This is a genomic window from Pseudomonas sp. O230 (assembly GCF_045447035.1).
Classification (GTDB): domain Bacteria; phylum Pseudomonadota; class Gammaproteobacteria; order Pseudomonadales; family Pseudomonadaceae; genus Aquipseudomonas.
Genome location: NZ_JBJGXN010000007.1, coordinates 228,565 through 284,158, shown reverse-complemented (window position 1 = coordinate 284,158; position 55,594 = coordinate 228,565). Strand labels below are relative to the sequence as shown.

Sequence of the window (55,594 nt, the reverse complement as noted above, 5' to 3'; positions counted from 1 at the left end):
GAGGTAGTCGTCCACGTCTGCAAAACCATGGTGAGCAGAAACCACATTGACCGCGAACACCGCTTCGCTATGCCGCACCGCGTTGGCCAGAAAGCTCTCCTCGGTCCCCCAGAACGCCACGCGCCGGCCCTTGTACGCGGCCAGTAATCTAGGGATGAAATCGGTGCCATTCATATTCAGGCCCGGTTCGAGGCCGCGTCGACGAAACAGGATGGCCATGCCGGAGCCATCCCGTAACAACACGTCAGCCGCCGACAACGCATCGTAGTAAGCGGGATTGGCCGTCACCAGGTTCATCGCATGGGCGTTGACGAATCCAAGCACTGTCGCCCCCTCAGACCGGGACAACGCATCAATCAATTGTTGTTCGTCGCCTGCATCGCGAACCACCCTGAGTTTGTTCAGGATGGTTTGCCAGTTGTGCTGCCAGGACAAGGGGCGCATCAGGTGTCATCTCGCTTCGAACGTACCCAGTCGACCTGGCGTTTGAGCACAAAGCCAATGTACAGCGGGATTTTCTTTAACGCGTAGAGCGGTGCATACATCAAGGCTGAAAAAGCGATGATCCCGCGACCGAACCGGTTCCACGCCAGCAGGACCGTCACGCCCAATAGCGCGAGTCCGAAAGACGCTATTAACGCTGGCGCCAACGCCCCGCCGAACAAAACCACCAGCCACGCCAGGCTGAAAGCGGCCACCAGCAGCAACGTCAGCAAGGCCAGCGGCGGGACCAGTAAATCCGCGGTCATCGCCAGCAGGTTCAAGTTGCCCTTGCGGAGCGCCTCTACCAGCAACTTTGGCGCATCACCGAGGATGACCCCGAGATGACCATGCTCCCAGCGTGTCCGCTGGATACTCAGGCCTTCATCGTTGCGCGGGAAATCACTGCTCACCAATGCACCGGGACAAAACAGGGGCGGTTTGCCGCTTCGGCAGAAATCCAGGCCCATCTTCAAATCTTCGACGAGGTGCCCACTGGCCAAATCGATCAACGCCAGATCCCGCCAGACAAACGCCATTCCCGAGCCCATCAACGAACAAGGCAACCCCAGCCGCGCCCAACCCTGTGCGCGCACGCGATTCTTCACACACCAGGCAAACTCGGCAATCTGCACTTTCAGCCCGGAGCCTGCTGGTGCATGCATCAAGTACAGGGCCTGCGCCGGACGCCCGGAGTCGATGCAGCACAGTGCCAAACGCTCTATCGAGCCTTCACTTACCCGCGAATCGGCATCGACAATGATCATCACATCCGGTGCATCGCTGGCCAGATAACGCACCCCGAAGTCCAGCGCATAACCTTTGCCTCGCTGCTGATCATTGCTGCGTTCCACCACCTCGGCACCTGCGGCGCGGGCCAGTGCAGCCGTGTCGTCGGAACAGTTGTCCGCGACCACCACCAGGCGATCGCCCGCCAGCAGTTGCGGCAGAATGCTGTTTAACGTCGCGACGATCAGCAAGGATTCGTTGTGAGCCGGCACCAACACCGCCACCCTCGGTCGCGCCCCTTGCGCCGGTGAAAGCGAGCGCACCGGCAGACAAGCCAGCAACACCTGCACAAACAACACCAACACCGGCAGGACGATAAGTATCAGCAGTGCACTGAACAGCCAACCCAGTAACGTGATCATGCGTGCGCCTTGAATAAATGAGCCAACTTGGCTGCTTCGGTATCGATATCGTGCCGCTCCAGCACGCGTTGATACGCCGCCTCGCCCATCCGCTGCAACACCTCGACAGGTTGCGCGAGGCAATCGGCCAGCGCCACCGCCAGCTCATCCACGGCGCCAGCGGGAAACAACCAGCCGTTCTCGCCCTGACGCACCAGTTCGGGAATACCCGCCACGTAGGTCGTCAGCACGGGCCGGCGCAAGGCCATGGCTTCCATGATGACCACCGGCAAGCCCTCGGCGAAACTCGGCAACACCAGGGCTCGCGCCGCCAGAATTTCCGCCCGCACCTGCTCGCTGCTGATCCAGCCGGTAATCCGCACCTGCGCCTGCAAGCCGTACCGCGCAATCAGCGCTTCGATCTCTGCACGCATTTCGCCGTCGCCGGCCAGTACGATTTCAAACGCCACGTCTTGCGCCGCCAGCCTTCGCGCAGCCTCAAGCAACAACAATTGCCCCTTCTGCTCACACAAGCGCCCCACACACACCAACCGCGGCACGGACGGCACAGTGACGGTCGGGACCTCGTGAAACGCCCGCTCCAGGCCGCAGTGGACCACCTTGACCTTTTCCCAGTGCGCATGCGCCACCCAGCGAAACAACTGGCTGCGCCCATAAGAGCTGATCGCTGCGACAAACGCCGAGCGCCGGACCTTCTCGCCCAAATGGATAAATTGTGGTTTATCGAACTCTTCCGGCCCGTGCACGGTAAAGCTGTACGCCGGCCCGCCGAGCGCATTGGCCAACATCACCACCTCGGTCGAGTTGGTGCCGAAATGCGCGTGCACATGTTCGGCGCCGAACGCTTGTAGCCAGGACAACAACCGGCACGCCTCGAACAAATAAATCACATGGTACGGCCACGGCCGATCGGCACGCCGACCCATGCGCAACGCCAGCCACAGTGCTGAAAAAAAGCGTCGCGGCTGCGCACGCAGCACCTGCAGCACCGGCCCTGCCAGTGCTTTGACTCCGCCCTGCAACACATAGTGGGTTTGGGCTTGTTCGGACACATCCTCGGCATCCACCAACTCTGCATCCCAGCCGCGCAGGGCAATGCGCTGCACTTCAAAGCCCTGACGCTCCACTGCCAGAATTTCGCGACGAATGAAGCTATGGCTGACTTTGGGGTATTGATTGATGAAGTAAGCGATACGCATAGGCACCAAGCTTGGCTGTCGTGGCGGTGAGTGATGATTGCGGGCCATCCCACAGTAGTTCGGTGGCCTGGAACGTCAATCAGCCCCACGCAAGTTGCTATAACTGCCAATCAACACGCCATCTATCTTTTTGAACGTGTCATCCAGTAGTTCATAACGTCGGCGGTACATGGCACGTTTTTTCGAAGGAATGCTCTCAAGCGGTTTGTTCGACGAGGCCATGGGGATTTCAAAGAAGTCTTCGCGTGCTGACGGTGTCGCGCCATGCTCCAGCCAGATCACATCGTAATTGGCCGCCAGGTCCTGGGTTTTTTCAGCACCAAAATAGGCGTGCCGGTGATGACGAAACCCGTCGCCTACGGCGAATATCCTCGCGACACCAATCTGCGCCGCAATGTATTTAATGACTTCAATCAGAAAACTGCGTGGCCGAAGACCTTCGAAACTTTTGGTCAGCTCCCGGTAAATATCCAGCGAGCGTTCGCTCTCCACCCCTTTGTGAATCCCTTGCACGGCACCGATGAAAATACACAGTTCACCCTCCGTGTAACACAAGGTGAACGCAATCGATGCAATGCGTAAATCACCCTGAAACAAGTTCAGCACCAGCTCGCCTTCACGCATAAACCAAATGGGTCGATCCAGCACCAGGGAACAATCGGCAGCAAAGGCCGACAAGTCGCTTAAAACCAGGCGCTCACTTCGACCAAACAACAACAGCTGCGGACAGCTTTGCGTCACCACTTCGTAGTGCGAGGCCAACACACTCAGTCTGTCCTGAGAGCTCCAGCTTTTACTGATGTAAGGCCAATGAACGACCCCCACACAATCGCCGCCCAATTTCGCAAAACCGGCGCTGCCCAGAGCGTTCGACATACGCCCGGTAAACAGCTTGAGTTCAGCCCAGTTTTTCAGCACCAACAGCATCAATTCGAGCTTATTTTTCACGGCTCTCAACGAATAACCTGCGTGTAAAGAAAACGCGTTTTTCAGTAGTTGCCAGCTATTCATTCAAGTCTCACTTGTATTCGATCAACGCTGACTTGCGAGCGCCGAACCTGTTCAAAAGAAACTTCAATTGCCCGAGCATCTCGGGGAATTTTCCCAGCACCAAAAAGAATGCCTGCAACCAGTTTTCCCGCGCTGATCCCCCACCCCGTCGGGCCAGGCGCACGACCTGCACTGGATAGACCAGCAACAACAGCAGGCCAACCCCTCCCAGCACCAGGCTGGCGAGAACAGATGCCAGCGGAATACCCAGACCCCAGAACCAGGCACGGCGTGACTCACGCAACCAATGTTGCTCGGGGGCCGCCCCATGCAAATAAGCGCCTTCGGCAAAGGCGTAGCCGCCGCGCAGGGTGCGCCTCCACCACTGGCCAAAGCGAGTCATGGTCGCATCGTGCAAGGTCATTTCCTCAGGCAGCCGCCAGACTCTCCAGCCCTTGGCACGCAGACGCACACACAACTCGGGCTCTTCCCCGGCAATCAGATCGGCTCGAAACCCGGACACGTCGGCGAAGGCGTCGGCCCGCATCAGCGCATCGCCCCCACAGGCCTTGGCCTCGCCTATCGGCGTGTCCCATTCGAGATCGCACAACAAGTTGTAAATCGAATGCTGAGGAAAGCGTTCACGGCGCCGCCCGCACACCACCGCCACCTCAGGATGTGCATCCAGAAAGGCTTGCGCCTTTGGCAGCCAGCCGCCGACGACCTCGCAATCACCATCGACGAACTGCACATGACGCAGCGAAGGCAACAAGCGTTGCACCCGGGCAAATCCTTCGTTGCGTGCGCGCGCAGCCGTAAAAGGAATGCTCATATCCAACTCGACCACTTCGACGCCAAGCGCCTGGGCCATTGGCACCGAACCATCGGTTGAGCCAGAGTCGACGTAAACAACCTGCTGCGCTGCATCAACCAGCGACGTCAGGCAACGCTCCAACCGCAGGCCTTCATTACGACCGATAACAACCACACCCATGCCGGTAGTCATGGCGCTCACTCAGCGCCGCAATCGAAACAGGCCTTCGGATAGTTCATGAGTATTCCTTTGCGTCTACAGGCTTCCTTTTCTTGATGGTTGCGGGCACACCTACGGCCACCGAGTCGTCGGGGACATCGGTCAGCACCACGGCGTTGGCACCAATCACGACATTGTTACCAATGCGGATATTGCCCAATACCTTGGCCCCGGCGCCGATATCCACGTTGTTACCAATCACCGGGGCTATCGGCTCGTTCACATTCTTCAGGCCCACGACGACGCCATTGCGGATCCGGCAATCATCACCAAACTGCGCATAACCACTGATCACAATGCCGCCGAAATGATCGATGACGAAGTTGCGCCCGATCACCACTTCACAGGGCAACTCGATGCCCGTCACGATCTGCACCAGTTTGAAGAGCACTTTGTAGATAAAGGACAGCAATTTACGCAACAGTGCCGGGCGCACACCGTAGCGCCAGCGCCCAAAGCGATAAACCAGCATGACCCAGAATCCCTGAGCCCCCCAATCACCACCATAGGCACGCAAGTCCGCGCGGATATTCTCGAACATTGATTGACCTATCGTGTGGGTTGGGTAGCGAACCGGGTTTCACGCAGCAGCGCCCAAGTGGCACGCGTATGCTGCCAGCACGCCGCAATGGCAGCTCGGCCGCGGCCTTTCAACAGCGCCTTGAGCGCCAGAATCAGATCCCCCAGGCCAACCAGGAACATATGCCAAGTCAACCCCGGCAAACCGTGGTGCTTGCGGAAGTACAACAACTCGCTTTCGATTTGCATCTTGGGTATTTGTCTACTGACCGCGTTGAGTTCAACCACTGTCTTGGCACTTTCACCACCGATATGCACCACCGTGGTATGCGGGTAGTAAACCACCTTCCACCCGGCCTGTTTAACACGTTTGCAGTGATCAACTTCCTCGTAGTAAAGGAAGTAGCGCGGATCGAACAAGCCCACCTGGTCGATGACTTCACGGCGAATCAGGTAATAGCACCCCGGCACCCAGTCGCATTCACGGACCGAGGCGTGATCCCATTCCATGTCGTCGACCCGCTTCACGACAGGAAAAAAACGTTCAAGCCCCGTACGGGAAAGGAAGACATTCAACGGCGTGGGGAAAAAGCGACAGGAGGGTTGCAAGTCACCCTCTCGCCCGACCAGCCGAACGCCTAGGACACCGCAATCAGGATGAGCCTCCATGTATTCGAGGGTCTTGTTCAGGGTATCGGCGGCGACAAAAGCGTCGGTATTGAGGAGGAGCGCGTACTTGCCCTCCAGGTGCTCTACCAATTGATTATTGGCACGACCAAAGCCCACATTATTGTCATTGGCCAGCAGCAATGCCTCTGGGCAAATGGCGGCCAGACACTCCAGCGAATTGTCGGCAGAGGCATTGTCCACCATCAAGTAGCGCGTTCGATCCACACTGTTTGACTGGCGCAATGCATCAAACATCGGTTGCAACAGCTTCGCTGTGTTGTAGTTGACGACCAGCACATCAAGGGGTGTATGGGTCATTTAGGTGGCTCGCCAAAAAAGTACTGCACTCGCATGGCCATAAGCGCCGACTCCACATGTGGATCATAGGAGCCAGGGCGATCTCTGATCATGTCCATCCACGGATAGTCGTTGCAACGCGACTCGAATTTTTTCATCAAATCTTCAACGGTACAAAAAAATCTCGCTGGATTGCCCCCGACCACGACACCCGGCGGAACATCTTTCCTGACAACAGCACCTGCGGCGACAATTGAACCCGGACCTATGGTCACGCACGGCATGATGATCGCACCATGCCCAATAAAACAGTTGTCACGGATGTCGACGGGGCCGACAGAATCAAGTTTTACGTTATAGAGAGTGGAGAAGAAAACGGCGCCATCGTGACAGAACAGCGTGCAATCCGATAAAGCGATATTGCTGCCGAGGCGCACTAGCGAAGGGTCGGCGATATTGCACCCGACATTGATCCACACATTGCTGCCGACGGAATGCAGCGATCCCCAGCGCGCCAGATATCGAGCCCACTCGAACCCGTCAGGATTACAAAACCGTTTAAAGATCCAGCGTCCCCGCCCCGTTTTGTTGACGTAATAACTTACAGCACGCCTTGCCAGCCCTATCATCCTGTCAGCCTCACAAATCCTGCGATATTCATCCGTGCCAGAGCCAGATACACCCTGGTTTTTTTGATTGTAGTATCAGGAATACCGGCCCGCCGGGCTCGCTTGATGATTAAGATGATCTGCCAGCCTCAGGGCAAGCTGCAAAAGTGGCATGGTCGGATTACACGCACCGGCTGTAGCGAAAACACTGCTGCCCACCACATAAAGATTCTCGGTGCCGAACACTTTGCAGTTCTCGTCGACCACCCCGAATTCAGGCGCCGTAGCCATCCGAGTAGTGCCCATATGGTGGGCATGCGGAGCCACTTTCAGCGGCAACGTGACGTCATACACGCACTCATCCAGCTTGACGAAGCCCAGGCCCGTTTTGGCAAAACATTCCGCCACCTCCAGCCCAATGGACTTGATGGTATGTCTGTCTTCAGAGCCCACCTCCCAATGGATGTTGACCTTGCGCATCCCCAACGCATCCCGCTCTTCGAGCAAATTGAGGCGGCTGTTACGGTTGGGAAACTGTTCAATGAGGGTGGTAATCACCCCGTCGCCAGGACAATTGAAGTGGGTAATGAAATCGATCTTGTGCGCCAACCCGACGTCGCAAACGAGGTTCTCCAAAAAGTCCTTGATGGCCGCTGTTCGCCCATAGGCTTTCACTTCCTCCAGCAGCGCAGCGGAGATGTTCCCTTTACCTGACTGAAAGTGCGCGACAAACGCATCGGTGGTGAAATACTGCCGAGGCTCGGTACTCTGCCCCTCCCCCAGAATAAAGGTCCCCAGATCGAGGTTCAGGTGCTCCATGAAACATCTGCCGACGAAACCGTCCGTGCTGACAAGGCCGGCGGACGCCAAGGACTCGCTGTTCATCAGTTGCCGGGCATTCTCGATGGCGCCCGTTGCCAGAATGAATTGCTTTGCCTTCACTTGCTCCCGGTGCTTCTCGTAATCGGACACAACGACGGTGGCGATGCGACCGGTCTTGGCATCGAACTCAAGATCGACACAGTTGCAGTTGATGAAGACATCAAGCCCCTCGGTCTCTTGAAGCTCTTTGGCGTATTTCTGTGCAAATCGCGTCGGCGGGCTCAGCAGGAAACGATCGGCTACAAAGTCGTCGCCGTCCATGGACGCATTGATGGCCTTGAACCCCGAATCCGCCGGAAGATCCACGATGGCCATGGCCGCTGGCAGATAACGCTCGATCTCGGAAAACGCGATGGGCCAGCCAGGCAGATTGACGGGTGGGGGCACGTCAAAGTCTGACTTCTCGAAGGGCCGGCAACGCCCCGCCCAATGGTTGGACGTGCCACCGAGAAAGCGCAGGCGTGTTTCTTCAGCGTAGACATTCATACCTGTCGAGGCGCAGTTGTAGAGGGTTTGCGAGGGCTGCGAGTATTCGTGCCCCCCACCCTCCAGAAGCAGCACGCGCCGACCTTTCCCGGCCAGACGCAACGCCAGCGTGATGCCCGCCGGCCCGGCCCCGATGATGCAAAAGTCATAGAGGTCGCGAAGTTCCTTCTGCGATTGGTAATCTTTGATCATGTTCGCGTTTGCCGAAAGTACTGGGCCGGCAACACCCAGCCGTTAACCACGACAAACCCGTTTTTTTCCGAAGGAGGCGAAGCAAGGAGCGTGGGCAATCCAAATGTCAGCCCCCCCAGGCTTAACAGAGCAAACGCCTGAAGGAGTTCTCTGCGCCCCATCGCAGAGGTATTCAAATCAAGTTCACTCATGTTTCAAGTTCCCCGACATTGAAATTGAAAACCGCGAAAGACTTGAATCAAGTCAAAGCCATTTGGCAAGGCCCAACACCAACTCCCCACACCCGATCCCGACCAACACCATTGGCAGCACAACCAGCTCACGTTTGAGATCGAACAGCCCTATACGGCGGTTTACATAAACAATTAGCACAAGGGTCGGAAATGTATGCAACGCGACGCCCCAAATCGCGTATTTCACTCCGCCAATGGCCAGTAACAGCGGCAGCAACACCCATAACGAGATGGCGCGAATAATGTTATCCATCGCCTGGTACTTCGAGAGTCCCTGGGCAAGCCAGGCTTGATGCGACACGGTGTAGCGCAAGATGAAGAAAGACAGTGAGAGCACCGACATCATGTTGCCGGCCTCGACATAACGCTCATCGTATAACCAGTGGATGATGAGTGGGCTGATGGTCCAGAACAGTCCGCAGGCAAACAGCAAGGCGATGTCGATAATCAGCCTGAAACGGTAGTACAGCGCGTGAAACCGCGCGGTGTCGTTGTTTCTCGTGGCCTCGCTGAAGGCTGGCAAGGCTACGGCGCCCACCAACCTCTGCACGCCAAGCGCAAAAGCCCCGAGGATCAGCACGGCAATGGAGTAGACCCCCAGTTCGGCGGCCGACATGCTGCCGCCGAACCAGATGCGATCACCATTCATGGCCAATACGCCCACGGCTGACGACAACAGGATCCAGCGACCGAAAACGACTAGTTCCTTGAGCGCAGTACGGTCCCATAACAGGCGGTTAGGCGGGCCCTGAAACCAGAAATGACCCAGCAACGTACTGACCAGCGCCGCGACCAGACCCGCCCCCACCAGCGACCAGATCGATCGGGTGAAGTAACCGATCACCAGCATCACCAGCAGGCCGGCGATCTGCGAGACAAATTCGGCGAGCACGACTTTCTTTTGCTGGAAGGCGCGCACGGCCACGTCGACTTTTGTCGACTGCAGGCCATAAATGATCGCGGAGAAACCGGTGAGGGCCAACACCAGCGGCAACTCCGGTGCCGCGTAGGTGGACTCCGGCGACCACAGGTTGATGACCTGCGCAAACCAGGCGAAGGCCGCGATCAGCAGTGTCGAGGCAAACAGGACAAAACCGCGCACAATCTGCACGGTCCAGACAGTATTGAGAAACACCGGGTCGTCGCCACGCGGGCTCTGGATGATGTTCTGCCGCAAGCCTGCATCGGACAGCAAGTGCAGAACCACCGAAACGGTGGTGGCGATGATCATGATGCCGAACATCTCCGGCATCAATAGTCGGGCCATAATCAGGTTGCCGCCCAAGCGAATGGCTTGAGACGTCACCAGCGCGCCCAGATTCCAAGCCCCGGCAAATATCGCTCGCTTGCGCAGGCTCAACGATGGCGATAAATCAATTGAAGGCATAACATCAATCCCGGACTCAGTGGTACGCACGTTACTATAGCCGCAATCAGGCTTTCTACTATCCTTCGCTCACCATTCAATAAGTTTAAAAACTCATGCCTGAGCACTTACGCGCGTTAACCGTCATTCTGGTTCTGGCCGGCATCGTTTTTGCCCTTTCACGCCGAGCTGCAGCGGATCTTGTCCCCTCCAGCGACTTCAAGCGTCGCCGTAATCTGTGGTTCGTATTGACGATCCTGGCCTTCGTCTCGCACAGTTTCTGGGTGTACGCAGCCGTTGCCGCCATCGTCTTGAGCGTCGCCGGAAAACGCGAGCGCAACCCCATCGCGCTGTTCTTCTTCCTGCTGTTTCTGGTACCGCCGGCCTCGGCGCAGATTTCGGGCCTGGGCGTGATCAACTACTTTTTTGACCTCAACCATATTCGTCTGCTGTCCTTGTGCGTTTTGCTGCCGGCATTTTTTGTGCTGCGCAGACGTGCAGACACGCTGGCATTCGGGCGCACCTGGCCGGACAAACTGTTGGCCGCCAACCTCCTGCTGTCGAGTCTGCTGTTGCTGCGCGAAACCACGCTCACCGATACCTTGCGCCAAGCGCTGTACATGTTCATCGAAGTTTTCCTGCCGTACTACGTGGCCAGCCGGGCTTTGAAAAACCTCAGCGACTTCAAGGACGCGCTGTTGGCCTTTGTCCTCGCGGCCATGGTGTTGTCGATTATTGGCCTGTTCGAATTTTCCCGCAGCTGGTTGCTATACAGCGCATTGATCGACGCCTTGGGCATGCAATGGGAAATGTCCGGTTACCTGAGCCGGGGCGGTTCATTGCGCGCCAGTGCCACGACCGGCCAGGCAATTGCGCTGGGCTTCGTGATCAGCGCAGCCATCGGCTTTTATCTGTATTTGCACGAAAACGTGCGCAGCAAATTCCAGCGCCGTCTCGGCGCACTGTTGCTGGCCGGCGGGTTGTTTGCACCCCTGTCGCGTGGCCCGTGGATCGGGGCCGCCGTCATGATCGCAACCTTCATTGCCACAGGCCGCAGTGCGGTCAAACGCTTGCTCCTGCTGGCGCTAGCCGGACTGCTCGCCTTGCCCTTGCTGGCAATCCTGCCGGGCGGGCAAAAAGTGCTGGACCTGCTACCGTTCTTCGGCACGATCGAAGTAGAGAACATCACCTACCGTCAACGCTTGTTCGATAACGCCATGATCGTTATCCAGCGCAACCCCTTGTTCGGCGCTTTCGACTTCCGCAGCACGCCGGAAATGCAGTCCATGATTCAGGGCCAGGGCATCATCGATATCGTCAACACCTACATCAACGTGGCGCTGCAGGTCGGGTTGATCGGGTTGACGCTGTTCGTGGCTTTTTTCGTCACGGTGCTCGTTGGCCTGCGCAAGGCAATGCGTTCTTTTTCCAACAAGGACGATGAGACGCGCCGACTGGGACGCGCACTCTTCGCGACACTGGCGGGAATATTGGTGACCATCGTTACCGTCAGCAGCATCACGGTGATCCCCGTGGTGTATTGGTCGGTAGCCGGGCTAGGCGTTGCCTATGCTCAGATGGTTCGCAGGCTCAAGCACCCCTCACCCGCACTCGCGGTGAGCGCCCACCCCCAACTTCGGTAATGCCAATGCCCACTTTGTTTCGCCGCACACCGCTGCTGCTCATCGCACTCCTGTGCCTTGCCATTTGGCCGTTCCGGAGCTGGGCGTCGGACTGGGTCGCGAGCGTGGATGAACGCAGTGGCCTGCCGATGCTGACACGCGGCGGCAGCCCCGTCGCAGGGTCGACATTCACCTTCTGGGGGAGCAACTGGGACTGGTCGTATTTTGCCTCCCGGTTCAAGGTAAACGCCCCCAACAGTTACTTTCTGGAAGGTCAGAACAAAGACCTGGACTTCGACTTGACGGCGCAGATCCAAAAGGACGGCGAGCAGAAGCTGATCTGGAACTTTGCCCTCGATGCGCATAGCACGAAGTCGGGTGTGATGGGCGGGGGCATCGTCTTCAAGTTTGACCCGGCACTGTTCGCTGAAGAAATGGGCGAGCCGGTATTGCTCCCTGACAACAGCGGCTGGGCATGGGGAAAGGCACAAGGACGACGCATCGAGATGCGTTTTGAGCCGGCACTGGCGAGTGTGTATTTTGAACCCGGTGACCGATCCGAAGTGCGCGCATTTTTCTACAAGAACACGATCAGGCCCGGCCACCAGAACGTCAAAGCCACCTTGAGCATCTCGGGTGATGTGACACTCGGCCCGACCGAGTCCGAGCGCTTCGGCCTGGCAGACCCGACAAGCTGGCCGAGTGACAAAGTCGACGTGAAAACCTCACCGGTCGACCTGTCGTTTCTCAATGCTGACGAAAAACCGGCAGGCAAGCGCGGTTTCGTCAAAGCGTCCGGCGAGCAACTGATGTTCGCCGACAACACCCCGGCGCGTTTCTGGGGCACCAACATAACGGCCTATGCGCTGTTTCGCACCTCAGACGAAGCCGTCAAGCAACAGGCCAAACGCCTGTCGGCCCTCGGCTTCAATCTGGTACGCCTGCACCACCATGACTCGCCATGGGTAAGCCCGAATATTTTTGGCGAGCGCGACCTCACACGTGACACTCAACAACTCAGCGCGCAGTCGCTGAAAAAGATCGACTGGTGGATCAAGTGCCTGAAGGACGAAGGCATTTATGTCTGGCTCGACATGCACGTCGAGCGCGCCCTTACGCCGAAGGACAATATTTTTGCCTTCGATGAGCTGCCAAAAAACGAGCAGAACAACGCCAGTCTCAAGGGTTACGCGTATGTAAACATCACCATTCAGCAGGCAATGAAACGCTTCGCCGAAGCCTACGTGACCCATGTCAATGCCTATACCGGCCTTGCCTATAAAGACGATCCGGCAATCGCCGCCGTCCTGATCACCAACGAAAACGACGTCACTCAACACTTTGGTAACGCCCTGTTGCGAGACAAGGGAGTTCCCAAGCACTGGGAGCTCTACAAGCGTCGGGCCGATGCCTTTGCCAGCCAGCACAATCTCTCGGCAGGACTCACCTGGCGTTCGTGGGAGCACGGCCCCGCCAAGCTGTTCCTTAACGACCTGGAACAGAGTTTCAACGTAGAGATGATTCAGCATCTGCGCGAATTAGGCGTGAAGGTGCCCATCGCCACCACCAGCAGTTGGGGCGGTGATGGCCTCAGCGCCTTGCCAGCCCTGACTGCCGGCGACGTCATCGATGTTCACAGCTACGGCGGCGCGGGCCAGCTGGAGAAAAACCCGCTCACCAGCGCCGGCATCGTCGACTGGATTGCCGCAGGCCAGGTAACGGGCAAACCCCTGACCGTCACCGAGTGGAACAATGAACCGTTCCCGACACCCGACCGTCATTCGTTGCCACTCTATGTCGCCGGCACCGCCAGCCACCAGGGCTGGGACGCGCTGATGCAATATGCCTACAGCCAGCAATCGCTCGACGGCGACTGGGTAACGGCCGACAACTGGCACGCCTATAACGACCCCGCCATGCTGGCCACCCTGCCCGCCGCCGCCCTGCTCTATCGTCGCGGCGACGTCAGCGAAGCCACCACAACGTACGTCTTCGCGCCCACACCCGACACCCTGTTCAACCGAGCAATCACGCCGGCCAACTCCGCGCTGCTCCGCACCGCCATGGAGAAAGGCAAGCTGCAAATCGCCATGCCTCAGACGCCGGAACTGCCCTGGTTGCAACCGGGCGTTATCGCGAGCAACGCACAGGTGTTTCATGACCCTGACCAGTCGTTGCTGGACGTCAATGCCAGCGAGTCGACCACAGACACCGGCGAACTGAAGCGCAACTGGAAACAAGGCATCTACACCATCGATACGCCACGCACCCAGGCGGCCACCGGCTGGATCGGCGGCGAATCGATCAGCCTGGGCAGCATCAAGGTACAAGTGAAAACGGCGAATGCCAGTGTGGTGGTGCAGAGTCTGGACAACGCGCCCGTCGGACAATCCAAGGACGTGCTGATCTCCTTGGGCTCCCGCGCCATCCCCAAAGAAGACGACAAAACACCGTTTTATGTGGAGCCTCTGGGGGGCACGCTGAGCATCCAGGCACCACCGGGCCTGACGCTGTTCACCCACGGCACACTCGCGCAAATGAAGAAGCTGCCCGCGACCTATATTGATGGACGCTATACGATCAAGCTCGACGACCTGCAAACGTCCAATTGGTTGTTTTTGAGAAAAAACGCCACTCGCTGACGTTGCAATCCGCTTGCACAGGAACAGTTTCCAGGAGGTCAGGATGAAATTTTTGGTGATTGGCGGCGCAGGCTACATCGGGTCGCACATGGTTAAACAGTTGCTGCGTGCGGGTCACGAAGTGGTGGTGGCAGACAACTTTTCCACGGGCTACCGCAGCGCCTTGCTGGGCGGAAAACTGGTCGAACTGGATATCGCCGACGCGCAAGCTCTGGACGTTGTTTTTGCCGCAGAGCATTTTGATGCGGTGTTCCACTTCGCTTCATTTATCCAGGTCGGCGAATCCGTCACGGAACCCGCCAAGTATTACCAGAACAACCTCGCCGCCACACTGACGCTGCTACAAGCCATGGTGCGGGCGAAGATCAAGCACTTCGTTTTTTCCTCGACCGCCGCCGTCTATGGCGACCCGGTGTACGTGCCCATCGACGAAGAACATCCCAAGGCCGCCATCAATCCCTATGGCCGCAGCAAGTGGATGGTGGAGCAGATGCTGGAAGATTTCGACCGCGCCTACGGTCTGAAATCGGTCTGCCTGCGTTACTTCAATGCCGCCGGCGCCGACCCTGAAGGACAGCTGGGTGAACGCCATGAACCGGAAACCCACCTGCTGCCATTGATCCTGCAAGCGGCCTCCGGTCGACGCGCGTCCATCACCGTTTTTGGTCGGGATTACGACACGCCGGACGGTACCTGTATTCGCGACTACGTCCACGTAGTCGATCTCGTTGCCGCTCACGCACTCGCCGTCGATTATCTGCTGGCCGGTGGCGCAAGCACGGCGTTCAACCTCGGTAACGGCCAAGGGTTTTCGGTACAGGAAGTGATTGATACTGTGCGCCGCGTCACCGGCCAGGACTTCTTCATCAGTGACGCACCCCGTCGTGCCGGCGACCCGCCACGGCTGGTGGCCGATCCCCGAAAGGCCAACACGATACTGGGCTGGCAAGCACAATTTGCCTCACTTGAAGAGATCGTGACGCACGCCTGGAAGTGGGAGCAGAAGCACCCTTGGCACTGACAGTCGGCGCCGGCGCATAACGCCATGCGCCGAAGGGTGACGCGCTAGTAGTAAGAGCGGTTTTGCGGCTCGGCTTTGTTCAGCACCGTGCCAATCAGATTGGCTGTGCCCAGATGGTGCAGGCTTTCCTCGATCTCTTTCTTGCTGTTCATGCCGTTGGCGACCACCAGCAGGACACAGTCGAATTTAGGCAGGATGGTAATCACATCGTCCGAGCTGAGGATGGGCGGCAAGTCGAAAATTACGATTCGCGAGTTGTAGCGCTCACGCAGATCAGTAATCAAATGGCTCACCGCAGGCGATGACAGCACCTCGGTGGACAGGGGAATCGGCTTACGGGTCGGCAGGACGACAAAGCGCGGCAAGGTCGGATTCACCAGGACCTCTTGCAGTTCCGCTTCATCGGCCAGGTATTCATTGAGCGATTTTTCCATCGGCAGACCCAGGCAGGCTCCCACTGTCGGACGACGCAAGTCAAAATCCACCAGCAAGGCGGTCTTGGTGGTGTGATGGGCGATGCTCATGGCCAGATTGATCGCCAATACCGTCTTGCCTGCCTCCGGCGTCGGCGAAGTAATGGCAAGCGTACGCCAGCCGTTTTCTTCCATGATTTTCAGAACTTGCGTGCGCAGCAGATCGAACGCGCCGCCCATGTTCGAATTCTTGTTGTACGCCACGATGCGGTTGCGCTCGAGATGGTCCGGCCGCAAAGGCACCACTTTTGTTTGCACATAACTGAGTGCATTGAGACCTGCAGATTGCCCGGTTGCGGTCATGGCTTTTGGCGTGGTCACGAGAGCCGAGGAGGTCTGTTTTCCGTCTTCTTCGGTATCGGGCTTGTTTATTTCCATGGCTGTATTCCTTATGCAAACCGGCCCAAAGCTTTAAACATCAAAAGATCCAGTGGCATGTAGAGGAAGTGCACGAGCACCAGAAAGATCGCGATGGCTACTATCCCACAGATGATCAAACGCGTTCGCCACTTCTTGCGACTCGCCAGCTCGGATTTGGTGTGAATGTAGGGAATGGAAACCAGTACGCGCCGTCCCAACACACTGCCCAGGGCTTCGGCGCCGCGCACGCGCTGGGTCAGCATTTCCAGGAGCATCACCAATGCACCAGCGCCCACCGGGGCGAGCACAAAGCCCATGGCAACCACTTTCTTGCGGTTCGGCCTTACCGGTTTTTCAGGCATCAGCGGCGACTCCAGAAGAACAAAACGCTCTGCTTTGTTTTCCTGTTCAAGGCTTTCGGAAATTCTCGCGCTCATCTCCTTGGCGCGCATTTCCTCGTATTTCTTTTTCGCGTTGTCATGGTCGCGCATCAGCGTGATCAGGCCGCGCTCGACTTGAGGCGTTTCAATGATCTGCGCTTCGTATTCGGATATTTTCTGCAGCGTCTGCTGCTTCTGATCGGCCAGTGACTTGATACGTACGTCGGTGGCGGCGATCCGCGCCTGAGCCTTCGCTACATCCATATTGACGGGCATTGCCGCATTACCTGCCAGCGCCTTGTTCGCCTCAAGCGCCGTAATCTTGCGTTTGACGGCACGCACATCGGGGTGGGCTTCGGTGTACAGCGTCAGCAATTGAACGTATTCCGCCTTGAGGCTGCCCAGATCCTGAGGTTTGTCAGCGGCTGCACCCACCACTCCAGGTTTGGTCGCGCCGCCGGCATTGGCGGCGATAAGCTCCAACTGGTTGAAACGCAATTCCTCGCGGGCAGCCTTGTAGTCACGGTCGACCTCTTTGAGGTCGTTTTCGGCGCGCGTCAACATGTTCGTCAGCAATTCCCGATTCTCGGGCAGCGCGTTGCTGTGCTTCTGCTTGAAGTCTGCCACGAGATTATCCTGGGCGTTCAGGGCAACCTCGAGCTTGTCCGCCTCCTGCTTTGCGAACTCGGTGTTTTCATTGGCGCGCTCGGTGCGCTGCCTGATGTTTTCATTCAGGAACAGCGTCACCAGCTCGTTGGCCACTTTGGTGGCAATCTCTGGCTGGCGGTGCTCAAAGGAAAGTCGAAACGCAATCGTCACTTCCCCGCGCCCCTTGACCGCAGCGCTGACCAGGGTGACGCCAATCGCATTGCGCATTTCATCGATTTTCTCGGAAACGCTCAACTGCCGGCCTTGAGAAGAGAACAGATTGTATTTGTCGATGATCGCCGCCAGATTGTCTCGGGTCATTACCCGCTGGCGAATGACTTCGATGCGTTCATCGGCAAAGGTGCCGTTGTTCGCCGCGACCAGTTCAGGCGAGATCTGCTGCGACTCGATCAGGATCGTGCCCGAGGACTCGAATGTGGGCGGAAGTGACATCGCGACTGCGATGCTCACACCGAGTATGGCCGCGCAACTCACGATCAACAGCACGGCGTGGTGTTTGACGATCGCTATGTAGTCGTTGACCGACATTTCGTATTCAGAGGCCATATTTCTCACACAGCTGAATTTCAGAGACCGGGATAACTGTAAGCCAGAGTCAACCCGACAACATTTGCGCTGGCATCCGGCAAGCCGTCCTGCTGGCGCTCCTTGTACGTGAAGGATAGGCGCGCAATCCAAAAAGGCGAGAGTTCTTGACTGATCCAGGCACTGTAATTGCGCAGGGTGTTCGGCGTCTGGCCTTTGGTGTCTTGCCAGGAGGCATCAAAACCGGTGCGTCGGATCTCGTCGATGGCGTAACTCAATGTTCCCTTCAGGTTATCGGCCTCGACGAACCCGCCGTCCCCGCTGGCGACCGTACTGCGACCGGCGTCGAAGAGCGCATCAAACCGCTCGCCGGTGTATTGCAAGGTCAAACCGCCCTGCCCCTTGGGGCCGCCCCCCGAACCGGAGACCTGATTGACGCCCGCGTACACCGAGCCCTTGAACTGCTCCGAGACCTGGAAATTCACGCCGACCGTGGGGGTATAGCTGTTTGAGGAGGACGCCACTGCCGAACCCTTCTCAGGCTCATAGCGTCTGACGCCTAAACGGGTGAACACCTCGGTCTGCTCGCTCCACGCGTAGTTCCACGTCAAGCGGGTGGCCAGTTCGTCATAGTTGATCAGGGTGGGAATGTCGTAAGTGACATGAGTGTAGTCAGTCTCGTTGAGCAGCGTACTTCGCTCGCTGAGGGCCCTGCTCCAGTTGCCACCCAGAGTGTAAAGCTTCTGCGTGCCGTCAATCGCCACCACGCCGGTTTCCTGAACGGCAGTGGAGAGCGTAGAGCTCTCTTCATACTTGGCCGTGAGTCCAAATCCGCCGGTTTCGGTCTCGCGCTGCCACCCTAATTTCAATCGGGGGTCTTCACGGTCCGTCACGATGTCGGTATCCGAAGAACGCACGACGTATACACCGAGACCGAACTGAAACTCATCCCGTCCGGCAGTGCCGACAAGGTTGAGATCGGGGGCGATGATGGTGCGGGTCACGCCCTTCTCGCCACTCGTGAGCAACAGTGGATTGCTGTCGTACTCGACAGTAGAAGGCACCGCGATTGCTGATTGCCAGGTCGCCGCATAGGCCATGCCCGAGCACGGCAAGATGAGGATTGCCGTGGCAATCCCGGTGGTTCGAAGAGCAAGCAAGGTAATCCTTAATGCATAGCGCAACGCTAAGGCACGACCAGCGTATCGCCGGCCTTAAGTAGAAAATTGGTGGTCATGTCATCGCCGGACATCAACTTGCTGTAGTTGACGCGCAGGATCTCTTGCTTGGTCCCGGTGAGTCGCACAACCTTGATGTCATCCTTGTCGGCGAATTTGTCGAGTCCGCCCGCCATGCTTATTACCTGCAGCACTGACGTTTGCCCTGACATGTGCACACTGCCAGGTTTCAGCACCTTGCCCTGAACGTAGACGAGATTACCTTCAGTGCCTGTAACGACAACGCTGACCTGCGGATCGGGTATGAACTTTTCAAGCTTGCTGGCGATTTTCTCCGCGACTGCGGTGGTATCCAGCCCCGCTACTTCGACCTGCCCTGCCAACGGGAAGGTGATGCTGCCATCGGGGAGTACGCGTGCATCCTGCTTGAGCTTGTCTTCGCCCCAAACGGAGATTGTAACGAGATCGCCAGGACTCAGCCGATATGCCGCGTCGTTGGCGACGGCATTGGAAATGCTGGGCAACACTGCCAGCGCGCAGACCACAGGTAACCAGAAACGCGACATCGGGATCCCTCCGCCTAAGTAGCCTTGCCAAGAGTTTCACATAAAAACCGGGGTAAATCACTCTTGCTCATTTTTAGGTCAAGGAAACGATCAAGGGGCAATTTTTTGTGCTCGACGCTGGCCAATTTTCGTCGGCCCGACGCCTCTATTGCCTGCCGGGCAACTGCCGGCAAAGGAAGTTTTCTATTTAACAAGAAGTTATCGTTAAACATGCCGTCCTCGATGTCTACCTGCCAAATTAATAGCACTCTATTTATTAGAGTCCGTCATTCAGCCACTACATCGCCAACCCACTCACCTATCAAACTGATGTCAATCACTAGTGTCAATGCGCCACATAATCGCTCGCAAAAACAAATAGCTAGCTACACCTTCCGCCGGTTGGCGACCATAACAAAACCGAATAACGCCGATGAAAACAACCAGGCGGCTGCCGATAACGGAACTGCATTCGGTGGATTGATGAGGGCATCATCTGCGCCACTCAACACTTTACTTTGAGTCCCTGAATCTACCGTTAACTTGTCAACCACAAGTTGCGCCATTAATCCGTCACAGGAAGAACTATTGACGGTAGCGCCCGCTTTGGCGGCAGATTCAACAAGGCCGTCAAGTTGATTTTTTGCTGTATCAGCATAGTCGATATCGCTGACCGTAGCTGCCGCGCCAGCACCGTTTGCAACGGTTGAAGCGGCGCCACCCTGCTCTGCCGCGGTCATGCCCACTTTTGGACCAGCCGCGTCGCAAGAGTTGCCTATGCGGTTAATTTCACGGATCAAAGGAGACGCCTGCGCGGTGGCAATGGCCGCACCATTAAAGAGCACGCAGAACAAAACGGATTTGAGAACCAGTGATGAACGCATTAAGACCGCCTCTCTGCACACAGGGTTTTTCTGATATCGAATGAAGGATTCGTTACCCAGTTGACTGGAGCCTATAAGCACATCGCCATTACGTCAATGGTCTGTCACAACAATAACTTAAAATAAAAATCAAGGGAGAATGGCGTCAAAAAAACGACAAAAAGTCCGCGCTATTCAAAGGGTTTCTATCCCCTTGAAATGGCTCAAACATGGGCATCAGCGCTGCTGAAAACGGCCTGAATACGTTGCGTTGCCCCCCGCCGAAACACCGGCGACAAAAAACTAACGGCGCTCGCTGCCGTGCATCCATTCTCGCGGGCTGACACCGGTCTTGCGCCGAAACGCGCGAGCGAGGGCCGAAGGACTTTCATACCCCACTTCATCGGCAATCAGGGCAATGGACTTGCCTTCACGCAAACGTTTCTGCGCCAGGCTGATGCGCCAGCTCACCAGATAATCAACCGGGGTCTGCCCCACCACCTGGCGAAAGTGTTCGGCAAAACTGGCCCGGGACATGTTGGCTGCCGCCGACAATTCAGCCACCGTCCAGGACTTGCCGGGCGTGTCGTGCATCAGGCTCAACGAGCGTGCCAAGCGTGGGTCAGCGAGACCGGCCATCATGCCGGGGCTTTGTTCGCGGTTAGTCAGAATGTGCCGCAACAACTGGATCACCAGCACCTCGAACAGCCGGTCCATCATCGCTTCGCGACCGCAAATGCCGCCGAATGCTTCTTTGAACAGCCAGTCCAGTGTTCCGGCCAGGGTCGGCACCACCGCGAGATCAAGCACCAGGTATTCGGGCAAGGCTGCTGCCAAGGCATTCCCCGCACCGCCATCGAACGTCAGCGAAGCGCACACCAGTTGCGTGTCGGACGCGTCAGAGGCAATCAGTCGGTGGCGGTAAGGTCGCGGGAAAAAAATCAAGGTGGGGGTGTTGAGCTGAATCGCGCGCTCATCGGCCAGTTTCAGGGTCAGCTCGCCGGATTGCAGCAGGTGAAGGTGCCCGCAAACCTGATTACCGTCAAAACCGCTGGTGCCGCAAAGAGCCCCGCTGTGGAAGGTGCCGGCGCTGACGCCGAAATGGCTGAGCAAAGTGGACAGGCGATCCATGGACAGGCTCCTGACGGGATATTTGGACGATCTGTCGCATATCCTCGACGATTTGCAGCCAATAGACCAGTGCTCGTCACTAGCATGGACCCCGTACCCAGCGCAGACCGCGCCGTCATCTACGGAGATTCACCATGAGCCGCATCAGCGCCCTGAGCCTCGAACACGCCACCGACACCACCCGCCCGCTGCTGGAAGGCGTGCAGAAAAAAATCGGTTTTTTGCCCAATGTCTTCAAGACGCTGGCACATGCACCCGCCGTGCTGTCCTCTTATCTGCAGCAGTCTGCGACCCTCGGCAAAACCTCACTGAGCGCCACCGAGAAAGAAGCGATCTTCCTCGCCACGTCCCAGGTCAATGGGTGCGACTACTGCCTCGCGGCCCACACAGTGTTTGCCGGCAAGGCCGGGCTGTCTGCGCAAGACATCCTCAGCGCCCGCAATGGCCAGCTCAACGCCTTTGCCACCCTGGCCCGAGAAATCACTGAAAGCCGCGGCCACCTTAGCAACGAGCAGATCGCCGCGGCACGCGCAGCCGGGATCAACGACAGCAAGCTCATCGAAGTGATCGCCCACGTGGCCGCGCAGACTCTGACCAATTACCTCAACAACGCCGCCCTGACCGAGATCGATTTTCCGGCCATCGATGCTTGAAGGACGCTCAATTCGGGAGTACCGCTAATGAACACCGTGACGCTCTACACCACTGACACCTGCCCTTACTGCCGCAACGCGAAAATGCTGCTGGCCAGCCGAGGCATTGCAGCACAGGAAATTAACGTTCAATCGCAACCGGGCAAATTCCAGGAGATGCTCAGCCGCAGCGGTCGCCGCAGCGTGCCGCAGATTTTTATCGGTGACACGCATGTCGGAGGGTTTGACGACCTGGCCAAACTCGATCGCCAGGGTAATTTGCTGTCGATGCTGGCCTGAGGTTGACGAATTTACGGGGTGCTCAAATCGGGTCAGACGTTTGACCCGATTCTTGCACTTGCTCGGTGAGGGGCAAGAAGGCATCTACAGGGGATCGGTGTAATCCCAGAGGCCGAGTGCAGGTTCTGCACAGTGGGCAAACACGCGCAGAGCGCTCTATGATTGAGTCCTATGACCACTTCGCTGCCGATCCGCCAACCCTGCCCACCCGGTGCCTGCAACTGCGAGCGTGAACCGCTGCTGGAAAAACCGGGCGCGGACCTGCGCATCCTGTTTCTGACCCGCACCGAGGAGAAGCGCCTGATCGAGCGCCTGGAAAATCTCCAGAGCCTGAGCGACCTCGAACGGCTGCAACAGCGGATGTTCGAGCAACTGGGCATCCGGATAGAAATCGCCCCCGGCTTCAACGAGGTCCGCACCATGCGCGGCATCGCCATCTCCATCGACGAACTACCGGGGCTCTGCCGCAAAACCCGCCAGGCGATCCCCGCCGCGATTCGCCGCGGGCTGGAAAAGCGTCCTGAAATCGCCTACGAACTGCTCAACGCCAACGACCTGTTGCGCGACGCTTGACGGTTGAATGCCCCGCCCGCCCCCCCCGAATGCCACGAAAGAGGATCAGCGGTCGTACGCGAATCCCGGCGCGCTGCTATGCCTTCTCAAGGGAGAAAAGCTTTCGAACCCGTCAGGATGATGCGGGAAACAGGCGTGACCGTGGCCCCGGCGCCAGCCAGGTGCGCGAAGAGCAACAGGTGCCGATCCGGAGCAGGAGGTGGCAGATGTTATTCATGGTCAGTTGGTCGATCAGTTCGCAAAACCGTAACAGCGTGATCAAGCGCTTTCTCGAGACCCAAGGTGCTCCGCCCCCCGGCGTCAAAATGCTTGGGCGCTGGCATGCCGTCGGTGGCTCGCGCGGTGTTGGCATCGCCGAAACCGACGACGTCGTACACATTCAAAAGTGGGTGCTGCAATGGAATGACCTGATGGACATGGAAGTCCATGCAGCGTTGACCGATGAACAGGCGGGGCCGCTGCTGGCAGCGGCGGTCGGCAAGTAATAGTCATCTGGGCGGCGAGCTCTGCTCACCGCCCGATGTCGGTTCCAGCGCCCGGAAGAATACGCGCGCAGTTGTACCGCGCCAGGCTACTTCTTCATCCCTACACGCCGGCGCATTTCGGCGGTAATCGTCTGTTTCGTTTTCTTCAGATCCGCCCACGGTTCGTTCCCGACGTCGGCCAGTCGTTCATGCACAGTGCGCACGTTCCATTGATTACCGCCCTTGAGCCCGGCCACCTCCTCGCGGAAAATCGGCACCGACACCGGCAGCCCTTCGCGGGTGCGCGCCGCGTAGGCGCAAATGGTGGTGGCGCCGAGGCCGTTGCGCAGGTAATCGATGAAGATCCGCCCGACCCGGTTCTTCGGCCCCGACACCGCGGAAAACCTTTCTGGCAACAGCTTGGCCATGTGACTGACGATGGCGTGGCTGAAATCCTTGACCTCATCCCAACCGAGCTTGCGGGTCAGCGGCACCACAAGGTGAATGCCCTTGCCGCCGCTGGTCTTGAGAAAGGATTTGAGCCCCAACTCGTCGAGCACCGACAGCGTCAGTTGGGTCGCCTCGACCATGCTTTTCCACGGCAGCGCCGGGTCCGGGTCGAGGTCGAGGACAAAGCGGTCGGGCTTGTCCAGTTTGTCGCGAGTCGCGTTCCAGGTGTGCAGCTCCACGGTGCTCATCTGCACCGCGCCGATCAGCGCTTCAGCGCTGTTGATGATCATGATCGGCTGGCCGGTGAGTGCCTTGTCCAGCGTGGTAATCCCCGGAATCGCCAAGTGTTCGGCGTTCTTCTGGAAGAACAGTTCACCGGCAATCCCGTCGGGCGCACGGACCAACGCCACCGGCCGGTCTTTCAATTCGGGCAGAATCCATTCGGCGACACTGGCGTAATACTCCGCCAGTTGCACTTTGGTGGTGCCGCTGCTGGCGTCGATCACCCGTTCCGGATGGGTGATGCGCACCTTGCCCTCGCCCAGGCCCAGCTGTGAAGGCGCTTTTTTCGGGGCTGTGTTTTTGTTGGCGGCGGCAGGTTTTTCGGCAGTACTTTTTTTCACCACGGTCGGACGCTCCTCGATGATGCCTTGGGCCGGTTTGTCGTCACGCAGGCCATGGAACACCGCATGGCGCACCGAACCCTCCTTGGTCATTTCGGCGAAGGCGATTTCCGCCAGCAACGTGGGTTTGAGCCAATGCACACCCTTGGCATCAAAACCGGTCGGCGGATTGACCACCGACGGCTTCTTCGTCTGCAACGGTTTCAGTTGTTCGAGAATGTGTTTGAGCGTGGTCTCGTTGAACCCGGTGCCGACCTTGCCCGCGTAGCGCAACTTGCCGCTGTCACGGTCATGCAAGCCCAGCAACAAAGCACCAAACCCATGGCGCGAGCCTTTCGGATCGGTGAAACCGACCACCACGAATTCCTGCCGATGCTTGCACTTGAGCTTGATCCAGTCGCCGCTGCGCCGGGACACGTAAGGTGAACCCAGACGTTTACCGATCAACCCCTCCATCTGCATCTGACAGGCACTGTTGAGCAAGGCTTCGGGCTCCTCGGCGAACGCATCGGAGAAACGCAACAACGGGTCTTTCGCGCAGTTGAGCACCGTCGCCAGTGCGACTCTGCGCTCTTCGACCGGCACTTCGCGCAGGTCCACGCCGTTGAGATAAGGCATGTCGAACAGGTAGTAGACGATGTTGGCGCTGCGCCCCGCTTCGAAGGCGTTTTGCAGCGCCTGAAAGTCCGGCACGCCGTGCTCATCGGCGACCACCACTTCCCCGTCGAGCCAGGCCGATTCAAGTTGCAGTGCTGCCAGGGACTCGGCTTGCCCGGGCAGTTTGTGAGTCCAGTCGTGGCCGTTGCGGGTGAAGAGCTTGACCTCGCCGTGGTCAATACGGGCCATGATCCGATAACCATCGAATTTGATCTCGTAGCTCCACTGCCCTGGCGGGACCTTTTCGACCAGCGTCGCCAATTGCGGTTTGAGCTGTTCGGGCAGTCTGGCCTTGCGGGCGCCCGTCAGTTGCGCCGATTTTTGCTCAGGTTTGACTTGGCGCGCCGGTTTCTTGATGGGCTTGGGTTTGCCGACGGGTTTCGGCTTTTTCGCGATCAGCGTTCGGTCGCTGAGCACACTGTCCGGCTCGGCGGCGACCACGTCGTAATCGCTTTGCGGTTTCGCCGCGCTGTCCTGATGCTTGATCAGAAACCACTGTTCCTGCTTGCCCGGCATGTGCGTGCGCACCAGGTTCCACAAGCCACCGAGCTTTTCGCCCTGCAACTCGAACTTGAGTTTGCCCTTGGCGTAGGCCTTGGCCGGATCTTCCTGCGGAATCCACACGCCACGGTCCCAGACGATCACGTCGCCGGCGCCGTAGTGCCCTTCGGGAATGTTGCCCTCGAAGGTCGCGTAGTCAATCGGATGGTCCTCGACATGCACCGCCAGGCGCTTGACCTTGGGGTCCAGCGACGGGCCTTTCGGCACCGCCCAGCTTTTCAGCGCGCCATCGAGCTCCAGGCGAAAGTCATAATGCAGACGCGAGGCATCGTGCTTCTGGATGCAAAACTGCAAAGCGTGATCGTTCGCGGTTTTCTTACCCGAGCGTTTGGCGGCCGGTTCAGAGGTCGCCGAGAAGTCGCGCATGCGGTTGTAGTCGTCCAGGTTCTTGTTCATGGCTCACCCGTCTGCAGCAGATTTAACGCTGGCGCCGAGGCCCGGACCGAGGCGCGTCACGATCAGCGCGACCACCGCGATCCGCTCCACGCGCTGGTAGCCGGGGTTCAACAATTCTTCGCCGAACACGTCGGGATCGATTTCGCGATAGGTCCAGCCGCAGCGCGCCGTCTCCAGATACGGGGTGACCGCGTCCAGAAACGGATCGCGGCCCTCGACCATCGCGATGCCGGTGTACAGCACCAGCGAGCCGCCGGGGGCCAGGCGATTCAACGCTTGTTCGACAATGCGCAACGACAATTGCGCGCCGAACGCCCCGCCGCCGTGGCGATAGGCGCGCTCCGCTGGGTCAGCCATGTACGGTGGGTTGGCGACGATCAGGTCGAAGCTGCCGTCGACATCCCGCAGCACATCGCTGGTCTTGATGCTGACGTTGGCCACTTCGGCAAGCGCGGCATTGACCGCCGTCAGGCGCAGCGCCGCCGGGTTGATGTCGACCGCCAACACCTCGGCTTCGCGGCGGGCGCGGGCGATCACAATGGCGCCGACGCCGGCCCCGCAACCGATGTCCACGGCGCGCCTGACCGGTGCGAAGCTCTGCTGCAGATGGGCGTGGATCAGTTGAGCAAACCGGTAAGTGTCGGGGCCGAAGAACACCGAGTCCGCTGCTTCGGTGGGGAAACTCGAATGCACGAACAACAACTCATCCAGGCTCGACCAGCGCACCCGGCTAATCAGCCGGGCGCCGCGTTCTTCGAGGATGCCCGCCTGTTGCAACTGACGCTGTTCATCCGCCGAGAACAGCCCCGGAGTAAACGCCCTGGACCAGCCGTAAACATCGCGAAGGTTCGCGGCAAGCTGTCCTTCGGCGCGCGCATTGACCCGTTCATGCGTCAGCGGTGTCGGCGTGATAAAGCGGTAACCGTCAGCCTGCAAACGGCGGCCCAATTGCAGCAACGCCAGGTCGTCGGCGCTCAGTTGTGCTTCGTGATTCATGAAACGCTCCCTATCGCAGGCTCGATTTAAGTTCGATGAACCGTCGCGTGGCCATCAGGCCGGCCGGATGAGCGTGTCGGTGGGCAGACAGCCACGGGATCAACGCGTGCATCTGCTCATGCGCGGACCGTCCCTGCAGCGCTGCTTGCAGGCTTTGGACGTCCGGATCATTGACTGGCACGCCAGGCTCTGAGGGGGTCACGGAGCGGCGGCGAACGGCAGTCGCTGAGCGTTCTGGCTGCCAGTCACCGGCAATCCAGTCGTGCAGCAGTTGTTTTTCATACGGGCTGAACACCCCGAACATGGCGGCGCCGTCGCCCTCGATCACCTGCCAGAAACGGCTGTCCTGCGGATTCTGGTGGCGCTTGATCCAGCCCTTGTTTTCCAGGGCCGCGAGAAAGCCCGGCAACTGTTCCGGTGCGGACAGCCACTGATTGACGGTCTTGCCATCGAATCGGCAGTAGTCGGAATGCATGTGTTGGCCGAACGGACGTTTGCGTTCCAGCATGTTCAACACTTCGCTGTAGAGGTCGAACGACTCGATGATCGCGCGACTGCCCTGCCCCAGATCATTGAGTCGGTAACCGAGGCCGACGCGGCGTAGAAAGTCCTCGCGATCACCCTCGATCGGCAACAACTGCAACACCGACTGCACCGCTTTTTGCGCGTGCCCGGTGCTGGCGTTGTCGATGGTCACGTGCAGGGTGAAGTAATACGGATCGATGCCCAATTCGCTGAGCTCGTAGGCGCTGATCAGCAAATGCAGGGGCAGTTGTTCATAGCCTAGGTTGTAGCCGATCACCTCGGGCAAAAACGCGTCGCTGCACTCACCCAATGCCAGTTGTATTGCACCTTGCAAATACTGCTCGTCGGCGATCACGCCGCTGTCCAGCAAACCGTGATCGGCGAGGAGTTTGCGATAGATGACCACGTGATTCTGCGCCGGATTGCCCTCGCCCAACTCTTCCAGATAGGTGCATACCAGCCCTTCGAAACGCGGGTCGCGCCAGTGCCGCAGCAAGCCATACAACCAGGCGCCGTCCACTCGTTTGGTCGGGGCAACGGCTTGCAGGAAAAACAGCGCGTGGGCCTTGTTGCTGAAGAACTGCCGCGGCCCGCCGTCCTTGCGGGCTTTCAGGTAGTCGGCGTATTGGCGAGCTACTTGCGCGCAGTGCTGTTCGACGAAGGATTGCAGGGCCGACAAATCTTTGGGCAGCTCCTCGGGCAGTTCGGCGGCCCGTTGCAGCTGCACTTCGAGGAAGGCGTGGCCGAGCGCACGGCGGTGCTCGCCTTCATCGTTGGTCAGCAGTTGCTCATAGCACTGTTTCAGGCTGCCGGCGGTCGGGATCGGGTGCTCATGGGCAGGCTGGGATTCGAGTCGTGTCAGGACAGTCATAGTGCTCATCTCTCGGTCTGGGGCCAGTGGCAGGACGCTGATTCAGCACGTCTCTAAATCAGCAGAGCGATTCGCCCGGAGAAAAATTCAATCGGGGTTGAAATTGCCCTGACAGACGGACGGATGGCCGGGCATTGGGCGCGCCTGCAAGTGAATATACTCAGGGGGTCTGGACGCATCCTTCGGAGAGCAATCATGCGAACGGTTCACGTCATCGCGCCGGAAAAAACCCCGGTGCCGGTCAATGTGGTGGGCGAGGCGATCACGGTGCTTGCCGGAGGTGATCTAAGCAAACCCTTTGAAATGCATATTCAGGAAGGCGTGCAAGGAGGCGGGCCGCCGCCGCACTTCCATCCGTGGGACGAGGCTTTCTACGTCACCGACGGGCAAGTCGAAGTGACGGTCGAGGGCCAGTCCACCACCGTTTCTGCCGGCGGCTACGTGCATATTCCCGGTGGTTCGATCCATGCCTACAAGAACCTCAGCGCGACCGCGAGGATGATTGGCGTGGTGTCTGATCCGCGCGGCGGTCAGTTTTTTACCGCGGTGGACCGGCTCAGGGTGCCGGAGGATCTGCCGGGGATTCTGGAGATTGCCGAAGCGCACGGGGTTACGTTTCTGATTCCGAAGGCGCCTGTTTGAAGTTCGATTCAAGATTCCAGGGCGCTTCGCCAGCAAGCTGGCTCCTACAGGTCATGGGTGTGCCCATTGCAGGAGCTGGCTTGCCAGCGATAGCGATTCAAGCCGCGCCCGCCTTGGCCTGCTGCTCCAGATGCACCTGCAACTGCGGATCTATCTTCAACGCCGCCGCCAGTTCATCCAGATAGCTGCGCTCGGCGTCTTGTTGATCGTCGACCAGCATCACGCTGGCCAGGTACATTTCCGCGGCCATCGCCGGATCGGTCGCTGATTGCGCCACATCCACGGCATCCAGCGGCCGGGCGACTTCAGCATCCAGCCATTGCTGCAGTTGCGGGTCATCGGTGTGGCGGCCGATTTCAGTGCTGATCATCTGTTTTTCGGCGGCGTCGATCCGGCCATCGGCCTTCGCCGCCGCTATCAACGCGCGCAGGACCGCGTGGCTGTGGTCCTCGACTTCCGGGCCGGAGAGCAGATCCACGGTGCGCGGTGCCTGTTGCGGCGCGGTCGCCTGGCCGCGTTGCCAGGCCTGATACGCCTGAAAAGCCATCATCCCCAGGGACGCCAACGCCGCGTAATTGCTGCCCCCACCCGAGCGACGCTGGGTCGAACCGCCCATGGCAGAGCCGCCGCCCAGTAGGCCACCGAGCAAGCCGCCCAAACCGGCGTTTGTACCGGCACCACCGCCCAGCAGGCCGCCGAGCAACCCGCCAAGACCGCCGCCCATACCGCCTTGAGGTGCGCCGCCATTTTGCTGCGTTTGTGAGCCTTGGCCGGCGCGCAAGAGTTGTTCGAGCAAATCGCTGGTGTTCATCACGACGTCCTCATCGGTTGGAGTTATCCAGTCAGGCAACGATAGTCCTCGTACGTCATTGCGCCATTACCGTTTGGCTGACTTCGTTGCCCATACCTGTCTCGTCCATCCGTGTTTAATGTCTGCATTTTTTCTCACACACGTTCCCCCTGTAGGCGCTGGCTTGCCGGCGATAGCGGTGGGTCAGCCAACTTGTTTATCGCCTGAATGGGCGCCATCGCCGGCAAGCCGGCTCCTGCAGGGGGATATGGATAGGTCAGATACATTTATCGCCTGAGCAAGAATTCCCTCAAGCGAACAGGCCCCGGATTAATCCAGAGTATTTTTTGCCGGCCCAGCTAAGATTCATAAGTGGTGAACCTTATTCGCGGATTTCCGGTCGATACCTGCAACCCGTACCGGTTCGCTGCCGCCCTCGATCAACGAGGGTGATGACTGGCTTGCTTCACTTTCTGGAGAACGCCCCTGTGATATCCACCCTACACATCGCCAGGCTCAAAGCATGGGGCGCCCATGGTTTTACCGCCACTGGCGTGGTCACAGCCTTCCTCGCCACCCTCGCCCTGCTGGAAAACCAACCCACCAATTGCCTGCTGTGGCTGGGCGTCGCGCTGATCGTCGACGGGCTCGACGGCGCACTGGCGCGCAAGGTCAATGTGCAATCGGTGCTGCCGAGTTTCGACGGTTCGATCCTTGACCTGGTCATCGACTACCTGACGTATGTGTTTATCCCGGCGCTGTTTATCTACCGTTACATTCCGCTGCCGGACTACACGCTACTGCTGACCGTCTCACTGATTCTGGTCTCGTCGCTGTTTTGCTTCTGCAACGTCAACATGAAAAGCAAAGACAACTACTTCCAGGGCTTCCCCGCCGCGTGGAACGTGGTTGCGCTGTGCCTGTACATCATCGCTCCGTCGCCGTGGATCACCCTGCTCACTGTCATTGGCCTGGCGTTGCTGACCGTGACCCGGATGAAGTTCCTGCACCCGTTTCGCGTACGCCGGTTCATGCCGATCAACATTGCTGTGACGGCTATCTGGCTGCTGTGCAGCTTGTCGCTGGTGGTCAACCATCCGGTGATCAACCCGATGGTGATGGGGCTCTGGTTGCTGATGTCGGCCTATTTCCTGGGGATTTGCATCTGGCGCACGGCGATGGAGTGGTTTGACGGCTCACGACACTCGTAAGTCGCCATGCCCATTCATATCGTGCGACTCGGCTCACCGCGCCTGCCCGATGAAGGCCTTCGGCTAGGCACGGTGCGGCGCCCGCCGCGTGGCGTGCCGAAGGCTGAGTTTGCCCGTCGGGATTTTTATGATGTGTGGCAGCCGTTGCTGTCGCCCAGTGCTGAATTGGTTGCCGAAGCCAAGTCGGCGGCAGATGAAAAAGCCTGGGAGGGTTTCAGGCGCAAGTTCAAGGCTGAAATGAATCAGCCTGCGCCCAGCCAGTTGCTCGATCTGTTGGCCGCCCTCTCCCATCAAGCCTCACTGGCTGTCGGCTGCTATTGCGAGAATGAGGCGCACTGCCATCGCTCCGTGCTGCGTGAACTGCTGCAGGCACGCGGTGCCAAGATTACTTAGATTAAGACAAACATAACAAATCCCCTTGTAGGAGCTGGCTTGCCAGCGATAGCGGTCTGCCAGTTCACGTGATGGTAACTGGACCGACGCCATCGCCGGCAAGCCAGCTCCTACAGGGGTCGCGTTGCTGTCGGGATTTCGTTTCACGGCGTGCTCGCCACGTTCATCACGCCATCTCGCTCCCGCCTCGCCGGACGGCAGGTTGATCATGGTCAATACTTAAAGGATTGAATGCCTGTCGAATGAGCCTACGCTCGTTTACCCACGGGAGGTTTGTCATGTCTGAGCAATCACGTTTCATGCTGGTCGCCTCACCCCTGATGGAACACAGCCCCGCCTTCGACAGGGCCGCAGCGCTGGCCAAAGCCGAAGACGCGGCGCTGCACATCGTCGCGTTCGATTATCTGGAAGGTCTGGCGACCGCCAGTCTGGTCAACGAAAAGGCGCTGGAGCAGATGCGCCTGGGCTATCTCGATCGACACCGTCAATGGCTTGAGGAGCAGGCGCGGCCCTTGCGCAAGATCGGGGTGCACGTCACCACCGAAGTGGCGTGGGTCGAACGGCCGCTGGAGGAAATCCTGATTCACCTGAAAGAGCAGCCGATGGACGTGCTGATCAAGACGCTGGAGCCGCATTCGATGCTCTCAAGGCTGATGTTCACCCCACTCGACGTGCACTTGCTGCGTGAATGCCCGGTGCCGTTGCATTTCGTCAGCCATGCCGTACATGCCTTGCCACGCAAGATCGTCGCGGCGGTCGACCCGTTCCATCGTGATGATCACTACAAAAGCTTCAACGACCGCATTCTTCACGAAGCCGCAAAACTGGCGAGCGCCTGCAATGCCGAGCTGGATGTGGTCTATGCCTATGACCTCTCATCCATCAGTGCCGATGAATTCGGCTTCGACAACGGTTCGGCGTTTTTCTCGTCGGGCACCGCCAGGACTCTGTCCGACTATGAGGAAGCGGCCTTCAACGAACTGGCCGAACGCAACGGCATCGCGCCGGAGCAACGGCACATGATCATGGGCAACCCGGCAAAGGTCCTGACCCGCTACGCCGACGCCTACGACATCGACGTGATCGTCATGGGCCGGATCGGCCATCGCGGCCTGGGCAGGTTGATCGGCAGCACGGTGGAGCACCTGTTGTACAAAATGCCGTGCAGTGTCTGGGTGGTGTACACCGAGCGGCTGGATGAGTAATCCGTCACGCCACAAAACCCCGGAACCGTGTAACACACCCTGGATGACACGAATCCTGTAGGAGCTGGCTTGCCAGCGATGGCGGTCTGCCAGTTAACGTGATGGTAACTGGACGGACGCTATCGCTGGCAAGCCAGCTCCTACAGAGGGTCATGGCATTTTCAACGTCTTGTGATCACCACTTCCAGGTATTCACTGGGCACCACCAGCGATTTCTCACCCGCCCGGTTCAAGCGGTTGATCAGCTCGGTCAGGTCACTTTCAAGGGCCTGGGCGCCTTCGGGGGGCAGCGCCGCGAACGCCTTGTGGACCGGGCCGTACCAAGTGCGAAACGTGTTGATGAAATGCGCGGCCGAGCGGTAGCGGAAGTTAAAAAGCCGTCGTGTCACCTGAAGCAAAAAGTCGCGTTCATCAAAGTGCGTATGCAACCAGGCCTCGGCCCCCCAGTTAGACGGGGGTTGGGCCCCCGGCGGAGGCGGCAAGTGCCGGCCCAGGGTCTTGAACATCTGGCCGACGAAACCCTCGGGTGTCCAGTTGGCGAGGCCGATCCGGCCGCCAGGACGGCAGACCCGCGCCAGCTCGGCGGCAGCCCTGGACTGGTCCGGGGCGAACATCACGCCGAAGGTCGACAGCACGGCATCGAAACTGCCGTCCTCGAACGGCAGTGCCTCGGCGTCCGCCACTTGGAAGGTCACCTCCAGGCGTTCCGCCCTGGCCCGGTCTTCGCCGCGCTCCAGCAGCGCGGCGACATAGTCGGTGGACGTGACGTGGCTACCGCGGCGCGCGGCCGCCAATGTCGCGTTGCCGTTGCCGGCGGCGACGTCCAGCACGCGTTCATCGCACAGCAGGTCGCAGGCTTCGGCGAGCTGCTCGCCGACGATCTGCAACGTGGTGCCGATCACGGCATAGTCGCCACTGGCCCAAGCGGCCATCTGACGGTTTTTCAAGGCAGTGAGATCAATGGGAGTACTCATTCAATCGCTCCGTTACGAGTTCAAACACCCCCGGTTTATTCCGCCGTGGTGGGGTCGATGACGGTCATGACCTGGGAAATGCGGTTGGCCGGGAAACCGCTCTGCCTGGCGTGTTCCCTGATCAACTCTTCGTTGGGCGAGATGTACACGCAGTAGAGCTTGTCACCGGTGACGTAACTCTGCTGCCACTGCACCTGCGGCAAGTCGTGCAACGCCCTGCAGGACTTTTGCGAAGCCGCTTTCAAATCCCTTTCTGACAGTGTTCCAGCACCCGGAATCTCGCGTTCAATGATGAACTTCGGCATGGCAACCTCTCATTCTTGTTATTGATGACAGGGTCGGCAGACCCTGTGTGCCAACTATCGCGCCGCTGACCAGCGGCGTCCTGCCCGATCGTCGGCCAACCTTGTCCGATCGTCCGGAGGTTTCACGTTGTGCCGCGACAGGCTCACAATCAAAAGCTGCCCGCCCCCAGGGGAACACCACCATGGACGCCCTGTCCCAGACCCTGCGCGTCGTCCGCCTGGTCGGCGCGATTTTCATTAACGCCAGGTTCACTGCCCCCTGGTGTTATCAGTCACCGAGCGCGGACACGGCGGCACCGTTTCTTGAACCCGGCGCCGAACGCGTGGTGATCTTTCACTTGATCACCGAAGGCGAGTGTTATGTCGAGCTCGGTGATGAACCGCCGAAATTGCTGACCGCCGGCGATGTGGTGGTGTTTCCGCTGGGCGACGCCCACCGCATGTGCTCTGAACCGGGTCTCGCGCCGGCCAGCGGTGCACGGCTGGACGTCGTGCTCGCGCGCCGGCCACGGCAATTGAGTTATGGCGGTGGCGGCGCGGTCACGCGCCTGGTGTGCGGCTATCTGGCGTGCGATACGCGGCTGGCGGGCATGTTGTTGACGGGGTTGCCGGCCGTGGTAAAGGTCAATGTGCGCGGCTCGAACGCCGGGATCTGGCTGGAATCTTCGGTGCGTTATGCACTCGCCGAAGCGCGCTCGCCAAGGCCTGGTGGTGAAGGCGTATTGGCCAAGCTGGCCGAGGTGTTGTTCATAGAGGTGCTGCGCTTGTACATGCACGAACAGGGCGAAGGCCGGACCGGGTGGTTGGCAGGTGTGAACGACCGGATCGTCGGCGCAGCCCTCAATGCGCTGCACAAAAAACCCTGTCACACCTGGACCCTGGATGAACTGGCGCGCACCGCCAGTACCTCAAGATCGGTATTGGCCGAACGCTTCCAGCAACTGGTGGGGATTTCGCCGATGCAGTACCTGACGCAATGGCGCATGTTGCTGGCGGCCAACCTGTTACGCAGCAGTAACAGCTCATTGATGCGCATCGCCGAAGAGGTCGGTTATCAGACCGACACGGCGTTCAGTCGGGCGTTTCGGCGGGAGTTCGGTGCACCGCCCGCGGCATGGCGGCGCAGTCAGGAGAAAAGAACAATGGCCCACGGCGCGGAGCCTGTGAGCCATTGAGTTGACGGGTCACGCAGCGGGGGCTTTGGCTTCTTGCAGCAACTGCTGAATCACCTTCTCCTGCGTGTCATAGCTGCCTTCACCGAAGTGGGTGTAACGCAGCTGCCCCTTGGCGTCGATCAGGTAGTGAGCGGGCCAGTACTGATTGTCGAAGTTGCGCCAGATCGTGTAGTTGTTGTCGATGGCCACCGGGTAGGTGATGCCGAGCTTCTTCACCTGATCCTTGACGTTGCCAATGATGCGTTCGAAGCCGTATTCCGGGGTGTGGACGCCGATCACCACCAAGCCATCCTTCTCGTATTTCTTCGCCCAGTCCTTCACATAAGGCAGGGTGTGCTGGCAGTTGATGCAGTCGTAGGTCCAGAAGTCCACCAGCACCACTTTGCCTTTGAGCGAATCATTGGTCAGGGCTGGCGAGTTGATCCATTCAACCGCGCCGGACAGTGACGGCATCGGACCTTGGGCGTTGTCCAGGCTCGAATCGGCCTTGACCTTGCTGACAAGGTAATCGACCACTTTCGGTACGCTTTCAAGCACGCCTTTCTCGATACTGCTGACACCCTCCGAAGAAGTGCCGGCCAGCAGGGTCTTGTCGGCGCCGGTGGAAATCACCGCCGCGGCGGCCAGCACGGCAAACCCGGCACCGCGCCGCAACCAGCCGGTGACCGGAATCGACGCTTTCAAGCGATTGACCAAGCCACGACCGGCGAAGATCAAGGTGCCGAGGGACAACGCGCTGCCCAGGCCGTACGCCACCAGCAACAGGCTGGTCTGCGCGTTGGCGCCTTGCAGCATCGCGCCGGTGAGGATAACGCCGAGGATCGGCCCGGCGCACGGCGCCCAGAGCAGACCGGTGGCGACGCCGATCATCACCGAACCCAGCGGGCCGGACATTTTGCGGGTGTCGGGGTCAAGACGATTGCCCAACAGAACGAACGGGCGTGCCAGCCAGCCACCGACCCGCGCGGAAATCAGCGACAGGGCAAACAGCGCCATGACGATCAGGGCCACGTGACGACCGGTGTTGTTGGCTTGCACCACCCATTCACTGCTGACCACGGCCAGGCTGGAAATCAGGGCGAAGGTCAGGACCATGCCGCCGAGGGTCAGCAGAATCGAGGAGCGGGTGCGGTCGACGCCGGCGAACAGGAACGGCACGACCGGGAGGATGCAAGGGCTGAGGACGGTCAATATGCCGCCCAGGAAAGCGATGAGAAACATGGGGATCACCTTGGAAATAATAGAGGGCGGCGCACCACACATAACCTGTGGGAGCGGGCTTGCCCGCGATGAGGCCGGTACATTCAACGTTGATGTCGACTGACAGTCCGTCATCGCGGGCAAGCCCGCTCCCACATTGGATCAGGGGTGACTACTGAAATACTGTCCGGCTTCAGGCCGTCTGCTCATCCAGCAACTGGCCCTGTGGTGTGCGGCTGCTACCGTTCTCAGCAACCATCTGACCTTGCGGGGTGCGACTGGAACCGTCCTGTACCAGCAAGTCATTGGCGCCCTGCTCGTTCACCGGGGTCAGCTGGAAGCAGGTGCTACTGCCGCAGGTGCTTTGTTCAACGGCGGCGTTGGCGTGGGCAGCGGCGCCTGCAAGGGCGAAGGCAGTGGCGGTCAAAAAGCGGGTTACGTTGTTCATGGTGTTGTTCCTGTTTCAAAGGGGATTGGCAAGCGGTCAGCGAAGGACTCAGTTGTCTGAGTAGCAGTCAGCAAATTTGCGGTAGTCCAGGACCTGGGTTTTATTCTGGGAATCCAGGTAAGTCAGCTGGGCGTCGACAATCCCGCAGGTGTTCGTCGCGTCCTGTTTCAGCGACACCACTTTCTTGATGTCCAGGTGCGTGCCGTAGCTGTAGGTCTTGGCGCTGACGTCGGCTTCGGCACGGGCCGACAGGGTGCAGATGTTCAGTGCGGCAAACAGGCAAGCGGCGTAGATGGCTTTAGTGTTCATGGTGGTTTCCTCAAGGCTTCAATGGGTAGATCGTTCAATTGAGCCGAGGCGGTTGGGTTTGCCTCGATGGAACCTATTAGAAGGCCCTGAGGTATCTCGTCTGTGTCGAGAAGCGGCGCGTGTAAATCGGTACGTATCAAAGGGGCCTGCCGATACACAGCGATACAAAACCCCTGAAATTCGGGGTTTTTAAGTCCATGTGTATCCTTCGACACAGCAGATACACTGCAATACAAAGGGTGGCGGGCGAGCGGGCAAAGGCTCGATAGAGTGTGTGTCATTCCCTATCTGAAGAGGCTTGGCCCCATGGAACACGTCGATCACATCCTCATCGTGGACGATGACCGCGAGATTCGAGAGCTGGTAGGCAACTACCTGAAGAAGAACGGCCTGCGCACCACCGTCGTGGCGGACGGCCGGCAGATGCGTGCGTTTCTGGAGACCACGCCGGTGGACCTGATCGTGCTCGACATCATGATGCCGGGCGACGATGGCCTGATGCTGTGCCGCGAGATCCGCGCCGGCAAACACAAAGCCACCCCGGTGCTGATGCTCACCGCCCGCAACGATGAAACCGACCGCATCATCGGCCTGGAAATGGGCGCCGACGATTACCTGGTCAAGCCGTTCGCCGCCCGTGAACTGCTGGCGCGGATCAACGCGGTGCTGCGCCGCACGCGAATGTTGCCGCCCAACCTGGTGGTCACCGAAAGCGGTCGCCTGCTGGCTTTCGGTCGCTGGCGCCTGGACACGTCGGCCCGCCACTTGCTCGATGACGACGGCACCATGGTTGCGCTCAGTGGCGCAGAATATCGGCTGCTGCGGGTGTTCCTCGATCATCCGCAACGGGTGCTCAACCGCGACCAGCTGCTGAACCTGACCCAGGGCCGCGACGCCGACCTGTTCGACCGCTCCATCGATTTGCTGGTCAGCCGTCTGCGTCAGCGCTTGCTCGACGACGCGCGGGAACCGGCCTACATCAAAACCGTGCGCAGCGAAGGCTATGTGTTTTCGCTGCCGGTGGAAGTCCTCGGGGCGCCCTCATGAACCTTTCCCTGAGATGGCCCCGCACCCTCGCCTCGCGTCTGTCGCTGATTTTCCTGATCGGTCTGATTCTGGCGCAAGCCTTGTCTTTCGGCGCGCAGTACTACGAACGCTACGAAAGCGCGAAAAACACCATGCTGGGCAATCTGGAGACCGATGTCTCGACGTCCATCGCGATCCTCGACCGCTTGCCGGCCGAAGAGCGCACGAGTTGGTTGCAACAACTGGATCGCCGCAACTACCGCTATTTGCTGGATGAAGGTTCGCCGGGCACGGCGATGAGCGATACGCCTATTGCGGTGACTTCGATCAAGGACGCCATCGGCAAGGATTACCCGATGACCGTGACCGACATTCCCGGTCCGATCAAACATTTCCAGGTGCATCTGAAACTGGCCGATGGCAGCCCGGTCACCATCGACGTGCGTCCATCGATGGTGCCGTTGTCGCCCTGGTTGCCGATCGTCTTGCTCGGCCAACTGTTACTGATGATTCTGTGCACCTGGCTGGCCGTGAGAATTGCCATTCGCCCCCTCACCCGCCTCGCACAGGCCGTCGAAACGCTCGACCCCAACACCCACCCGGTGCACCTGGACGAAAAAGGCCCGACCGAAGTCGCCCACGCGGCCATGGCCTTCAACGCCATGCAGGCGCGCATCGCGGCGTACCTCAAAGAACGCATGCAGTTGCTGGCGGCGATTTCCCACGACCTGCAAACCCCGATCACCCGCATGAAACTGCGCGCCGAGCTCATGGACGACTGCAGCGAAAAAGACAAACTGTGGAACGACCTCGGCGAGATGGAGCACCTGGTGCGCGAAGGCGTGGCCTATGCCCGCAGCGTCCATGGCGCCACCGAAGAAAGCCGCCGCACCGATCTGGATTCATTCCTCGACAGCCTGGTGTTCGACTACCAGGACGTGGGCAAGGACGTCCAGCTCAGCGGAAAAAGTCAGACCGTCATCGACACCCGCCCGCACGCCTTGCGCCGCGTGCTGGTGAACCTGACGGACAACGCACTCAAATTCGCCGGCGCGGCAGAACTGCGGGTGGAATCGAAGCCTGGCGGCAGCTTGTCGGTGAAGGTGATGGACCGTGGTCCCGGGATTGCCGAAGACGAACTGGCCCATGTCATGGAGCCGTTCTACCGCGTGGAGAATTCACGCAACCGCAGCACCGGCGGCACCGGCCTTGGCCTGGCGATTGCCCAGCAACTGGCGCTGGCGCTCGGAGGTTCGTTGACCCTGAGCAATCGCGAGGGCGGCGGTTTGTGCGCGGAGCTGAAACTACCGACCCGCCCTGTGTAGGAGCCGGCTTGCCGGCGATGGACGTTAACGATAACGCGTGTTGTCTGGATAAACGCGTTATCGTTAACGCCCATCGCGAGCAAGCTCGCTCCAACAAAAGTGATAGGGACATTGCCCATGGATGAAAACAGAAGACCCATCAAGACGCGTTCTGCGGGCTGGGCCAAATACGTCACCGACAGATTGGTAAAAAGGGACATCTCCCCCAATCAGATCTCCGTGGCCAGCATCGCCTTCGCGCTCGCGGGCATCATCGCACTCAATATCGACACTGGCGTCATCGGCTCAATCCTCTGCGCGCTCGGCATTCAGCTGCGCCTGCTGTGCAACCTGTTCGACGGGATGGTCGCGATTGAGGGCGGCAAGAAATCCGACATCGGCAGCCTCTACAACGAATTCCCCGACCGGATTGCCGACAGCCTGCTGATTGTCGGCCTGGGCTACGCCATCGGCTACTCTGACCTTGGCTGGTTCGCCGCGCTGGCCGCGGCATTGACGGCGTACGTCAGGGTATTTGGCGGTTCGATCGGTCTCAAGCAGAGCTTCATCGGCCCGATGGCCAAGCAACACCGGATGGCGGTGATGACGGCGGGGCTTGTGTTGAACGCTGTCGAAGCGAGCGTTTATGCCAGTCACTATGCGCTGTTGATTGCGCTGTCCATCATCGCCATCGGCTCCGTCGCGACCTGCGTCACGCGAACCCTGGACATTTCCAAGCAGCTAAAAGGTGCCGTCCATGTGGATCAGTAATGCGCTGATTTCCGTCCTGCGATTCCTCATCGGCGTCACGGCGAGATGGGAAAGCCCACCGGATCTCTCGCGCCAGCGCATCTATTTCGCCAATCACACCAGCCACATGGACACCCTGGCAATCATCGCCGCCCTGCCCCCCGAGGCCCGGGTCAATGTGAAACCGGTGGCCGCCGCCGATTACTGGGGGAAGAACCGGTTTCTGTCGTACATCTCCCAGAAAGGCCTGAATGCGGTCCTGATCGAACGTAACCCGGCGCCCGGCGTGAACGTGCTGGAGCCGATTTTCGATGTGGTGCGCGCCGGCCATTCGATCATCATTTTTCCGGAAGGCACGCGGTCCAGCCAGGCATTGCCCGGCGAGTTCAAATCGGGCCTGTACCGCTTGAGCGAGACCTTCCCCGATGTCGACCTGGTGCCCATCTACCTGGAAAACCTCCACCGTTCGATGCCCAAAGGCAAACACGTGCCGCTGCCGATTATCTGCACGATCCGCATCGGCAACCCGATGCAACGGATTGCCGGTGAAGAAAAACAAGTGTTCCTGGAGCGGGCGCGTGACGCCATTGTGAGGCTGTCGAAATGAGTCTTGAAACAAAGTTCCTGTGGTTCTTTTTTGGCATAGCCTGCCTGCTGGCGCTGGCGTCGCTCACCGGTCGACTGCTGGCCAAACGGGCAAAAACCGAAAGCTCGGCCGCGACCATCGACAACCTCAACCAGCGCGTGAATGCCTGGTGGGGGATGGTGATCATCTTCTTCGTGTCCTACCAGTTGGGCGGCAATGCCACCGTCGTGCTCTTTGGCTTCATTTCGCTGTTCGCACTCAGGGAGTTCATCACCCTGACACCGACCACCCGGGGCGACCATAACGCGTTGTTTTCGGCGTTTTTCATCCTGATCCCGCTGCAATATGTGCTGATCGGAACCCACTGGTATTCGATGTTCACACTGCTGATTCCGGTGTATGCGTTCCTGCTGCTACCGGCGATTGCGGTGCTGAGCCAGGACACCGAAGGCTTTTTGGAGAGAACGGCGAAGATCCAGTGGGGCGTGATGATTTGCATCTATTGCATCAGCCACGCACCGGCGCTGTTATTGCTGGATCTGGAAGGCTTCCAGGGCCAGAACGCGCTGCTGCTGTTCTACCTGGTGTTCGTCGTGCAGTTGAGTGACGTGTTGCAGTACGTGTTCGGCAAGCTCTTTGGCAAGCACAAGGTTGCGCCGCTGGTGAGCCCGTCGAAAACCGTGGAAGGCCTGGTCGGCGGCGGTTTGTCGGCCACGCTGATTGGCGGCTGCATGTTCTGGATGACGCCGTTCAGTTTCTGGCAGTCGCTGATGATGTCGTTTGTCATTGTGCTGATGGGTTTCCTGGGCGGCCTGGTGATGTCGGCGATCAAGCGCAGCCTCAGCGCCAAGGACTGGGGCACCATGATCAAGGGCCACGGCGGCATGCTCGACCGGATGGACTCGATCTGCTTCGCGGCCCCGATCTTCTTTCACCTGACTCGGTACTTTTTTTCCGCCCAATAAATAACGCATCCCCCTGTAGGTGTCGGCTGCCGGCGATAGCGATTTTACGGACGCCATCGCCGGCAAGCCGGCTCCTACAGGGGGATGAGGCCTCATCAAAATCTTGGTCCAACCACCCCTTCCCCCTGCATCTGCCGCAACAACGCCGCCCCGCTCGCAATGAAGTCCTGCGATCCCACGGCTCCCGCCTCGACGGCCAATCCTTCCAGCTGTTCACGCCCGTTCAGCTGCGCAAACTCGCCGATTCGCTGCAACAAGCGCCAGGCCAGTGGACTCAGTTCGGAAAACTTCACACTCCAGTCCTGCGCCCGACGAACCAACAGCAATGTCGGCTGAGCCGGAGGCGTTTCAGGCTGATAGTCCGGCCCCACCAATTGCACCGGCCAGGCATACGCCAACGGCCAGGCCAGCGGCGAAAGCTGCAGCGGTCGATCCAGCATCAGCCCGGCATCGCTGGATGGCAAAGGCTCGGCCTCGGATTGTTGCAGCAGCATCTCGATCCACTCGTAATGCGCCAGCTCCACCATGAACGGCGGCCACGGCCCTTCGTGCAACGCTGGCGGTTCTGAAGCGAGAAACTCGACAAACTCCCTGGCGATCTCCCCGAATTTCGGCGTGCGCGCGCGGTAGTCCCGCAGGAAGATTCGCACCAGCGAACGCCAGTGCTCATCGCCAAGAATCTTGATCAGCACCGGAAAGGTGCCGCTGAGCAATATCGAGAGGTTGTTGAAAATCAGGTCGCGGTAAACCTGTGCCCGCGCCACGTCCATTCCGGCCGGCGGCGCGCAATGGTCAGGGTCACGCAGGTAAAGCCCCAAGGTGCTTTGCTGCTGGAACAGGCCTGAGTCAGCCACGGTTCACCCCCTCGGTTTGCAAGCGGCGGATGGTCTGTAATTCGGCGACCAATTCAGAGAACGCCGGGAAATTGAAATCGCGTTCAAGCAACGTCGGTTGCGCGCCGAACCGGGCATAGGCCTGGGCCAGCAACGACCACACCACCGGTTTCACCGAGGCGCCGTGGGTGTCGATTTTCAACGTGTCGGATTCATCGAAATGCCCGGCCACGTGCATCGCCACCACCCGGTCCGAATCGATACCGGCCAGAAACACCTGCGGATCGAAACCGTGATTGATCGAGTTGACGTACACATTGTTGACGTCCAGCAGCAGGTCGCAATCGGCTTCGCGCAGCACCGCGTTGGTGAACGTCAGCTCGTCCATGTCCTGCTGCGGCGCGGCGTAATAGGAGACGTTTTCCACCGCCAGGCGCCGACCGAGGATGTCCTGGGACTGACGAATGCGTGCGGCGACGTGATGCACCGCTTCTTCGGTAAAGGGCAGCGGCAACAGGTCGTAAAGGTGACCGTCATCGCTGCAGTAGCTCAGGTGTTCGCTGTACAGCGGCACGCGGTACTGATCGAGAAAAACCCGCACTTCCTGCAAAAAACCGACGTCCAGCGGCGCCGGCCCGCCCAATGACAGGGACAAGCCATGACAGGACAGCGGATAGCGCTCGGCCAGGGCCCGCAGCGCCGCGCCATGAGCGCCGCCGATGCCGATCCAGTTCTCCGGCGCGACTTCCAGAAAGTCGAAATCGCCCACACGGGCGGCTTGAAGGTCTTTCATTAAACCGCGACGCAGGCCAAGTCCGACGGCGGCCTTCGTTGATGGGATGGAAGTCTGCATGATGTCGATCTCAAAGGGGGTCAGAGCGGAATCACAGTTAACCGAAACGGTGTATCGGGCCTGTGTTGCGAGCCGGCCGAAAATCGCGGCAGTTGTATCGCCAGCGGGTCTGTACACACTTCGGTACAGACCCACCGTTGGGCGTTACACCAGGTCGTACTTCTCACGCACCAGATGGCCGATGCCGATGCGATCGAGCACGTCCATCGGGCACAGGAAGGTCACGCGCACCGTGCCGGGCAAGCGGCTGATGTCGATCGAGCCGGTGATGGTCGCGCGGTTGAGCACTTCGTCATACGGCAGGCCAGTCACCGCAGCGGCACGTTGCAAGCCGTTCTCCACGGCCACGTTGAGGTTCTCGCCGCTGCCAATGAAGGTGATCGGGCCGCTCTGCTCGATCTCGGTCTGGCCCCAGCGCTCACCCAGTTCGCGGACTTTCTGCCGTTGCAGGGCATTCATCGGCCGCGCCATCGGCGGCAGATCGTCGAGGTTTTGCAGGAGGATCGGCCCTTCCAGTGTCAGGTTCTTGATCACTTCGACCTGCACTTCGGTTTCCCCGGAGCAGTCGGTGGCATGCCCGGCGATCTCGCCGTTGCCCTGCTGGGCGTGCATGTCGCCCATGTACACACCGGCGCCCGGGACTTTCACCGGGCAAATCAATACGCAGCCTTCGCGGATCGAGTTGGTGTCCATGTGACCGTCGGTCTTGGCCGCGTGCAGTTCCTCACGCGTCATGCCGAAACGGTGCGGTGCGCCGATCAGGTATTGGCCGAAATCGGCGCAGTTGTGCGAGTCCGGCAAGTCCCGAGACGGCGTGGTGCCGATGTTACCGAGGAACGGCCGCATGTGCGCGGCGACGCCGGGGATGTCGGCACGGGCCAGGGACAGGATCGAATGCTGGGCGGCGAATTCCGGCAACGCCGACATTTCGGAGGCGTTGCCGGCCAGTTGGTTGGCGATGTCCTGATTGACGGTCAGGCTGACCTGATTCTGCGCATCGAACACGATCACGTACCCGTGGCTGAAGCGGAAGGCACTGACCTCGGCGCCGCAGTTGCTGCAACGAATCGAATCTTCGCCGATGCCTTCGACGTAGCTGGCCGGGTGTTCGGTGGCGCATTTGCTACAGAATTTCGCGACGAACGGATCGCCGTTGTAGCGGCCTTCAACAAAACTCATCACGCCGGACGAGGTGGCCAGCGAGGTGACGCGCATGCTTTTGATCTTGATCGCCACGGCGTCGCCGATTTCGGCACCGGCGATGGCCACCGGTTGGGTGACTTCATGGCCGCCCTCGAAGGCCGGCGTAATCATCGGCCCCCAGCAGCCCGGCGGCGTGCCGGTGATCAGGGTGCCGCCGTCGGCCAGCGGGCCGAGCATCGGCTGGCTTGGGCCGATAAGGCCGTTGGTGTATTGGTCGACGCGCAGGCGCTCGACGGGTGCAGATGTCAGGTCGGTTTCAGGCAGGAGCGTGGTCATTGTTGTCCCCTTCACGGTGTATAGGGTGCCAAGCGGCCTATGCAGTTCATCCCAGGTTTGTATCTGGGCTGTGTTCGGCAGTGGCCCGGTATTAAGGGGAAATGTATCGATCAGGAGTCGGGATACATTGGGATACATGCGATCTCAGATCACTAATGGACTCTGTGGGAGCGGGCTTGCCCGCGATGGCAGTGTGTCAGGCGACAGGTAGGTTGGATGTACCGACCTCATCGCGGGCAAGCCCGCTCCCACAGGGTTCAGCGCGAACCATAACGTGCAGCCTCAGGCGCTTTCGTCGCTCCAGCCAGCAGCCCACAGCCCCTGAACTAAACTTAGTGCACCCAGGACGCGGTTATTGTCCTGTTCATTCCCACGACCACCGCCCAGAGCTGGATGCCTCGAAAAACAACGCCTCTGGACCGTGATCCTGCTGAAGGAGCACACGTGATGGACGAGGCCAGACTCAACGATTTCATGGGCAAACTGGTGAACGACATGGGCGGCGCGGCGATGCTCGCCAACGTCATCCTCGGCGAGGAGCTCGGGCTGTACCGGGCAATGGCCGACAGCCAGTTGATCAGCCCCGAAACCCTCGCCGACAAAACCGGCTGCAACCCCCGCCTGCTGCGCGAATGGCTCAGCGCCCACGCCGCGTCCGGTTACATGGAACACCGCGACGGCCAGTTCCGTCTGCCCGAAGAGCAAGCCCTGGCACTGGCGATCGAAGATTCACCGGTCTACGTGGCGGGCGGTGTCGGGGTGGTCGCGTCGTTTTTCCATGACAAGGACAAGCTGGTCAAAGCCATGCGCGGCAACGGCGCCCTGCCTTGGGGCGATCACCATCCGTGCATGTTCAGCGGCACGGAACGCTTCTTCCGGCCCGGCTACAAAGCGCACCTGGTTGCCGAGTGGCTACCGGCCCTTGAAGGCGTCGTCGCCAAACTGGAGGCCGGCGCCAAGGTTGCGGACATCGGCTGTGGGCATGGCGCATCGACGGTGATCATGGCCCAGGCGTTCCCGGACTCGCGGTTCGTCGGCTTCGATTACCACGCGCCGTCCGTCACCGTCGCCACTCAACGCGCCGAGGAAGGCGGTGTGTCCGGGCGGGCGCGGTTCTTCCAGGGCACGGCAAAAAGCTATCCCGGTGACGACTACGACCTGATCTGCTATTTCGACTGCCTGCATGACATGGGCGACCCGGTGGGCGCAGCGCGGCACGCCTATGAGTCGCTGAAGCCGGACGGCACGGTGCTGCTGGTGGAACCGTTCGCCAACGACAAGCTCGACGACAACGTCACGCCCGTTGGCCGGTTGTTCTACGCCGCCTCGACGTTCATTTGCACCCCGAACTCGCTGTCCCAGGAAGTCGGGCTCGGGCTCGGCGCCCAGGCAGGCGAGGCGCGGCTGCGCAAGGTGTTTACGGAGGCGGGATTCAGCACCTTCCGGCGGGCCACGGAAACACCGTTTAACCTGATCCTCGAAGCGCGCAAATAAACGCTGCCCTTGTTGGAGCCGGCCTGCTGGCGATGGCGCCCGAATGATCGCCATCGCCGGCAAGCCGGGCTCCTACAGGGAGTGCTACTCTGCTGACACTCAAGGTTTACCGGAGTGTTGAACATGCTCGACCGCCGCATCCGCGAACAACTCGACCGGCTTCAGCAGCTCATGGCCGACCAGCCGTTCGTGGTCCTGACCGGTGCCGGCATCAGCACCCCGTCGGGCATTCCGGACTACCGCGACCACGAGGGTGTGCGCCGCGGCCGGCAACCGATGATGTATCAGGAGTTTCTCTCCGCGGCCGAATCCCGGCGCCGCTATTGGGCGCGGGCGATGCTCGGCTGGCCGCGAGTGCGCCTGGCTCAGCCGAATGTGGCGCACGAGGCGCTGGCCAGTCTGCAAAGTTCGCAGCAGATCAGTGGGTTGATCACCCAGAACGTCGACACCTTGCACGACCAGGCCGGCAGCCACGACGTGATCGAACTGCATGGCAGCCTGCATCGCGTACTGTGCCTGGATTGCGGGCAGCGCAGTGGGCGGGATTCGATCCAGCAGTTGATGGAAGCACAGAACCCTTACCTGGCCGGTGTCGACGCGGTGCAGGCACCGGATGGCGACACCTTGCTCGATTCGGCGTTCGAAGCGCGGTTTCAGGTACCGCATTGCCCGCTTTGCGCCGGTGAACGGATGAAACCAGACGTGGTGTTTTTTGGCGAGAACGTGGCGCAGCAGACGGCGGTCAAGGCCATGGCCGCAGTGGAAGAAGCCGCGGGATTACTGGTGGTCGGGTCTTCGTTGATGGCGTACTCGGCGTTTCGGTTGTGCCGGGCGGTGGCGGATCAGGGGAAACCGTTGATGGCGATCAATCTGGGCAAGACGCGGGCGGATGACATCCTCGATCTGAAAATCGAAGCCTCCTGCGAACAGTTGTTGCCGCTACTGGCTCAGCGTCTGACGCATTAGCAACTGACACAACGAAACCCTGTAGGAGCCGGCTTGCCGGCGATGACGTCCGCAAAAGCACTGCCCGCCTCAAGATTCGATCGCCGGCAAGCCGGCTGCTACAGAATGGGGGGTAGCCACAAGTTCTTACGCGTTTCACAGCGTCAGGCGCTCACCCAGGTTTTCTTCTTTCAGAATGTCGAACAACGCCTGCGCTGCCGCCGACAACTCCACCCCAGGCTTGGTCAACACCCCGATTGCCCGCTCCACCACCGGGTCGCGCAAGGTAATACACCGTGCACCCAGTTCGCGCATCTGCCCGGCACACAACGCCGGCACCACGCTCACCCCCAGGCCGCTGGCCACCATTCTCCCGACTGTCGCCAACTGATGGCTCTCAAACTCCACCGGCAGTTTCATCCCGCGCGCCTGCAAGTGCTCTTCGAGCATCACCCGCACCGTCGACGGTCGCTGCAAAGTAATGAAGGGTTCTTTCAACAACGTCTGCCAATCAATATCGGCCCATTCGGCGAATGCAGAATCCGACGGCACCACCGCCACAAACCGGTCCCGGTACAACGGTGTGAATTGCAGCGACGAACTGTGGGCCGGTTCAAACGCTACGCCCAGCTCCACCTGCCGATCCCGCACCATTTCCAGCACCTGCTCGTTGATCACGTCATTCACCGTGACGTTGACCTTGGGGTAGCGCGCGCGAAAAGTTTTCAGGATCGGCGGCAGCAGGTTGCCGGCAAACGACGGCATCGCCGCCAGCGTCACGCGCCCGCGCTGCAGGGTAAATCGCTGGCGCAGCTCGTCTTCGGCATTGTCCCAGTCGGCGATCAATCGACGAGCCAACGGCACCAGCGACTCCCCCTCAGCAGTCAGCGCCACGTTGCGCGTGTTGCGGGTAAACAGCCGCCCGCCCAGGCCTTCCTCCAGCGCCTTGATGGTCAGGCTCAGCGCCGATTGCGACAGGTGCAACCGCTCGCAGGCCACGGCAAAGCTCAAACTCTGGGCCACCGCCAGAAAGGCGCGGATCTGCTTGACTGTCATGATCGGTGTCTCCAACGTAGTACGGGCGCTTGATTGGTGAGTTTTATCTATCAATCAACCTTAAAAATCAACTTAACAAATAAATCCTCCGGCGAGACACTCCATCCCAAACGGCTAGCCAGCCGCCCACAAAGAATAAAAGAGGTGCATATGGCAGGTTTCGACAAGCGCGTGAGTTCCTACGAGGAAGCTCTGGCAGGTCTTGAAGACGGCATGACCGTGATCGCTGGCGGCTTCGGCCTGTGCGGCATTCCGGAAAACCTCATCGCCGAGATCAAGCGCAAAGGCACCCGTGATCTCACCGTGGTGTCCAACAACTGCGGCGTCGACGGTTTCGGCCTCGGCGTGCTGCTGGAAGACCGGCAGATCAAAAAAGTAGTGGCCTCCTACGTCGGCGAGAACAAACTGTTCGAAGACCAACTGCTGAAAGGCGAAATCGAAGTCGTCCTGACCCCGCAAGGCACCCTCGCTGAAAAAATGCGCGCGGGCGGTGCCGGTATCCCGGCGTTCTTCACGGCTACTGGCGTCGGCACCCCAGTCGCTGATGGCAAGGAAGTGCGTGAATTCCATGGTCGCAAGTACCTGATGGAAGAATCCATCACCGGTGACTTCGCCATCGTCAAAGGCTGGAAAGCCGACCATTTCGGCAACGTCATCTATCGCCACACCGCCCAGAACTTCAACCCGCTGGCGGCCACCGCCGGCAAGATCACCGTGGTCGAAGTCGAAGAAATCGTCGAACCCGGCGAGCTGGACCCGGCGCAGATCCACACCCCTGGCATCTACGTCGACCGGGTCATTTGCGGCACGTTCGAGAAGCGCATCGAACAGCGCACCGTGCGTAAGTGATCCCCTGCCCCCGGACCGAATGAAGGAATAACAACAATGGCACTTTCCCGCGAACAAATGGCTCAACGCGTCGCCCGCGAAATGCAGGACGGCTTCTACGTGAACCTGGGCATCGGCATTCCGACCCTGGTCGCCAACTACATTCCCGAAGGCATGGAAGTCATGCTGCAGTCGGAAAATGGCCTGCTCGGCATGGGTCCTTTTCCTACTGAAGAAACCATCGATGCCGACATGATCAACGCCGGTAAACAAACCGTGACCGCGCGTATCGGCGCGTCGATCTTTTCCTCGGCCGAGTCCTTCGCGATGATCCGCGGTGGTCATGTCGACCTGACCGTACTCGGCGCCTTTGAAGTCGACGTGCAAGGCAACATCGCCTCGTGGATGATCCCCGGCAAACTGGTCAAGGGCATGGGCGGCGCGATGGACCTGGTGGCCGGCGCAGACAACATCATCGTCATCATGACCCACGCGTCCAAGGACGGTGAGTCCAAGCTCTTGGCCCAATGCAGCCTGCCGCTGACCGGCGCCGGTTGCATCAAGCGCGTACTGACCGACCTTGCGTATCTTGAAATCGAAAACGGCGCGTTCATTCTCAAAGAACGTGCGCCGGGCGTCAGCGTCGAAGAGATCGTCGCCAAGACCGCCGGTAAACTGATCGTGCCTGATCACGTTCCGGAAATGCAGTTCGCTGCCCAGTGAGGAATCATTCCATGCAAGAAGTCGTCATTGTCGCCGCCACCCGTACTGCCATCGGCAGCTTCCAGGGCTCGCTGGCCAATGTGTCCGCCGTAGACCTCGGTGCTGCGGTGATCCGTCAGTTGCTGGCGCAAACCGGCCTGAACCCGGCCGAAGTCGATGAAGTGATCATGGGCCAGGTGTTGACCGCCGGCGCCGGGCAAAACCCTGCGCGCCAATCCGCGATCAAGGCCGGCCTGCCCTTCACCGTGCCTGCGATGACCCTGAACAAGGTCTGCGGCTCGGGCCTCAAAGCGCTGCACCTGGCCACTCAGGCGATTCGCTGCGGCGATGCCGACGTGATCATTGCCGGCGGCCAGGAAAACATGAGCCTGTCCAACTACGTGATGCCCGGTGCGCGCACCGGTCTGCGCATGGGGCACGCGCAAATCGTCGACACCATGATCAGCGACGGCCTGTGGGATGCGTTCAACGATTACCACATGGGCATCACCGCCGAGAACCTGGCTGAAAAGTACAGCCTGACCCGCGAGCAACAGGACGCCTTCGCTGCGACCTCACAACAGAAAGCCACGGCCGCCATCGAAGCCGGGCGTTTTGTCGATGAGATCACGCCGATCCTGATCCCGCAGCGCAAGGGTGATCCGCTGTCCTTCGCCACCGACGAGCAGCCACGCGCCGGCACCACCGCCGAAGCCCTGGGCAAACTGAAACCAGCCTTTAAAAAGGACGGTTCGGTAACCGCCGGTAACGCCTCGTCGCTGAATGACGGCGCCGCCGCCGTGATCCTGATGAGCGCGGAAAAAGCCAAGGCCCTGGGTCTGCCGGTGCTGGCAAAAATTGCTGCTTATGCCAACGCGGGCGTCGACCCGGCGATCATGGGCATCGGCCCGGTCTCGGCCACTCGTCGTTGCTTGAGCAAGGCCGGTTGGTCCATCGAACAACTGGACCTGATCGAGGCCAACGAAGCCTTCGCCGCGCAATCCCTGGCGGTGGCCAAGGACCTGGAATGGGACCTGGACAAGGTCAACGTCAACGGCGGCGCCATTGCCCTGGGCCATCCGATCGGTGCCTCGGGTTGCCGGGTGCTGGTGACCCTGCTGCATGAAATGATCAAGCGCGACGCCAAGAAAGGCCTCGCCACCCTGTGCATCGGTGGTGGTCAGGGCGTGGCACTGGCGATCGAACGGGCTTAACGCGTTCAACAGACGGCGCGGGGACCCACGAAGATCCGCGCAGTCTGGCAACAACCCCCGCGTCATAGCGAGGGAGCATTTTTGTAGGAGCCAGCTTGCTGGCGATAGTGGTACATCAATCAACATTGATGTCACCTGACACACCGCCATCGCCAGCAAGCTGGCTCCTACAGATTTGCATTCAGGCGAACTTCACCAGGTTCAATATCGGCAACGGGCCACCCGGAAACTGCGCCAGTCGCGCGCCGACGCTCAATTCCCCAAGATCGATCCCGAAAAAGCCCAAGCGCTCGATCAACGCGCCCACCTGAGCTTTCGCCTCGGCATCATCGCCGGACACAAACAGCACCCGCCGACCACCCTCCGCCGCCGGATCACTCTCCAGCAAACGCGCCGCCAAGTGATTGAACGCCTTCACCACCCGCGCCCCCGGCACCCATTCGGCAAACACTTCGCTGGACGGACGGCCCTGCAAATCCACAGCCTTGAACGACGGCGCCTCGATCGAATTGTTGGCGTCGATCACGATCCGCCCGCCGAAGTCGGGCAGGCCGGCCAGCGCCGTGGGCAATTTCGACCAGTTGACCGCGACCAGAACGATGGCTTGTGCGGCCGCTTCTTCGCGAGTGCCAGCACGGGCCGTCGTGCCGAGTTCTGCCACCAGGGCCGCCAGCGTTTCAGGTCCACGGCTGTTGGCAATGACGAGTTCGATGCCCTGGCGGGACAAGGCTCTGGCAAACGCTGAACCAATGGCGCCAGCGCCGATGATGCCGATAGTACTCATGGTTATTCACTCCAAGGGGGGGTTGTCGTTGGCGTGAATACTGCGCTTGCCATTAGCGCTTGATTAGCGGGTAATGATTTGAATTATTTTCAAGCATTGATAGTAGGTGCTCGCCATGGAAACCCTCGCCAACCTCGAATCTTTTGTGCGCAGCGCCGAAACGGGCAGTTTTTCTGCTGCTGCACGGTTACTGGCGCTGACACCCGCCGCGGTCAGCCGCAACGTGGCGATGCTCGAACGCAATATCGGTGTGCGGCTGTTTCAACGTTCGACCCGCAAGCTCTCGCTCACTGAAGCCGGTGAGGGTTTTCTGGCCAGCATCGGTGGCAATCTGGCGGCGTTGCAAGCGGCGATCAGTGCCGTGAACAGTGATCGCGGCGAGCCGGCAGGTGTACTCAAAGTCAGCCTGGCGCCGACGTTTGGCATCGGTCATGTGTTGCCGTTGTTGCCGACGTTCCTCGCGCGTTATCCGTTGATTCGCCCGGAATGGCACTTTGAAAATCGCCAGGTGGACTTGATTGCCGAAAGCTATGACGCAGCCATTGGTGGCGGCTTCGAACTCACGCCGGGGGTTATCTCGCGGACGTTGGCGGCGGCGGATATCGTCGCTGTGGCTTCACCGGGCTACCTGGCAGGACGCATGCTGCCGCATACCCCGGCCGATCTGCTCGGACACACCGGCATCGTGATGCGCGGCATTCGCACCGGGCGGATTCGTCAGTGGGTGATGCATGATCGTGCGGGCCATGAAGAGCGCGCCGACCTGAACGAAAACATCGTGCTCAACGATCCGGCCGCCATGCGTGAAGCCGCAATCCTCGGCCTGGGTGTGACGCTGCTGGTGTTGCCCGATGTCGTCACGCACATCCAGCGCGGTGAACTGGTGCGCTTGCTGCCGGACTGGCACGCCGATGCGGGGCCGATCTCGCTGTACTACCCAAGCCGGACGCTGATGCCGGCCAAGACTCGGGTTTTTATTGATTTTGTGGTTGACGCGTTTCAGCGGTAGACCGCGTCATCGTTCATCGTCGGAACGACCCGTCACCCAAAAAACTGAAAGATCAGCCAGCTATTCGCCCCACTGATCACCGTAAACAACCCCCACGCCAATACCCGCGTCGGCAGCCGATTCACAAACGGCCCCATCAACTGACGGTCGTTGGTCATGCGAATCAACGGGTACAGTGCAAACGGCAACTGCAAACTCAACACCACCTGGCTCAACACCAGCAGCTTACCAATCGCGTTATCCCCCATCAGCCACACGCCAATAAACGCCGGGATCAACGCCAACCCCCGCGTAATCAATCGCCGCTGCCAGCAGGGAATCCGCAGGTTGAGGTAACCCTCCATGATCACTTGCCCGGCGATGGTGCCGGTAAACGTCGAACTCTGACCGGACGCCAGTAACGCGACGCCAAACAGGACGCTGGCCAATGCGCCGCCCACCAGCGGATCAAGCAAGTGATAGGCGTCCTGAATGTCGACCACGTCAGTGTGCCCGGTCTTGTGGAAGGCCGCCGCTGCGAGGATCAGGATCGCAGCGTTGACCAGCAGGGCCAGCGCCAGGGAACCGATGGTATCGATGCGCGCCAGTTTCACCGCGTCCTGTTTGCTGGCCAGGTCCTTGCCGATCATCCGGGTCTGTACGATCGAGGTGTGCAGGTACAAGTTATGCGGCATCACCGTCGCCCCGAGAATCCCGATGGCCAGGTACAGCGGCGCGGCATCGCCGATGGCCGACAGTGACGGCGTAAAGCCCCGTGCGACGTCCGGCCAGTAAGGCTTGATCAACAACAATTCAACGAAGAAACACACACCGATGGTACTCACCAGCACCAGCATGATCGCTTCCAGTCGGCGGAAGCCACGGTTCTGCAGGGCCAGTACCAGCAGCGTGTCGAATGCCGTGAGGGCGATGCCGACGCTCAACGAACAGCCCAGCAACAGATGGAACGCCAGGGCGCAGCCGAGCACTTCGGCAAGGTCGGTGGCGATGATCGAAATTTCCGCCAGCACCCATTGGGTACGCGCGGTCCGCGTGCTGTAGCGCTCGCGGGACAACTGCGCCAGATCGCGCCCGGTGGCGATGCCCAGGCGCGAGCACAAACACTGCACCACCATCCCCGCCAGACTTGCCAGCAGCACCACAAACAACAGGCTGTAACCAAACCGCGAACCGGCCTCAATGGCGGTGGCCCAGTTGCCCGGGTCCATGTAGCCGATGGACACCAGCAAGCCCGGTCCGGCAAAACGCAGGACACGTTTGAAGAACGACGCGCGAGGGTCAACGGCAACGCTGCCCGCCACTTCCGGCGGGCAAAACGGCGCAGTGGCGACTTTGGGCAAACTGAAATTCACGCAAACATTCCAAAAACGGGCGGGAGGGCGCAGCTTAGACGTTTCGCGCTTTTCGGTGTACAGACAAAAACCAAAAGATCAGCGCGTTGCTGTTTCCGTTTGCTTTTGTAGGAGCAAGCTTGCTCGCGATAAACGATGACGCGGAACCTCTGGACCACCGCGGTGCTGCCATCGCGAGCAAGCTTGCTCCTACAAAACGGAGTGGAAACCTCAGGGTTGTGCAGTGCCCAGCAATTGCTGACGCAACTCGGGGTTGCGCGTGCGCGGGTCGAGCCAGATATCAAAAAACGCCCGGGCGAACGCCGGGTCCTTCACCTCGTACTGCAACTGCTGGCCGACAAAAAAGCGTGCGCCCTGCCCCGGCAGGTAAACCCCGGTGAGTCGGGTCCCGGCCTGGACATCGACAAACGCCTGCTGCATCTGCGCCTGCCATGCCGCAAGTTGCCCGGCACTGACCGCCGCCCCCGACAATCGCTTGATTTCATCGACGCTGGCCTGCACCAGATCGTCCCGGGAAATCCTGCGCTGATAAATCAGCTCCAGGGCAAACGGCTGGTCGCTCGCAAATGGCTGCGCGGCGCTCCAGAGCCGGGCGTTGTAGACATCGAACCCGAACACCCGAAACTCGCCAGTGCCAACGATCCGGGCGCCGGGAAGTGCATCTTGCCAATTGGCCAACGCTTGACTGCCAAGCACTAACAACAACCACAGGACATGACGCAAAGGTGATCGGGATCGGTTCATGATCGGCTCGATTCAGCACGAATGGAGGCTGATACTTATACGCAAAATGTGTTGCCGTACAAGCTTTCAACTTTGTATACAAAAATCAACAATCCATGCAGCAATCCATCTTCGGCAATGCTAACGTTGCCGCCTCACACAGGTCGGAGGCGCCTTCGTGCTGCTGCTCAAACTGCTGGTCATTCCCGGGTTTCTTTTACTGATCTCCCTCGCGGGCAAACGCTGGGGCCCGAGTGTAGCCGGTTGGCTGTCGGGGTTACCGGTGGTGGTCGGACCGATTCTGTTTTTCCTCGCTATCGAACAAGGTGAAGTGTTTGCCGCGCAATCGGCGACCGCTGCGTTATCCGCGATGTTCGCGATGATTGCCTTCTGCGTGACCTACGCCCAGGTCGCCCAACGGGCGGGATGGCCATGGGCGCTGACGGTTTCATTGCTGGTCTGGGCGACGGTCGCGGC

The 55,594-nt window shown here is 59.6% G+C and carries 58 protein-coding genes (2 of these 58 running past the window's edge); 24 read left to right on the top strand and 34 right to left on the bottom strand.

Features of this window, described 5'->3' with window-relative positions; genetic code table 11:
• The 11 genes from ACI77H_RS17225 to ACI77H_RS17175 form a co-directional block, all read right to left on the bottom strand.
• Positions 1–444, bottom strand: partial view of a WecB/TagA/CpsF family glycosyltransferase gene (locus ACI77H_RS17225; RefSeq protein ID WP_407012946.1) — the 5' portion only. Its footprint begins 291 nt before the window's first position; the window shows 444 of its 735 coding nt (coding positions 1–444); it begins with the start codon at positions 442–444; its stop codon lies beyond the left edge, outside the window.
• Positions 444–1,631, bottom strand: a complete 1,188-nt coding sequence (locus ACI77H_RS17220; RefSeq protein WP_407012945.1) for a glycosyltransferase family 2 protein — start codon at positions 1,629–1,631, stop codon at positions 444–446. Before ACI77H_RS17220 ends, ACI77H_RS17225 begins: the two co-directional genes overlap by 1 nt.
• Complete coding sequence (locus ACI77H_RS17215; protein ID WP_407012944.1) at positions 1,628–2,830, bottom strand: glycosyltransferase; 1,203 nt, start codon at positions 2,828–2,830, stop codon at positions 1,628–1,630. The genes ACI77H_RS17220 and ACI77H_RS17215 overlap by 4 nt, the downstream gene beginning before the upstream one ends.
• A gap of 75 nt (positions 2,831–2,905) precedes the next feature.
• Positions 2,906–3,841 carry a DUF535 family protein gene (locus tag ACI77H_RS17210; RefSeq protein WP_407012943.1) on the bottom strand — a complete coding sequence of 312 codons (936 nt, stop codon included), beginning with the start codon at positions 3,839–3,841 and terminating at the stop codon, positions 2,906–2,908.
• 7 nt (positions 3,842–3,848) lie between these two features.
• Positions 3,849–4,826: a glycosyltransferase family 2 protein gene (locus ACI77H_RS17205; RefSeq protein ID WP_407013081.1), complete on the bottom strand. Its 978-nt coding sequence runs from the start codon at positions 4,824–4,826 to the stop codon at positions 3,849–3,851.
• Positions 4,827–4,869: 43 nt separating this feature from the next.
• A complete protein-coding gene (locus ACI77H_RS17200) occupies positions 4,870–5,394 on the bottom strand; it encodes a serine O-acetyltransferase (protein ID WP_407012942.1) in 525 nt (174 codons plus the stop codon).
• Between the two features lie 8 nt (positions 5,395–5,402).
• Complete coding sequence (locus ACI77H_RS17195) at positions 5,403–6,359, bottom strand: glycosyltransferase family 2 protein (RefSeq protein ID WP_407012941.1); 957 nt, start codon at positions 6,357–6,359, stop codon at positions 5,403–5,405.
• Entirely contained in the window at positions 6,356–6,967 is a 612-nt protein-coding gene (locus tag ACI77H_RS17190) for an acyltransferase (protein ID WP_407012940.1), read from the bottom strand. The genes ACI77H_RS17195 and ACI77H_RS17190 overlap by 4 nt, the downstream gene beginning before the upstream one ends.
• Positions 6,968–7,042: 75 nt before the next feature.
• Positions 7,043–8,506: an FAD-dependent oxidoreductase gene (locus tag ACI77H_RS17185; protein ID WP_407012939.1), complete on the bottom strand. Its 1,464-nt coding sequence runs from the start codon at positions 8,504–8,506 to the stop codon at positions 7,043–7,045.
• The gene (locus ACI77H_RS17180) at positions 8,503–8,697 is read right to left on the bottom strand and encodes a hypothetical protein (protein WP_407012938.1); all 195 of its coding nucleotides are present in this window, start codon (positions 8,695–8,697) and stop codon (positions 8,503–8,505) included. The genes ACI77H_RS17185 and ACI77H_RS17180 overlap by 4 nt, the downstream gene beginning before the upstream one ends.
• Positions 8,698–8,749: 52 nt before the next feature.
• Entirely contained in the window at positions 8,750–10,126 is a 1,377-nt protein-coding gene (locus ACI77H_RS17175) for an oligosaccharide flippase family protein (protein ID WP_407012937.1), read from the bottom strand.
• A gap of 95 nt (positions 10,127–10,221) precedes the next feature.
• Here ACI77H_RS17175 and ACI77H_RS17170 point away from each other — a divergent pair, with 95 nt between their 5' ends.
• Genes ACI77H_RS17170 through galE form a run of 3 tightly spaced genes read left to right on the top strand, consistent with a single transcriptional unit; the run spans position 10,222 to position 15,390 of the window.
• A complete protein-coding gene (locus tag ACI77H_RS17170; RefSeq protein WP_407012936.1) occupies positions 10,222–11,748 on the top strand; it encodes an O-antigen ligase family protein in 1,527 nt (508 codons plus the stop codon).
• Positions 11,749–11,753: 5 nt separating this feature from the next.
• Positions 11,754–14,369 (top strand): glycosyl hydrolase family 5, encoded by a 2,616-nt coding sequence (locus ACI77H_RS17165; RefSeq protein WP_407012935.1) that lies wholly within the window; start codon positions 11,754–11,756, stop codon positions 14,367–14,369.
• Positions 14,370–14,412: 43 nt separating this feature from the next.
• Positions 14,413–15,390, top strand: coding sequence for a UDP-glucose 4-epimerase GalE (galE, locus tag ACI77H_RS17160; RefSeq protein WP_407012934.1), 978 nt, complete (start codon positions 14,413–14,415; stop codon positions 15,388–15,390).
• A 44-nt stretch (positions 15,391–15,434) separates the two neighbouring features.
• On the opposite strand, the gene ACI77H_RS17155 is transcribed toward galE, so the two are convergent.
• From ACI77H_RS17155 to ACI77H_RS17125, 7 genes are all read right to left on the bottom strand, one after another.
• Positions 15,435–16,166, bottom strand: a complete 732-nt coding sequence (locus ACI77H_RS17155) for a CpsD/CapB family tyrosine-protein kinase (protein WP_407013080.1) — start codon at positions 16,164–16,166, stop codon at positions 15,435–15,437.
• A gap of 86 nt (positions 16,167–16,252) precedes the next feature.
• Positions 16,253–17,818: a GumC family protein gene (locus ACI77H_RS17150; protein WP_407013079.1), complete on the bottom strand. Its 1,566-nt coding sequence runs from the start codon at positions 17,816–17,818 to the stop codon at positions 16,253–16,255.
• 20 nt (positions 17,819–17,838) lie between these two features.
• Positions 17,839–18,957 (bottom strand): hypothetical protein, encoded by a 1,119-nt coding sequence (locus tag ACI77H_RS17145; protein WP_407012933.1) that lies wholly within the window; start codon positions 18,955–18,957, stop codon positions 17,839–17,841.
• 26 nt (positions 18,958–18,983) lie between these two features.
• Positions 18,984–19,541: a polysaccharide biosynthesis/export family protein gene (locus ACI77H_RS17140; RefSeq protein WP_407012932.1), complete on the bottom strand. Its 558-nt coding sequence runs from the start codon at positions 19,539–19,541 to the stop codon at positions 18,984–18,986.
• Between the two features lie 14 nt (positions 19,542–19,555).
• The gene (locus tag ACI77H_RS17135) at positions 19,556–19,753 is read right to left on the bottom strand and encodes a hypothetical protein (RefSeq protein WP_407012931.1); all 198 of its coding nucleotides are present in this window, start codon (positions 19,751–19,753) and stop codon (positions 19,556–19,558) included.
• A 153-nt stretch (positions 19,754–19,906) separates the two neighbouring features.
• Positions 19,907–20,404: a hypothetical protein gene (locus ACI77H_RS17130; protein WP_407012930.1), complete on the bottom strand. Its 498-nt coding sequence runs from the start codon at positions 20,402–20,404 to the stop codon at positions 19,907–19,909.
• A 282-nt stretch (positions 20,405–20,686) separates the two neighbouring features.
• Positions 20,687–21,514 (bottom strand): cupin domain-containing protein, encoded by an 828-nt coding sequence (locus ACI77H_RS17125; protein WP_407012929.1) that lies wholly within the window; start codon positions 21,512–21,514, stop codon positions 20,687–20,689.
• Between the two features lie 134 nt (positions 21,515–21,648).
• On the opposite strand from ACI77H_RS17125, the gene ACI77H_RS17120 reads away from it, so the two are divergent.
• From ACI77H_RS17120 to ACI77H_RS17105, 4 genes are all read left to right on the top strand, one after another.
• Positions 21,649–22,167, top strand: a complete 519-nt coding sequence (locus ACI77H_RS17120) for a carboxymuconolactone decarboxylase family protein (RefSeq protein WP_407012928.1) — start codon at positions 21,649–21,651, stop codon at positions 22,165–22,167.
• A 27-nt stretch (positions 22,168–22,194) separates the two neighbouring features.
• Complete coding sequence (gene grxC / locus ACI77H_RS17115; RefSeq protein ID WP_407012927.1) at positions 22,195–22,446, top strand: glutaredoxin 3; 252 nt, start codon at positions 22,195–22,197, stop codon at positions 22,444–22,446.
• A gap of 171 nt (positions 22,447–22,617) precedes the next feature.
• Positions 22,618–23,019, top strand: coding sequence for a hypothetical protein (locus ACI77H_RS17110; RefSeq protein WP_407012925.1), 402 nt, complete (start codon positions 22,618–22,620; stop codon positions 23,017–23,019).
• Between the two features lie 206 nt (positions 23,020–23,225).
• Positions 23,226–23,504, top strand: a complete 279-nt coding sequence (locus tag ACI77H_RS17105) for a DUF3303 domain-containing protein (protein WP_407012924.1) — start codon at positions 23,226–23,228, stop codon at positions 23,502–23,504.
• An 86-nt stretch (positions 23,505–23,590) separates the two neighbouring features.
• On the opposite strand, the gene ligD is transcribed toward ACI77H_RS17105, so the two are convergent.
• From ligD to ACI77H_RS17090, 3 genes are read right to left on the bottom strand one after another with little or no spacing between them, the layout of a single operon-like run.
• Positions 23,591–26,170 carry a DNA ligase D gene (gene ligD / locus ACI77H_RS17100; protein ID WP_407012922.1) on the bottom strand — a complete coding sequence of 860 codons (2,580 nt, stop codon included), beginning with the start codon at positions 26,168–26,170 and terminating at the stop codon, positions 23,591–23,593.
• A gap of 3 nt (positions 26,171–26,173) precedes the next feature.
• Positions 26,174–27,166 (bottom strand): methyltransferase, encoded by a 993-nt coding sequence (locus ACI77H_RS17095; RefSeq protein WP_407012921.1) that lies wholly within the window; start codon positions 27,164–27,166, stop codon positions 26,174–26,176.
• A 10-nt stretch (positions 27,167–27,176) separates the two neighbouring features.
• The gene (locus ACI77H_RS17090; protein ID WP_407013078.1) at positions 27,177–28,562 is read right to left on the bottom strand and encodes an iron-containing redox enzyme family protein; all 1,386 of its coding nucleotides are present in this window, start codon (positions 28,560–28,562) and stop codon (positions 27,177–27,179) included.
• Between the two features lie 195 nt (positions 28,563–28,757).
• On the opposite strand from ACI77H_RS17090, the gene ACI77H_RS17085 reads away from it, so the two are divergent.
• Entirely contained in the window at positions 28,758–29,204 is a 447-nt protein-coding gene (locus ACI77H_RS17085; RefSeq protein ID WP_407012920.1) for a cupin domain-containing protein, read from the top strand.
• Positions 29,205–29,301: 97 nt separating this feature from the next.
• Here ACI77H_RS17085 and ACI77H_RS17080 read toward each other — a convergent pair whose 3' ends face one another.
• A complete protein-coding gene (locus ACI77H_RS17080; protein WP_407012919.1) occupies positions 29,302–30,015 on the bottom strand; it encodes a tellurite resistance TerB family protein in 714 nt (237 codons plus the stop codon).
• Between the two features lie 467 nt (positions 30,016–30,482).
• On the opposite strand from ACI77H_RS17080, the gene pcsA reads away from it, so the two are divergent.
• The 3 genes from pcsA (at position 30,483) to ACI77H_RS17065 (ending at position 32,803) form a co-directional block, all read left to right on the top strand.
• On the top strand, positions 30,483–31,205 hold the full coding sequence (gene pcsA / locus ACI77H_RS17075) for a phosphatidylcholine synthase (RefSeq protein ID WP_407012918.1): 723 nt from the start codon (positions 30,483–30,485) through the stop codon (positions 31,203–31,205).
• A gap of 6 nt (positions 31,206–31,211) precedes the next feature.
• The gene (locus ACI77H_RS17070; RefSeq protein WP_407012917.1) at positions 31,212–31,598 is read left to right on the top strand and encodes a DUF488 domain-containing protein; all 387 of its coding nucleotides are present in this window, start codon (positions 31,212–31,214) and stop codon (positions 31,596–31,598) included.
• Positions 31,599–31,876: 278 nt separating this feature from the next.
• Positions 31,877–32,803: a universal stress protein gene (locus tag ACI77H_RS17065; RefSeq protein ID WP_407012916.1), complete on the top strand. Its 927-nt coding sequence runs from the start codon at positions 31,877–31,879 to the stop codon at positions 32,801–32,803.
• 161 nt (positions 32,804–32,964) lie between these two features.
• Here the strand turns inward: ACI77H_RS17065 and ACI77H_RS17060 are convergent, their stop codons facing one another.
• Complete coding sequence (locus ACI77H_RS17060) at positions 32,965–33,777, bottom strand: class I SAM-dependent methyltransferase (protein WP_407012915.1); 813 nt, start codon at positions 33,775–33,777, stop codon at positions 32,965–32,967.
• Between the two features lie 35 nt (positions 33,778–33,812).
• Positions 33,813–34,082: a DUF4242 domain-containing protein gene (locus tag ACI77H_RS17055; RefSeq protein WP_407012914.1), complete on the bottom strand. Its 270-nt coding sequence runs from the start codon at positions 34,080–34,082 to the stop codon at positions 33,813–33,815.
• A gap of 182 nt (positions 34,083–34,264) precedes the next feature.
• Here ACI77H_RS17055 and ACI77H_RS17050 point away from each other — a divergent pair, with 182 nt between their 5' ends.
• The gene (locus ACI77H_RS17050; RefSeq protein ID WP_407012913.1) at positions 34,265–35,257 is read left to right on the top strand and encodes an AraC family transcriptional regulator; all 993 of its coding nucleotides are present in this window, start codon (positions 34,265–34,267) and stop codon (positions 35,255–35,257) included.
• A 9-nt stretch (positions 35,258–35,266) separates the two neighbouring features.
• Here ACI77H_RS17050 and ACI77H_RS17045 read toward each other — a convergent pair whose 3' ends face one another.
• The 3 genes from ACI77H_RS17045 to ACI77H_RS17035 all read right to left on the bottom strand — a co-directional run bounded on the left by ACI77H_RS17045 (position 35,267) and on the right by ACI77H_RS17035 (position 37,214).
• Positions 35,267–36,478 (bottom strand): cytochrome c biogenesis protein DipZ, encoded by a 1,212-nt coding sequence (locus ACI77H_RS17045; protein WP_407012912.1) that lies wholly within the window; start codon positions 36,476–36,478, stop codon positions 35,267–35,269.
• Between the two features lie 172 nt (positions 36,479–36,650).
• Entirely contained in the window at positions 36,651–36,905 is a 255-nt protein-coding gene (locus ACI77H_RS17040) for a hypothetical protein (RefSeq protein WP_407012911.1), read from the bottom strand.
• A 48-nt stretch (positions 36,906–36,953) separates the two neighbouring features.
• Positions 36,954–37,214 carry a DUF2790 domain-containing protein gene (locus ACI77H_RS17035; protein WP_407012910.1) on the bottom strand — a complete coding sequence of 87 codons (261 nt, stop codon included), beginning with the start codon at positions 37,212–37,214 and terminating at the stop codon, positions 36,954–36,956.
• Between the two features lie 306 nt (positions 37,215–37,520).
• On the opposite strand from ACI77H_RS17035, the gene ACI77H_RS17030 reads away from it, so the two are divergent.
• The 5 genes from ACI77H_RS17030 (at position 37,521) to ACI77H_RS17010 (ending at position 41,845) form a co-directional block, all read left to right on the top strand.
• Entirely contained in the window at positions 37,521–38,261 is a 741-nt protein-coding gene (locus ACI77H_RS17030; protein ID WP_407012909.1) for a response regulator, read from the top strand.
• Entirely contained in the window at positions 38,258–39,565 is a 1,308-nt protein-coding gene (locus ACI77H_RS17025; RefSeq protein ID WP_407012908.1) for an ATP-binding protein, read from the top strand. The genes ACI77H_RS17030 and ACI77H_RS17025 overlap by 4 nt, the downstream gene beginning before the upstream one ends.
• 117 nt (positions 39,566–39,682) lie before the next feature.
• Positions 39,683–40,315, top strand: a complete 633-nt coding sequence (locus ACI77H_RS17020; protein ID WP_407012907.1) for a CDP-alcohol phosphatidyltransferase family protein — start codon at positions 39,683–39,685, stop codon at positions 40,313–40,315.
• A complete protein-coding gene (locus ACI77H_RS17015; RefSeq protein WP_407012906.1) occupies positions 40,302–40,901 on the top strand; it encodes a lysophospholipid acyltransferase family protein in 600 nt (199 codons plus the stop codon). Before ACI77H_RS17020 ends, ACI77H_RS17015 begins: the two co-directional genes overlap by 14 nt.
• Positions 40,898–41,845 (top strand): phosphatidate cytidylyltransferase, encoded by a 948-nt coding sequence (locus ACI77H_RS17010; RefSeq protein WP_407012905.1) that lies wholly within the window; start codon positions 40,898–40,900, stop codon positions 41,843–41,845. Before ACI77H_RS17015 ends, ACI77H_RS17010 begins: the two co-directional genes overlap by 4 nt.
• A 95-nt stretch (positions 41,846–41,940) precedes the next feature.
• On the opposite strand, the gene ACI77H_RS17005 is transcribed toward ACI77H_RS17010, so the two are convergent.
• From ACI77H_RS17005 to ACI77H_RS16995, 3 genes are all read right to left on the bottom strand, one after another.
• Positions 41,941–42,699: a DUF2063 domain-containing protein gene (locus tag ACI77H_RS17005; protein WP_407012904.1), complete on the bottom strand. Its 759-nt coding sequence runs from the start codon at positions 42,697–42,699 to the stop codon at positions 41,941–41,943.
• A complete protein-coding gene (locus tag ACI77H_RS17000) occupies positions 42,692–43,531 on the bottom strand; it encodes a DUF692 domain-containing protein (RefSeq protein WP_407012903.1) in 840 nt (279 codons plus the stop codon). The genes ACI77H_RS17005 and ACI77H_RS17000 overlap by 8 nt, the downstream gene beginning before the upstream one ends.
• A gap of 144 nt (positions 43,532–43,675) precedes the next feature.
• Positions 43,676–45,010: an acetamidase/formamidase family protein gene (locus ACI77H_RS16995; protein WP_407012902.1), complete on the bottom strand. Its 1,335-nt coding sequence runs from the start codon at positions 45,008–45,010 to the stop codon at positions 43,676–43,678.
• Positions 45,011–45,457: 447 nt separating this feature from the next.
• Here ACI77H_RS16995 and ACI77H_RS16990 point away from each other — a divergent pair, with 447 nt between their 5' ends.
• The gene (locus tag ACI77H_RS16990) at positions 45,458–46,504 is read left to right on the top strand and encodes a class I SAM-dependent methyltransferase (RefSeq protein ID WP_407012901.1); all 1,047 of its coding nucleotides are present in this window, start codon (positions 45,458–45,460) and stop codon (positions 46,502–46,504) included.
• 123 nt (positions 46,505–46,627) lie between these two features.
• Complete coding sequence (locus tag ACI77H_RS16985; RefSeq protein WP_407012900.1) at positions 46,628–47,470, top strand: NAD-dependent protein deacetylase; 843 nt, start codon at positions 46,628–46,630, stop codon at positions 47,468–47,470.
• Positions 47,471–47,605: 135 nt separating this feature from the next.
• On the opposite strand, the gene ACI77H_RS16980 is transcribed toward ACI77H_RS16985, so the two are convergent.
• Positions 47,606–48,505, bottom strand: coding sequence for a LysR substrate-binding domain-containing protein (locus ACI77H_RS16980; protein ID WP_407012899.1), 900 nt, complete (start codon positions 48,503–48,505; stop codon positions 47,606–47,608).
• Positions 48,506–48,655: 150 nt separating this feature from the next.
• Between ACI77H_RS16980 and ACI77H_RS16975 the strand changes: the two genes are divergently transcribed.
• Genes ACI77H_RS16975 through ACI77H_RS16965 form a run of 3 tightly spaced genes read left to right on the top strand, consistent with a single transcriptional unit; the run spans position 48,656 to position 51,249 of the window.
• Positions 48,656–49,354: a CoA transferase subunit A gene (locus tag ACI77H_RS16975; RefSeq protein WP_407012897.1), complete on the top strand. Its 699-nt coding sequence runs from the start codon at positions 48,656–48,658 to the stop codon at positions 49,352–49,354.
• Between the two features lie 36 nt (positions 49,355–49,390).
• Positions 49,391–50,056, top strand: coding sequence for a CoA transferase subunit B (locus ACI77H_RS16970; RefSeq protein WP_407012896.1), 666 nt, complete (start codon positions 49,391–49,393; stop codon positions 50,054–50,056).
• 11 nt (positions 50,057–50,067) lie between these two features.
• Entirely contained in the window at positions 50,068–51,249 is a 1,182-nt protein-coding gene (locus ACI77H_RS16965; RefSeq protein ID WP_407012895.1) for an acetyl-CoA C-acetyltransferase, read from the top strand.
• A 181-nt stretch (positions 51,250–51,430) separates the two neighbouring features.
• Here the strand turns inward: ACI77H_RS16965 and ACI77H_RS16960 are convergent, their stop codons facing one another.
• Entirely contained in the window at positions 51,431–52,033 is a 603-nt protein-coding gene (locus tag ACI77H_RS16960) for an NADPH-dependent F420 reductase (protein ID WP_407012894.1), read from the bottom strand.
• A gap of 115 nt (positions 52,034–52,148) precedes the next feature.
• Between ACI77H_RS16960 and ACI77H_RS16955 the strand changes: the two genes are divergently transcribed.
• Positions 52,149–53,042 (top strand): LysR substrate-binding domain-containing protein, encoded by an 894-nt coding sequence (locus tag ACI77H_RS16955; RefSeq protein WP_407012893.1) that lies wholly within the window; start codon positions 52,149–52,151, stop codon positions 53,040–53,042.
• 32 nt (positions 53,043–53,074) lie between these two features.
• On the opposite strand, the gene ACI77H_RS16950 is transcribed toward ACI77H_RS16955, so the two are convergent.
• Together ACI77H_RS16950 and ACI77H_RS16945 are read right to left on the bottom strand one after the other, a co-directional pair.
• Entirely contained in the window at positions 53,075–54,394 is a 1,320-nt protein-coding gene (locus tag ACI77H_RS16950; RefSeq protein WP_407012892.1) for an Nramp family divalent metal transporter, read from the bottom strand.
• Positions 54,395–54,604: 210 nt separating this feature from the next.
• Positions 54,605–55,138: a chalcone isomerase family protein gene (locus tag ACI77H_RS16945; protein ID WP_407012891.1), complete on the bottom strand. Its 534-nt coding sequence runs from the start codon at positions 55,136–55,138 to the stop codon at positions 54,605–54,607.
• A gap of 157 nt (positions 55,139–55,295) precedes the next feature.
• On the opposite strand from ACI77H_RS16945, the gene ACI77H_RS16940 reads away from it, so the two are divergent.
• Positions 55,296–55,594, top strand: partial view of a hypothetical protein gene (locus ACI77H_RS16940; RefSeq protein WP_407012890.1) — the beginning only. 493 nt of this gene lie beyond the right edge of the window; 299 of the gene's 792 nt are visible here — the first part of the coding sequence; the start codon lies at positions 55,296–55,298; its stop codon lies beyond the right edge, outside the window.

Excerpts from the sequence above, each read along its gene's own strand:
- ACI77H_RS17220 (WP_407012945.1), bottom strand. The coding sequence starts at position 1,631 with ATGATCACGTTACTGGGTTGGCTGTTCAGTGCACTGCTGATACTTATC.
- ACI77H_RS17215 (WP_407012944.1), bottom strand. The coding sequence starts at position 2,830 with ATGCGTATCGCTTACTTCATCAATCAATACCCCAAAGTCAGCCATAGC.
- ACI77H_RS17210 (WP_407012943.1), bottom strand. The coding sequence starts at position 3,841 with ATGAATAGCTGGCAACTACTGAAAAACGCGTTTTCTTTACACGCAGGT.
- ACI77H_RS17205 (WP_407013081.1), bottom strand. The coding sequence starts at position 4,826 with ATGACTACCGGCATGGGTGTGGTTGTTATCGGTCGTAATGAAGGCCTG.
- ACI77H_RS17200 (WP_407012942.1), bottom strand. The coding sequence starts at position 5,394 with ATGTTCGAGAATATCCGCGCGGACTTGCGTGCCTATGGTGGTGATTGG.
- ACI77H_RS17195 (WP_407012941.1), bottom strand. The coding sequence starts at position 6,359 with ATGACCCATACACCCCTTGATGTGCTGGTCGTCAACTACAACACAGCG.
- ACI77H_RS17190 (WP_407012940.1), bottom strand. The coding sequence starts at position 6,967 with ATGATAGGGCTGGCAAGGCGTGCTGTAAGTTATTACGTCAACAAAACG.
- ACI77H_RS17185 (WP_407012939.1), bottom strand. The coding sequence starts at position 8,506 with ATGATCAAAGATTACCAATCGCAGAAGGAACTTCGCGACCTCTATGAC.
- ACI77H_RS17180 (WP_407012938.1), bottom strand. The coding sequence starts at position 8,697 with ATGAGTGAACTTGATTTGAATACCTCTGCGATGGGGCGCAGAGAACTC.
- ACI77H_RS17175 (WP_407012937.1), bottom strand. The coding sequence starts at position 10,126 with ATGCCTTCAATTGATTTATCGCCATCGTTGAGCCTGCGCAAGCGAGCG.
- ACI77H_RS17170 (WP_407012936.1), top strand. The coding sequence starts at position 10,222 with ATGCCTGAGCACTTACGCGCGTTAACCGTCATTCTGGTTCTGGCCGGC.
- ACI77H_RS17165 (WP_407012935.1), top strand. The coding sequence starts at position 11,754 with ATGCCCACTTTGTTTCGCCGCACACCGCTGCTGCTCATCGCACTCCTG.
- galE (WP_407012934.1), top strand. The coding sequence starts at position 14,413 with ATGAAATTTTTGGTGATTGGCGGCGCAGGCTACATCGGGTCGCACATG.
- ACI77H_RS17155 (WP_407013080.1), bottom strand. The coding sequence starts at position 16,166 with ATGACCGCAACCGGGCAATCTGCAGGTCTCAATGCACTCAGTTATGTG.
- ACI77H_RS17150 (WP_407013079.1), bottom strand. The coding sequence starts at position 17,818 with ATGGCCTCTGAATACGAAATGTCGGTCAACGACTACATAGCGATCGTC.
- ACI77H_RS17140 (WP_407012932.1), bottom strand. The coding sequence starts at position 19,541 with ATGTCGCGTTTCTGGTTACCTGTGGTCTGCGCGCTGGCAGTGTTGCCC.
- ACI77H_RS17135 (WP_407012931.1), bottom strand. The coding sequence starts at position 19,753 with ATGTTTAACGATAACTTCTTGTTAAATAGAAAACTTCCTTTGCCGGCA.
- ACI77H_RS17130 (WP_407012930.1), bottom strand. The coding sequence starts at position 20,404 with ATGCGTTCATCACTGGTTCTCAAATCCGTTTTGTTCTGCGTGCTCTTT.
- ACI77H_RS17125 (WP_407012929.1), bottom strand. The coding sequence starts at position 21,514 with ATGGATCGCCTGTCCACTTTGCTCAGCCATTTCGGCGTCAGCGCCGGC.
- ACI77H_RS17120 (WP_407012928.1), top strand. The coding sequence starts at position 21,649 with ATGAGCCGCATCAGCGCCCTGAGCCTCGAACACGCCACCGACACCACC.
- grxC (WP_407012927.1), top strand. The coding sequence starts at position 22,195 with ATGAACACCGTGACGCTCTACACCACTGACACCTGCCCTTACTGCCGC.
- ACI77H_RS17110 (WP_407012925.1), top strand. The coding sequence starts at position 22,618 with ATGACCACTTCGCTGCCGATCCGCCAACCCTGCCCACCCGGTGCCTGC.
- ACI77H_RS17105 (WP_407012924.1), top strand. The coding sequence starts at position 23,226 with ATGTTATTCATGGTCAGTTGGTCGATCAGTTCGCAAAACCGTAACAGC.
- ligD (WP_407012922.1), bottom strand. The coding sequence starts at position 26,170 with ATGAACAAGAACCTGGACGACTACAACCGCATGCGCGACTTCTCGGCG.
- ACI77H_RS17095 (WP_407012921.1), bottom strand. The coding sequence starts at position 27,166 with ATGAATCACGAAGCACAACTGAGCGCCGACGACCTGGCGTTGCTGCAA.
- ACI77H_RS17090 (WP_407013078.1), bottom strand. The coding sequence starts at position 28,562 with ATGACTGTCCTGACACGACTCGAATCCCAGCCTGCCCATGAGCACCCG.
- ACI77H_RS17085 (WP_407012920.1), top strand. The coding sequence starts at position 28,758 with ATGCGAACGGTTCACGTCATCGCGCCGGAAAAAACCCCGGTGCCGGTC.
- ACI77H_RS17080 (WP_407012919.1), bottom strand. The coding sequence starts at position 30,015 with ATGAACACCAGCGATTTGCTCGAACAACTCTTGCGCGCCGGCCAAGGC.
- ACI77H_RS17070 (WP_407012917.1), top strand. The coding sequence starts at position 31,212 with ATGCCCATTCATATCGTGCGACTCGGCTCACCGCGCCTGCCCGATGAA.
- ACI77H_RS17065 (WP_407012916.1), top strand. The coding sequence starts at position 31,877 with ATGTCTGAGCAATCACGTTTCATGCTGGTCGCCTCACCCCTGATGGAA.
- ACI77H_RS17060 (WP_407012915.1), bottom strand. The coding sequence starts at position 33,777 with ATGAGTACTCCCATTGATCTCACTGCCTTGAAAAACCGTCAGATGGCC.
- ACI77H_RS17055 (WP_407012914.1), bottom strand. The coding sequence starts at position 34,082 with ATGCCGAAGTTCATCATTGAACGCGAGATTCCGGGTGCTGGAACACTG.
- ACI77H_RS17050 (WP_407012913.1), top strand. The coding sequence starts at position 34,265 with ATGGACGCCCTGTCCCAGACCCTGCGCGTCGTCCGCCTGGTCGGCGCG.
- ACI77H_RS17045 (WP_407012912.1), bottom strand. The coding sequence starts at position 36,478 with ATGTTTCTCATCGCTTTCCTGGGCGGCATATTGACCGTCCTCAGCCCT.
- ACI77H_RS17040 (WP_407012911.1), bottom strand. The coding sequence starts at position 36,905 with ATGAACAACGTAACCCGCTTTTTGACCGCCACTGCCTTCGCCCTTGCA.
- ACI77H_RS17035 (WP_407012910.1), bottom strand. The coding sequence starts at position 37,214 with ATGAACACTAAAGCCATCTACGCCGCTTGCCTGTTTGCCGCACTGAAC.
- ACI77H_RS17030 (WP_407012909.1), top strand. The coding sequence starts at position 37,521 with ATGGAACACGTCGATCACATCCTCATCGTGGACGATGACCGCGAGATT.
- ACI77H_RS17025 (WP_407012908.1), top strand. The coding sequence starts at position 38,258 with ATGAACCTTTCCCTGAGATGGCCCCGCACCCTCGCCTCGCGTCTGTCG.
- ACI77H_RS17020 (WP_407012907.1), top strand. The coding sequence starts at position 39,683 with ATGGATGAAAACAGAAGACCCATCAAGACGCGTTCTGCGGGCTGGGCC.
- ACI77H_RS17015 (WP_407012906.1), top strand. The coding sequence starts at position 40,302 with ATGTGGATCAGTAATGCGCTGATTTCCGTCCTGCGATTCCTCATCGGC.
- ACI77H_RS17010 (WP_407012905.1), top strand. The coding sequence starts at position 40,898 with ATGAGTCTTGAAACAAAGTTCCTGTGGTTCTTTTTTGGCATAGCCTGC.
- ACI77H_RS17000 (WP_407012903.1), bottom strand. The coding sequence starts at position 43,531 with ATGCAGACTTCCATCCCATCAACGAAGGCCGCCGTCGGACTTGGCCTG.
- ACI77H_RS16995 (WP_407012902.1), bottom strand. The coding sequence starts at position 45,010 with ATGACCACGCTCCTGCCTGAAACCGACCTGACATCTGCACCCGTCGAG.
- ACI77H_RS16990 (WP_407012901.1), top strand. The coding sequence starts at position 45,458 with ATGGACGAGGCCAGACTCAACGATTTCATGGGCAAACTGGTGAACGAC.
- ACI77H_RS16985 (WP_407012900.1), top strand. The coding sequence starts at position 46,628 with ATGCTCGACCGCCGCATCCGCGAACAACTCGACCGGCTTCAGCAGCTC.
- ACI77H_RS16980 (WP_407012899.1), bottom strand. The coding sequence starts at position 48,505 with ATGACAGTCAAGCAGATCCGCGCCTTTCTGGCGGTGGCCCAGAGTTTG.
- ACI77H_RS16975 (WP_407012897.1), top strand. The coding sequence starts at position 48,656 with ATGGCAGGTTTCGACAAGCGCGTGAGTTCCTACGAGGAAGCTCTGGCA.
- ACI77H_RS16970 (WP_407012896.1), top strand. The coding sequence starts at position 49,391 with ATGGCACTTTCCCGCGAACAAATGGCTCAACGCGTCGCCCGCGAAATG.
- ACI77H_RS16965 (WP_407012895.1), top strand. The coding sequence starts at position 50,068 with ATGCAAGAAGTCGTCATTGTCGCCGCCACCCGTACTGCCATCGGCAGC.
- ACI77H_RS16960 (WP_407012894.1), bottom strand. The coding sequence starts at position 52,033 with ATGAGTACTATCGGCATCATCGGCGCTGGCGCCATTGGTTCAGCGTTT.
- ACI77H_RS16955 (WP_407012893.1), top strand. The coding sequence starts at position 52,149 with ATGGAAACCCTCGCCAACCTCGAATCTTTTGTGCGCAGCGCCGAAACG.
- ACI77H_RS16945 (WP_407012891.1), bottom strand. The coding sequence starts at position 55,138 with ATGAACCGATCCCGATCACCTTTGCGTCATGTCCTGTGGTTGTTGTTA.